Here is a 44,242-nt window from a genome sequence, read left to right as displayed (position 1 = left end):
GATGGCGGAAGGGATCCACCTGTTCCCATCTCGAACACAGAAGTTAAGCCTTCTTGCGCCGATGGTACTTATCCGGAAACGGATTGGGAGAGTAGGTAGTCGCTCAACAAAAGAACCTTGTACGATTTATCGTGCAGGGTTTTTTTGTGCATAAAAATATAAAAAGGGAAAAGATAGGCGGGATCCCAGACAAGACCCAGGCAGGACCGCTTTGCGGCCTAGAGGAAAGAGAGAAGAGATAGGGAATAGGTTATAGAGCATAGGTAGTAGGGAAAAGATAGGAAATAGGTTATAGGGGCTAGGAAGCAGGGGATGTGAAATATGAAATTCTTATTAAGTAGCCGATAAGTATATAGCAAGTAACCTGTAAGTATCCGTTAAGCAACTACTAGGTATCAGGGGAGCACATTATAAAAGTTTGATGATAGATAAAAGAAAACTAGCGAACTTTATCTTTTTTAAAATCTTCTTTTCTTTATGTTACTATATACATAGTTATTAAATGAAGAATTTATAGATGGAGAGGGATATGAGAATTTTGCATGTGATTGCTCAGCTGCCTGCTTTGACGGGGAGCGGGGTTTATTTTACGAAGGTGATCGGGGAGATGAAGAAGGAAGCTGTGGAGCAGGCGGCTCTTTTCGGGTCTTATCCTGGTTTTGAATGGGATGTGATCGAGGATGTTTATAAGGTTCGTTTTGAAGAGGAGCTGAACTTTCCGATTGTGGGAATGAGCGATATTATGCCTTATAAAAGTACCCGTTACGGGGATCTGACTTTAAATCAGTTTCATTATTGGAAGAAGGCTTTTCACAAAGAGTTCCAAAGGGCTGTGGAGGAATTAAAACCGGACGTAGTATTAACTCATCATACCTGGATCCTTTCTTCTCTTGTGGCGAAGGAGTTTGAAGGTCCTGTTTTTGCGTTCTGTCATAATACAGATCTTCGTCAAATGCAGCTGAATCCTCATTTTGCAAAGGAAGTGATAGATCTTCAAAATGTACAAGGGGTATTTACCTCAGGGAAATCGGAACATGAACCCTTAATCCATGATTTTCATATTTCAGAAGAAAAACTGTATCCTTTAGGCGGAGCTTATGATCCTGCTGTATTTTTTCCGAGGGAAAGAAAGGCGAATGAGAAGACAAGATATATTTATGCTGGAAAACTTTCCGATGCCAAAGGCACACCGGAGCTTATCGATGCATTTCTTTTACTGCAGAAAGAACTAGAGGATGCGGAACTTACGCTTATAGGCGAGCCTATGGGAGATAATGCAGAGATGATTTTAGAGAAGATAAAACAGTCCAAGGATATTCATTTATATCCCCTTGTTACCCAGCAGGAACTGGGAGAACTGTTAAGAGAGCATGATGTGTTTATCCTTCCTTCTTATTTTGAAGGAATGCCTCTTTCTCCGATTGAAGCATTGGCCTGCGGTATTTCCGTTATTATGACGGATAATGAGAATTTGAGAGACCTTGTAGGAGAATGGATTGTGAATTGCGGCTGGATAGATTTTTTAGAGATGCCGAAACTTTCAGGTGTAGACCAGATAGCGGAAGAATCAAAGGAAGATTTTATTCTCAGGTTAAAAGAAAGCATGATCCGCCAAAGAAGATGGAAAGATGAAAAGCAAAGCGATACGATAAGAAAAGAAATCGAATCCCATTCCTGGACAGGGCTTGTGAGGAGAGTTTTGGAGATCGTCAGGAAAGAAGGTTAAGAGCCTAAAAAGAGTGAAAGAGTCTTAGCGTGGAAGAGTGGAGATGATGAAGAAACATGGAGATTGTTTCTAGGATAAGATAGAAAGCAGGTTTTGATTTGCTGAAGGATCTGTAGTTTTAATAATAAATAGACTAGAAAGAAAGAACGGAGCAGGTGAATGAGGCTCTGTTTTTTATTTGGCTAAGAACGACCTGCTAATCTGTTGTCAAATTTAAGTGCCTGATTTGGATTAGGACTTTAAGAGGTAAGATGATGAAGAACCATGGAGCTCGTTTCTTTTGAGAATAAAAAATGTACCGATCTTGCCTTCATCAGGCAGACCGATACACAAAGTTATTTTAATTCAATATTTTATTAGATAGTATATTTGAATTAGGCTTAGTCATAATCCCTTTCTATCTTAAGCAGAAAAATAAATGAATTTTTTGTTTTTCTTCCATATCTTCACTCTGTCACTCTTATACTCTTCACTCTTTTTTTAAGTCCTATTTCTGTTTATAGTGTTCTAAGAAGCTTGTTAATTGTTCGACTGCGTATTCCAGGTCTTCGATATTTGGCAAGAAGACGATTCGGAAGTGGTCCGGATCTGGCCAGTTGAAGCCGGTTCCTTGGGTGACAAGGATTTTTTTGGAACGCAGAAAATCTAATGAAAATTTCATATCGTCTGTGATATTAAATTTCTTGATATCGAGTTTCGGGAAGATATAGAAGGCTGCTTTTGGTTTTACAGCTGTGACTCCCGGGATGGCGTTTAGGGCTTCTGTAATGTATTCGTTTTGATCATATAATCTTCCGCCCGGTTTTAAAAGTTCGTTTCCCCGCTGTATGCCGCCTAAAGCCGTCTGTACGATGGATTGAGCAGGGACATTGGAGCAGAGTCTCATAGAGGATAAAAGATTTAGTCCTTCGATATAGCCTTTGCCTAAGGACAGGTCTCCGGTTAAAACCATCCATCCGATACGGTATCCTGCTACTTTATGGGATTTAGAAAGTCCGTTGAAGCTAACCACGAAAACATCTGGAGCTAAAGAAGCAACTGCTGTATGTTTTTGTCCGTCATAAATCAAACGGTCGTAAATTTCGTCTGCAAAAATCATCAGTTTATTTTGTCTGGCAATTTCTACGATTTCTTTTAGTACTTCGTCTGAATAGAGGGCACCTGTCGGGTTATTTGGATTGATTATAACGATGGCCTTTGTACGAGGGGAAATCTTCTTTCGAATATCATCCAAGTCTGGATTCCAGTCTGCTTTTTCGTCGCAAAGATAGTGGATAGGTGTTCCGCCTGATAGAGATACGGAAGCTGTCCATAGAGGATAGTCTGGAGCAGGGACAAGGACTTCATCTCCTGTATCCAGCAAAGCCTGCATAGACATGGTGATCAGCTCGCTGACCCCGTTTCCTGTATAAATATAGTCTATAGAGGGGTTGGGGAAGTTTTTAAGCTGGCAATACTGCATAATAGCTTTTCGTGCAGAAAAAAGTCCTTTGGAATCGGAATAGCCTTCAGAATCCCTGAGGTTATACCGCATGTCTTCGATGATTTCATCGGGTGCCATAAGATTGAAGGGGGCAGGGTTTCCGATATTCAGTTTCAATATTTTTATGCCCTCTTCTTCCATGCGAAGAGCTTCGTCCATTACCGGGCCTCGTATATCATAGCAAACGTTATCTAATTTTCTCGATTTATTAAACATTTTATACCTCTTTTGTGTATTCTATAGGAAAAAGTTCTTTTGAAATAATAGATATATTTTACCACAAATGGCCCTATAGATAAATGAAAGGGGGGATTGTTTGAATTTTCTTAAAATTTTTGTAGATTTTTTTGGAAAATGATAACAATTATCATTGACAAATCAAAAATACTGGATTATACTATATTTAGTTAGTAAGTGCTAACCAAATTTTAGCAGATACTAACCTCCATAAAACTGTTAAAGAATGGAAGAGATTCTGCTGCTCCCCCCGGTTTAAGCAGAATCTCTCTAGAATTTATATTCTACACATAGTTTATACTTTCTCATCCCCCGAGAAAGCATAATATTTGAGCTGAAGCATACTCCTTTACTTATTTCTAGAGCCATTCTTTAACAAAACTTTCTCAGTAGTTATGTTCGCGAAAAAAGACCAGACGGTCTTTTTTTATTTCTTAAAAATAGGGTATGATATATACTATAATGAAGGTATTTTAGAAGGAGAATAGAATGCATTTTATAAAAGATTCAGTAGAAAATTATTTAGAAACGATATTAGTTCTTTCAAAGAAGAACAATATGGTTCGAGCTGTCGATATAGCAGCTTATTGGGATATCAGCAAGCCCTCTGTCAGCAATGCTATGAAAAATTTAAGAGAACAGGGTTTGATCTTAGTAGAAGAAGATGGAAATATTCTGCTTACAGAAAAGGGAAACTCCCAAGCGAAAGGAGTGCTGGAAAGACATTCGAAGATAAAAGACTTTCTGATTTATATCGGTGTGGATCCGGCTACTGCAGAAGAAGATGCTTGTAAAATGGAGCATGTGTTTTCTGAAGAGAGTTTTCAAAAATTCAAGTCTTATTGCCACTGGATTACTGAAAACAACAAACCTTACAGCGACGAGATTGAAAAGCAGAAATAAATTACTTTCGCAAGGAAGATAAAATTACTTGTTCAGAGGTGAGAAGGATGAAAAAAGTATTATTTATTTGCAGATATCATGAAGGAAGAAGCCCTATGGCAGAAGCTTTTTTGAAGAAATACGGTGAAGGAAAGTTTGATGTCTATAGTGCAGGCTTGGAAGAAAGAGACATTGATCCTTTAGTACAGAAGGCGATGGAAGAAAAAGGGTTGGATGTATCAAATATCAGCAAAAAACCTTTAAAGGATTATATCCGAGACAGCGCTTATTTCGGGTATGTGATTTCTTTATGCGATCGGAATGAAGAAGAGGATTGTCCTATATATCCCGGAACACCTCACAGAGAACATTGGCCTATAGAAGCTCCGGATAGGAAGGCGGGTACTGAAGAAGAACGTCTTGGGAGAATAAGAGAAATTCGGGATGAAATCGAAGAAAAAGTACTGCAGTTTATCGAAGAGCAGAAGTAAAAACTCTCCATCTGGAGGGTTTTCCTTTCATCGATGGAGTTGACAAGATAGAAGAATATAAGTATACTAGTATTGTAATACAGTAGAGTTGGTGTTTTTCTTTTCAATCAATAGAGCTATTATATATAATATGTAAAGGCAAGAAAAATACAGGGTATGAATTTATGAAAAAGGTTTATAAAGGAGGATGGTTATGGAAACAAAAAGATTTTTTCCACGTAGAGAGCTGAAAAAAGAAGGAAGAGCATCTTTGTCAGGACATTGGGGAAAAGCAATTGTCATTATTTTAATCGGGGCGCTTATAAGCGGGATCCCTTCTATAGTTAACTTCAACACGCAAATGGGAAGTATAGATTTTGAAAACATGAATACGGCAATGTATGTATCCCAAGTCCAACCGGATGCAGGAACAGCGCTGTTGGGAATTCTTTTATCGTTATTAAGCGCAGTGTTGATTGCGGCATATACAATGGCAACTTCTAAATGGTATCTGGATCTTGTACAGAAAAATCCCAATATAAGTTTAGGAGATTTCTTTGGAAACTTCAGTTTGGCAGGAAAAGGGATCTTAGCCTGGTTGTGGATGAGTTTATGGATGTTTATTTGGATGCTGATTCCAGTGGCTATTTTTATAGCGGCAATGATGCTTGGCGGAGCAGCGATGTTTGCAAGCGATGGAAGTTCAGGAGGAACTTTTGTCTTTTTCCTATTGATGCTGGCGGCTTTTGCAGTTTATATCGGTATTGCGATTTGGAAAGGGTATTCTTACGGACAGATTTTTAATGTAATTGCAGATAGCCCGAATATCGGGGTACGGGATGCGATGAGATATTCCATCGCGATGACAAAAGATTATATTATGGACTTGTTTATATTGGATTTATCCTTTATTTTATGGGGAATATTAATCATTGTTACTCTTGGTTTGGCATCATTTTATGTAGGGCCCTATATGGCTTCCGCTCAAGCGATGGCTTATTTCTTCTTACGAGATCAAGCCTTAGATAGAGGCCTGTTATCTCCTCAAGAATTTGGTCTAGAAAAACAGAGGGTAAGAGAAGAACCGATTGTAGAAGAACCCTATATGGACGAAACCATAGAAAAAGAGTAAAGGAGTTATTATGAGCGAATCTATGTACAAGAATCCTCAAGAACCGAAAAAACAAGAAGAGGAACGTAAAAAACGAAACAAAAAAGGGCTCTTTATATTTTTAGGGATCTTGGCAGCTGTGATTCTTATTGCCCTTTTAGCAATAACATTCACACCAAAAGGAGAAACTTCTCTTTACAGAGAAGAGCCTTTTTCATCCGGAACACAGAATGTAGCCAAGATTTATATAGAAGGTACCATCGAAGAAGACGGTGCTACGTACAATCAAGAGTGGGTAACGGGTCAGATTCGAAATGCAATGTACGATAAAGACAATAAAGGAATTATGCTGGTGATTAATTCTCCAGGCGGCACTGTCTACGAGTCCGACGAAACATGGCAGAGATTGATGGACTATAAAAAGGAAACAAATCGCCCTGTTTATGCCTATATGGAACAGATGGCAGCCTCCGGAGGGTATTATATTGCTTCTCCGGCAGATAAGATTTTTATCAATCGAAACGGTATTACAGGTTCTATCGGAGTAATTGGCGGAATGAGTCTTGATGCCAGCAAGCTTATGGAAGATATTGGTATAAAAGCCGATTATATTCATACTGGAGACAATAAGGTAATGGGAAATTTATTCCAGCCGATGACAGAAGAGCAGAGAAATATTATGCAGCAGATGTCTGATGAAGCTTACGGACAGTTTATCGATGTGATTGCAGAAGGACGCAAGATGGACAAAGAAAAGATCAAGACTTTAGCTGACGGGAGAATTTATACTGCGAAACAAGCCAGTGAAAATGGTTTAGTAGACGGAGTTGGCGAGTATGAAGACTTTGAACAGCGAATGATCGAAGATCAAGGTCTTGGAGATAAAGTGCGTTTTGTCGATAAAGAATATAAAAAAGCGGCTTCTTTTTGGCAAAGTATGCTGGGAGCAAAAGGCGAAAGTGTTATGAAAGCTTTAAGCGGCGATAAAATTTCAGCAACCATGGAAACTCTTAATGAACTTAAAATCGATGAGCCGATGTACCTTTATCAAAAATAACGAAAAATCATTTTAAAGAAGAGATCCTTTTAGGATCTCTTCTTATGTTATGATAGAGTTAAGAATTTGAGGAAGAGGAGTCTTTATTTTTGAAAAGGATATCCTGTTTTTTAAAAAGGAAAATTTTGGAGGGAAGCATGAAAGTAATAACTGTAGGCCGGGAGTTTGGAAGCGGCGGAAGGGAATTCGGCAGAAGGCTGGCGCAAACGCTGGGGATTGCTTACTATGACAAAGAAATTATCGAAGAGCTGTCGAAGCGGACTAAAATGTCGGAGGATTTTGTTTCTGAAATCGTTGAAAAAAGACCTGTTCCTTTCTTTCCGATTACAATAGGAAGAAGTTTTTATCCCATGGAGAATCCGATTTTTGAACAAAGCCAAGAGATTTTCCGCCAGCAGACGAAAATTATTCAAGAAATGGCAAAAAAATCAGACTGTGTAATTGTAGGGCGCTGCGGAGACGATATTTTAGAAGAACTGGATCCGATTCGAATCTTTATCTATGCGGGAATGGAAAGCCGAATCAAACGCTGCCGATTAAAAGCAAGTCCGGAAGAAGGACTTTCAGCGAAAGAGATGAAGAAAAAAATAAACGAAATTGATAAAGAACGTTCGAAATATTATGGTTTTTATACAGGAAAGAAATGGGGAGATCCCCTGAATTATGATTATATGATCAACACAAGTTTTAAAGAAATCAAGGAACTTGTACATAAGTTTTCGAAGATGGTTTAAACTGTAAAAAGAAGAGTGTGAGAGTGGGGAGAGTGAAGAGGGGAGTTGTGGTGGAAAATAAGAAGAACGCTTATTTTCTACAGTTGAAAAAAAGCGTTGCTAGACGCTCGCCTATCTTCACTCTTGCACTCTTTTTTTCTTTCCACTTCTTTAGGATTTTTACAACTCTTATATCAAATAAAAAGGCCTCCGCTTGATGCGAAGGTCTTTTCTTATTTTTTAGAATGTTTTTTGCCGTGTTTATATTTTCTTTTATTTGCAGCGCCTTCATAATGAACGCCTTCGTCGGCTAAAGGAGCTTCTGGGTCGAACTCTTGTTTCGGGGTGAAGGTCTCTTTTATAGAGGAGGCTGTTTCTTCTCTTTTTTGAGCTCTTTCTTCTTTTTCCTTCTGGATCTTCTGATATTCTTCTTGAGAGAGGATGTCGGATATATTAATATTTACTTCAACGACCTTTATTCCTTTTTTGTTTTGAACCGTGTCGATTACTTTTTTCTTCAATTCTTCAAAGACTTTTTGTCCAGATTTTCCGTATTCTAATATAATATCTGCATCGATGGTTGTTTCATTCTTGTTCTGATCGATAAAAGCATGAACGCCTTGAGTGTCTCTTTCAGGGGTGCTGTCTTCTTCAAAACTTCCTTGAATAGAATCGGCAAAAGACTCTACAGGATTCTCTTTTGTTCCCAAAACCCCATCTACTGTTAAGATTGCTTCTTTTGCAATCGCTTCCAGATCCTTCCATAGTGAAAGGACATCTGTTGAATCCGGTGAACTTTTTTGTTGATACTTATTGTTTGTCATAATCAATACTTCCTTTCTTTTATTCTCATCCTATATTCTTTTATACCCGATGGAATAGCGTATAATTATTTTAGAAGAAAAGAAAGAGTTTTATCTAGGCAGCTATGGCTTTTTCATTAAAATACTGGAAGATCTGGTTCATGCGGCTTTGGGGATCGGAAAGAAGCATTTCTTCCGGATGCCATTGGATACCCATGCGAAGTCCTTCACGATCTTCAAAAGATTCTACCAGCTGATCTTCGCTGGTACTTGAGATAATAAGATCTTTTCCTAAATCTTTTACACACTGATGATGAAGGCTGTTGGTATGGATCTTTGATGTACGATCGAGAATTTCCCATAATTTTGTATGTTCCTTTAAAAACACTTCGTGATGGGGAAGGCTTTTATCTTCTGTCTGAAGATGAAGGAGGCTTTCGCAGTTTCTCAAAGACAAGTCTTGATAAAGATTTCCACCTAAAGCGACGTTCATCATCTGCATTCCTTTGCAGATAGCAAGGATAGGTTTGTTCATTTCGATACCATATCTCATAAGGTCGTATAAAAACAGGTCTAGATCGTAGTCTATCGGTCCAAGGAGGGGCTGAGGTTCTTCACCGTAAAGCCTAGGGTCCACATCTTTGCCCCCTGAGAAAATAAGACCATCGCATTGTTTTATGAGATCATAAGCTCCTTTAAAACCTTTGCAGTAAGGAATCAAAAGGGGGTTGCCTCCGTTTTTACAGACTGCTCTCACATATCTTTCATTTTCATAAGCACGATCTTTTTTTATAAACAAGGGATCAAGCTGATCAGCTCTTGCTCCAAGTATACCGATGACGGGTCTCATTCTCTCACTTCCTCTCGATGTAATAAAGTCTGCACTATAACCAAGTGCATATATATGTTTACTATGATTAAGAATAATAATAGCATAGTTTTGCAGAAGGGTCAATCTTTTTATAGTGTATGAGAGAAATCTGTTCTATGGAAGGGAAAATCTATTGACCGCTACTTAGAGATTGCATAAGATCAGCTATCCTAAATAACTAAAAGAGGTATAATAAGAGAAAGATTAAAGAGAGGTTATGAAGATAAAATATGAAACTATTTAAACACTACTATAATGTGGTAAAAGTCTTCCTTCGAGGAGGATCCCATTTTATTAAATATCAGATTTTTACAAAAATGTTGGAAGGAGCTCTGCTTTTGCCTTTCTTTTATTGGGCGGTTCAACGTCTTCTAATTTTCGGAGGGTTTAAAGTCATCAGCAACGGAGATATTCTGTCCTTTATTCGAACGCCTTACGGGGCGGGGATACTCCTTTTGGGATTTGTGTTTCTATCCCTTGCGATCCTCATCGAAATAGCCGGTACAATTACCATTAGTTCTTTAGTCATTCATAAAGGGCCGGAGGTAAGTTTTTACGAGATTATCAAGACAAATATAAAAAAGATGCCAAAATTTCTAGACATCGGTACGGTGATTCTTCTTCTATATCTAGCAGTGTTCATACCTTTAACAGGAGCAGGAATTACCTTAAACTTCTTTCAGAATATCAGGATTCCGAAATTTATCAGTTCGGAAATTTTTGCGAATCCGAAATATCTGGCTTTGTATGTGCTGATGCTGCTTTTGATGGTCGGTTTTAGTATCTTTCTTTTGTTCACCTTTCATTTTCTTGTGATCGGAGATGAGAGGCCTTTCCAAAGTATTAAATACAGCTTTAGGATGGTGAAAGAGAACTTTTCGGATCTTATGAAGTACTTTATAGGAACGGCTCTGATTAATATTTTTCTCATAAGCGTGATTGTTGTCTGCTGGCTGTTTTTTATTCTTTATATTATTGAAAATGTGCAGATACAAGGTGCAATGGGACGAATCGCTTTGATTGTATTATGGTTTATTCAAATACTGGGTATTCAGTTTGCCTCTATTTTGTTTTTTCCTTTTGAAGTTCATCACTTGACAATGCTCTTTTATCAATTTGCGGAGAGAACACCCGGGTTTTATCATCTGGCAGAGAAACGAGCGAAGCTTATAACAAAAACCAGGGAGCATTTTGTAGATCATCTTTTTGATAGAAAGAGGATGATTATTATTGTAGGTGTACTGGGGATTTTTCTAGCGGCGATTCCTATTGGGATATTTTTCCGAGAACTTTTTTATCCTCAAGCAGCGGTAAAGGTGATCGGTCATAGAGGGGGAGTTATAGGAATCCCGGAAAACAGCATTTCTGCAATTACAGAAGCTGTGAAACAGGGAGCGGATGCTGTTGAAATCGATGTGCAGAGGACAAAGGACGGGGAGTATATTCTCAACCATGATAATACTTTTTCAAGAATGGCTGGCGTTCGAAAAACCTCGCAGGAAATGACGGTCAAGGAAATCAAAGAGCTGGACTTAGGGTATCAGTATCCAAAATTCAAAGGAGAGCGGGTAGCTACTTTAGAAGAGGCGATCGACTCGGTAAAAGGAAAGGCTGGACTCTATATCGAATTAAAGGGAAGTACAGCAGACAAACAAATGGTAGACGATGTTGTGAAGATGGTGAAGGAAAAAGGAGTTAAAGACAGTATTGTTCTTATGACCTTGGATTATAATCTGATCAAATATATTGAAGAAAAATATTCCGAGATAGAATCGGGATTTGTTTACTTCTTTGCCGTAGGCGATCCCGGGAATTTTGCAGCGGATCAGCTGCTTTTAGAAGAAGATGCGGCCACGAGGGATGCCCTAGACAAGATCTTGGGTGCAGGGAAGAAGCCTATCGTCTGGACTGTAAATGACGAAGAGTCTATGGATAAATTTTTGGGAGAAGAAGTTCATGGTATTGTTTCAGATAATGTGGAAAGTTTAGAAGGCAGGATTCAGGCGATCAATGAAAAAAGCGATCAGGATATTATTCTAAATCTGTTCTTAAAAGGAAGCTTTACGCTGCCTTTTCTGAATTTAAGGTTGTAGGGAAGAGATAGGCGGGATCCCTGAGGGGACCCAGGCAGGATGCCTTTGGCACCTAGGTTTTAGGCGGCACGCCTACGGTGGCCAGGGAAAAGGATAGGAAAAGATAGGGGATAGGTTATAGGGGATAGGAAGTAGGGAAGAGATAGGCGGTATGCCTGCAGTAAAAGTGTGGAGAGTGAAAGAGTGGAGTTGTTGAGAATTTTTTCGCTATCGCTCAAAAGTTTTCTTGTGTTAATAAAATAAAAGAAACGCGTCTCATGTTTCTTCCACAACTCCCCTCTCCCCTCTATCACATTCCACACTTCTTTTAATCTTTTCCTGCTCCCTGTCTTAACATTTATAAAGGATTTCTTTGATTCTGCTGGCGATACGAAGGGGGTTTTCGCTGTGTTCGACAACGGGGCCTTTCCAAGATCCTTTTGTGTGGTTGATTCCGTTAAGGACTTTGATACCTTTTCCTTCCAAAGACCAGTCGTAGAGGTTTTTTGTATAGTCGTCTAAAAGATAGCATCGTTTATCGACTTTAAAAGGAACTGATTTTCTTTTACTCTCGCCGCAGATGGCGAAGATTCGATTTTCTTTTGGAATATGAGGCAGATGGGTATCAAGCCATTCGTGTTTTTCTTCTACTGTATAGACAGAATCGGAGAAAATACTTGTTAAAATAAAAAGTTCTATCTCCTTTTCATCGCTTAAAAGTTTTACAGCTTCGAGCATATTTTCCATAATGGGTCGTGTATTAAAATATCCTTTTTGATAAAGAATTTCGCTGGAAGCAAGCTCTGTATCCCAAGTAGCGATGGTTCCATCCATATCGACGAATAATTTTACCATAATATTTCCTCCTTGTTTCTATAATTATATATTCCTATTAATATATGAAATTTTACAGCATCTGTCAATCTTTTTTATTCATCTACGCCTTTCCTTTTTTCATCGGATAAATAGTTACAATAAAGTTATGATAATCATTTTAATGGATTTTGTGATATAGTTTATATAAAGTCTAAGTAAAATATTTGAATTTATATTTTCGTTCAAGGAGGAAATATTATGTTTATAGAGCCTTTATCTGAAGGTTTGCCAATGGCGGTATTGATGGTGTTTACCTTAATCGTATGTTCTTTCGCCATTTTGAAACTAGGGAAATTTCTTCCCAGCGACCGGGGCCGGGAGTTTGCATTTCAAGCAGAAAAGTCTGCAGGAAAGAAGACCAGCACGGGGATTATCTTTATCTCTGTTTTTGTAGCCGTTACTTTAATTGCGGTGAAACTCAGCTGGGAAATCCGCTTTTATATTATCGCAGTCTTTATAGAAATGATGACAGGGTATTTGGATGATAATTCGAAGAAACCTTGGGGGGAATTGACAAAAGGACTTCTGGATTTTGCAGTGGCTTCGTTTATTGCGGTAGTCTACATAATGAATAACGGAACCATGATTCGGTTGGCGCTGTTTTCTACAGATATTCAGATTCCAGTACCGATTCTTTTCTTTTTGATTATTGTGCTGAACTGGGTTTCTATTAATGTCACAAATATTACCGACGGAGTAGACAGTCTTTCTGCAAGGCTTGGTACAGTAACACTCTTATCTTCCATGCTTGCTGCTGTGAAATTAGGCACAATAGGGGAGATGAAGCCGGTCTATCTGGTTTTCCTAGCGGTGCTGTTCGTTTATTTATACTTCAATGCGATTCCAAGTTCTCATCTGATGGGAGATGCAGGTTCTAGAGCGATGGGGGTATTTATCAGTATTGCTTTATTAAAAACAGGCAGCCCTTTTCTCTATATTCCATTTGCCTTTGTTTTTATAGCCGACGGAGCTTCCAGTTTAATGAAGCTTTCCTTTATCCGTTATTTGAAAATGAAGAATTTTATGAAGGATATACAAACGCCTCTTCACGATCATTATAGAAAGAAGATCGGCTGGGCAAACGAGCAGGCGGTTACAAGATTTGTACTGCTTCAGCTTATTGTATCGATTGTTATTCTTCTCCTTATATAAAAAAGGTATCTGCAAATTTAGCAGATACCTTTTTTATTTTGGAAGATTGAGGTAGTAAGGTGTTTTGCATTTAGGACAGAGATTCTTGCCCGGTGTAATGACATACTTCTGTCCGCAGCGCTGGCAGGTATGTTTATACTGCAGCGGATAGTCTTTATCCTTTTTAAAAAGAGATAAGAATTTTGAAAGCAGTTTCATAAAGCACCTCCTTGAGTTTCTTTGTTATAGGATACCCCGTTTCAACTTTTTAAAGAAGGAATTCTATACAAATAAGATGAAACTGATATAATACAAAGCAAATAGGAGAAACCAAGGAGGAAAAATTATGGGAAAAATGCCGATGCTTTTCGTAGGGCACGGAACACCGATGAACGCTATTGAAGATAATCAATATTCTAATACATGGAAGAGAGTTTTAAAAGGATATGAAAAACCCAAAGCAATCTTGTCGATTTCCGCCCACTGGTATACAAAAGGAAGCTATATTCAGAAGGTTGAGGAACCGAAACAGATCTATGATATGTACGGATTTCCAAAGGAATTATATGAATTAAAATATCCGGTTTCAGGCTTGGAGGAATTGTCGGATCGTGTTTTAGAATTGGCAGAGGAAGTTTCTGTTAATAATAACTGGGGAATCGATCACGGCAGCTGGTCTGTGCTTTGCCATATCTATCCAGAAGCGGATATTCCGGTTGTCCAGCTGAGTATCGACGGAGATCTGTCTTTAAAAGAACATTTTGAACTAGGGAAAAAGCTTGCTTCTTTGCGAGAAGAAGGGATTCTGATTTTGGGTTCTGGCAATATTCTCCATAATCTTCGGGATGTAGAATGGGATCGAAAAGACATGACAGAAAAGGGGAAAACTTTCGACGATACGATCCATGATTTGATTCAAGGACGGGACTTCAGTTCTATTCTAGAAATCGAAAATAATGAGATTTTTAAATATGCAGCACCAACACCTGAGCATTTTATTCCTCTTGTATATATCCTTGCGAATATCGAAGAGGATGATGAAATAGAGGTCTTTAACCGGGGAGGAGAGATGGGGAGTCTTTCTATGACAAGTTATTTGATTAAAGAGCTTTAAAAGAGAGTTAAAAAGAGTGAGAGAGTGGAGTTACGGTGGAAAGATGAAAAAATCATTTTTCTACATAAGTAATGGAAGGCAGGTTTTTGGCAGCGGAAGGTTAAATTATAGAAATATATTTTCTGTTATAATTTCTCTCTTTTCTCTTCTAATTTTCTCCGAATCTCATTATCGTTGTAAATGTAAAAGAGCATTGAGTCTTTTTGGAAAGTAGACTCAATGCCCTTTTTATTTGAAATATTTAGTTTTTAGCTAGTGTTTTATTCAGACTAAAACCTTCTTTTGTATCTCCTAAAAGGATAAAGCCGATCAGTTCGTCTTCTTTATAGAAGTACTTTTTGTAGATATAGTTTTCTTCATCCAATTCTGTTTTTGTTTCGATGCCTTCTCCTTCTTCGATAATTCCGGCTGAATAGAGGGGAAGGTCCATGGAGTTCATAGAATAAGGGACAGAGGGCATCGTATAGGTCATATTGCCGCCGGCAGCATTGGTTCCGGCTACGGCTCCTTCATTTTTTGAAATCATCCACAGTCCATACCATTCGTTGTTTACAAGGGCATTATCTCCGCAGGCGTATACATCGGGAATGGAGGTTTCCATATATTTATTGACCACGATTTGTCTGCAGACTTCTGCTTCGCCGCTGTATTTTTCTATAAGATCCAGTCTTGCCCTAACACCTGCAGAGATTAAGACAAGCTGGCAGGGGATACGGCGGCCGTCTTCTAAAAGGAGTTCTTTCACTCTTCCTTCTTCGACTGTAATAATTTCTTTTGTGTCCGCTTCAAAGAGAACATCGATACCAAAACTCTTTGTTTTCTTTAGATAAAGCTCAGATCCTTTTTCATCAAGCTGTCTGCTTAAAAGGCGGTTTCCTCTTTGCAGAACGGTTACATGGCAGTTTCTTTCGCTTAAATTGTGGGCAGCTTCCAGACCTAATAAACCTCCTCCGATAATCACAAGATCCTCTACTTGAGGAAGTTCTTCGCTGAGTTCTAATATATTATCCATCGTCCAGATTGTATGAACCCCTGTTGCTTCCACATTCTTAATAGGCGGAAGGAAAGCTTTCGAGCCGGTTGCAAGGATCAGCTTGTCAAAGGGGAATCTTTCTCCAGAAGAGGAGATCACTTCTTTCGTATTATCATCTACATCAACAATCTTTGTATTTAATCGAAGATCGATATTTCTCTCATCATACCATTCTTTCGGATGAAGAGTGATTTTGCTTTCTTGAGAAGTGTCCGCAGCTACTTGAAACAGACGGATACGGTGATAAGGCAGCTGGCTTTCTTCTGAGAATAGAAGAATAGAAATATCTTCGTTTTGTTTTCGAGCCGCTTCTGCTGCAGCGACTCCAGCGCTTCCAGCGCCGATTATAATTAAATTTTTCATAATACTCCTTATTATAATTAAATTTCAGTTTTTAATAGTATTTGTAGTATACCCTTTTTTCAGACAGAAAAGGTTCTATCGTTAAGAAAATGGGTATTGTTAGCAATATTATATCATTATATTTAAAAAAATATAGAGAGCTTTAAAAAAGAAGTGTGGAGTGTGAGAGAGGGGGAAGAGATAGGGAGTAGGTTATAGGTTCTAGGAAGTAGGGGAGGTGGAAAATGCAAAGCATTTTCTTTATATAAAAAGGCGTCGTTAGACGCTCCCCTGCTCCTAAGCGTTGGGGGTGTAAAAGGAGGGGGTCTGGGGGAGGATAATTGGCCGATCGTTTCTAGCCAATGGCAAAATACTGCTCTTGGGAAACGAGTGGCATGAGCTAGACCTAACTTAGTTTTCGGTACCTGTTTTTATAGTATGTTAAAAAATGAATGTACTTTTCATTTTTGTCAATAACTCCACTCTTTCACTCTCTCACACTCCACACTTTTTTAAGTCCTCCCCCAGGATTAGAGACTAAGACCTTCTTACGCTGTAGAAGTATCGAAAATTCATAATCTAAATATTTGAAAATATTGAAGAAAGTCGGGATTGCTGCGCAACCCATGTTTTAAGCAGGATGATTTCAGCACCTAGGCTGCAGGAAGAAGAGTCTGATGATGAAAGGATACTACCCGCAGAAATTAAGGCAGATATCATTAATGTTTTTAAAATAGAAAATAAATATATTTGTTTCTTTTCTATTTTTTTCTAATTCTCTTTGTATTGTTTTAATTTCGGCTGGAACATAGAGGTTTCGGGCAAAAGAAAAACGGACATCTCGGATGTCCGTTTTTATCTTAGAACACTGGAAGGATGGCTCCTTTGTAGGTGTCTTCGATATATTTTTTAACTTTTTCTGAATTTAATGCTTCCATTACTTTTTTGATTTCTGGTTTGTCTGCATCTTCCGTTCTTGCAACGACAATATTAGCATATGGACTGTCTGTTGCTTCGATGGCTAAACTGTCGTTTAGAGGGTTTAAGTTTACTCCTAAAGCGTAGTTAGAGTTGATAACTGCAAGCCCTGCTTCTTGATAGGTAGAAGGGATAGAAGCGGCTTCCATCGCTGTGAATTTTAAATTCTTATTGTTTTCTACGATATTGGCTTCTGTAGCAGCTAGGTTCGTGTTATCGTCTAATTTAATAAGTCCTTCTTTTTCCAATAGAAGAAGAGCTCTTCCTCCGTTTGTAGCGTCGTTTGGAATGATCACTTCATCTCCGTCTTGTACTTCAGACAAAGATTTGTATTTTGCAGAATAGACTCCGATAGGCTCTAAGTGGACAGCGCCGATTTTTACAAGGTTTGTAATATTGTTTTCTTTTACGAAATTATCGAAATATGGTTCATGCTGGAAGAAGTTTAGATCTACTTCTTTGTCGGATGTAGCAGTGTTTGGGATTACATAATCATCGAATTCTACGATTTCTAATGTGATTCCTTCAGCGGCTAAATCTTCTTTAACCTGCTCTACAATAGCTGCGTGAGGTTCTGGAGATACGGCGATTTTTACAGTCTTTGCCTCTCCAGCAGGTGCTTCTTGCTCTGTATTTGTAGCGGCTTGTTCATTGTTTGTTCCGCCGCAGGACGCTAAGAAAAATACAGATAATGCCATTAATAAACTAAATAAAACTTTTTTCTTCATAGTTCTCCTCCTATTTTTTATTGATGCTTGTGGATATTTTTGTTCCGATCCACTGCATCAGCTGTACTATGATAACGATGACCAATACGGCAATCCATAGGACAAATTCTTCTCGGCGGTAGTAGCCGTATCGAATTGCCAGATTACCCAATCCTCCGCCGCCGATAGTGCCGGCCATAGCGGAATATCCCACCAGCATGATCATCAGATTGGTGACATGTGCGATAATTCCCGGCATAGATTCGGGAATTAATACTTTTCTTACAATTTCTCCGTTTGTAGAGCCCATAGACTTTGCAGCGTCGATCAGCCCTTTCGGAACATTTGTAAATTCCTGTTCGAAAAGCCTTGTTATAAATGGAAAGGCTGAAATTGTCAGAGGAACAATAGCTGCTGTCGTTCCGATTTTTGTTCCCACAAGAAGACTCGACAATGGAAGAACGACGATCATTAAGATGATAAAAGGAAAAGATCTTAAGATATTAATGATCACATCCAGTACTCTGTAAAGTCCTGAAATAGGGTTCAGTCCGTCTTCTCGAATAACAAAAAGAAGTATAGCTAAAGGAAGACCGATCACTACAGCGAGAAGGGCGGATAAAACGACCATATACAATGTCTCTAATGTTGAGGGAAGGACAAGGTCCATTATTGCGTCGAAACTCATGCGATCACCTCCACTTGTACATTATCGTCTTGCAGCGTTTTTAATACATCCTGATTTTGTTCTGAAGTTCCTTGAAGCTCTATAATCAGATAGCCGGTTCCGGCTTTATTGAGCTGTTGTACGCTTCCTGCAATGATATTTACTTCTACGCCTTTGTCTAAAATAATATGGGAGAGAAGAGGTTTGTTGTAATTTGTCTTGTCGAAGCGAAGACGCACTACAAGGCCTTCATAATCCCCTTGGAGAATCTCGTCTCCCAGAGGTTTTCCCTGAAGTCTTTCGATAAATGCTTTTGTACGGTCCTTTTTCGGACGGGCAAAGAGTTCCTCTACAGTATTTTCTTCAATAATCAAACCATCTTCCATAACAGCGATCCGGTCGCAGATTTCCTTGGCAACTTCCATTTGATGGGTAATCAAAATAATCGTCGTGCCGAAGGTTTTTACGGTTCGCTGCAATAGATCCATAACAGCTTTTGTGTTTTCAGGATCTAGAGCGGATGTTCCTTCATCGCTTAAAAGAATCTGAGGATTTGTCGCCAAAGCTCTTGCAATAGCCACTCTTTGTTTTTGCCCTCCTGAAATTTCAGCAGGATAGGAATTCTTTTTATCGGATAAACCGACAAATTCCAAGAGTTCATCGACTCTTTTTCCGATATCTTCTTTTTTCATTTTTGAAATTTCCAATGGATAGGCGATGTTTTGAGAGACTGTTTTTTGTGCGAAAAGATTAAAATTTTGGAAGATCATTCCCATATCTTTGCGCATATCCAGAAGTTCTTTCTTTTTCAAAGAGGTAATCTCTACATCGTCGATATAGATTTTTCCCGAAGTCGGCTCTTCTAAACGGTTTAAGCAACGGACAAGGGTTGATTTTCCGGCACCGGACAAACCGATAATGCCGTAGATTTCTCCTTGCTCCACTTCAAAGGACACATCTTTTATAGCGTGAAATTCGCTGTCTTTTCCTGTAGAAAAGGTCTTTTTCAGATGTTCTACTTTTATCACATAATCACTTCACTTTCTTGTATAGAATAAGATAAACATATAGTTTAAGTATAAACGAAAATGTAGAATTATGCACCCCGAAAACATAACCTATATAATAGATAGGAGTATACCATATTGTTAAAGATTTGAAAAGGATTTTCAAATCTTTAAGGCGGGATCCCTGACGGGACCCAGGCAGGATCCCTGCGGAACCTAGGCTTTAGGCGGCACACCTGCGGTGGCCAGAGTAACAGATAGGAAAAAATAGAAAAAGATAGGGAATAGGTTATAGGGATTAGGAAATAGGGAAAGTGGAAAATGCAAAGCATTTTCTTTATATAAAAAGGTGTTGTTAGATGCACCACTGCTCCTAAGCGTTGGGGGGTAAAAGGAGGGGTATTGTATAGGAGCTATATAAAGTTAATCCTATTCAAAGAGCATAGAATTTTTCCAGAAATACGGCAGGGAATGTTTGGGTAATAATAAAGAGTAAAGATGGTTTATAGATATTAGGGGTAAAAGGATTAAATGCTGGAGGTTGGGATGAATCGAAGAACACAATATATCTATTTTTTTACAGGGATTTTTCTGCTGGCACTGGGGGCGGCTCTTTCTACTAAAGCGGGAATTGGAACGACTCCTATGGCGGTTCTGCCTGTAGTTGGCAGTATGATAACAGATTTTACCGTGGGACAGCTTTCTGCAGCGATGAATCTTTCTTTTGTGTTTTTTCAGTGGCTGATTCTTCGTTCCCGTTTTACAAGATCGATGCTGATTCAAATTCCCTTATCCTTTATCTTCGGGTTTTTTATCGATTTCTGGCTGTCTGTATTGTTTTGGCTGAACCCTTCAAATTATCTTTTCCAGTGGCTTCTGTGTATAGTAAGCATTCTTGTCGGTTCCTTCGGGATCTATCTTGAGATCGGAGCCGCCTGCTGGACATTGTCAGGAGACGGTCTAGTACATATTATTTCAAAAGAATATGGAAAAGATTTCGGAAAAGTAAAAGTAGCCTTCGATATTATACTAGTATCCCTTGCCGTGGTGCTTTCTCTTTGGAATTTCGGGAACCTTCAGGGAGTAAGGGAAGGGACATTGGCAGCTGCGGTGTTTTTCGGGATTTGCGTAAATGTTTACAAAAGAAAGTTTTGCTTTTTTGGAGATTTTTAAGACTAAAAAAAGATGGGGTTTCCCATCTTTTTTTCTATAGAAACATTTTCGGTACGGCAAAGGGCTGGATGGTTATATTTTCCCAGACTTGTCCTGTGCAGTAAGGCTCTACTTCAAGCCACTTGTCGATATATTCTCGGGAGGGGCAGTTAAGAATCATTACCGATCCGATCATTTGACCTCCTTCATTTAAAAGGGCTCCTGCATAAAGGACTTCATTGGCTTCCTTTCTTTTGCGTATTCCTTCTAAATGGGCCTCTCTTTCGTTTTGACGGCGGGTTAAAGCCCGATCGTCGGTGTAGTCGTAAGCTGTTATTATAAATTGCATAGTGTTTTCCTTTCTTATCGAATGACCATGGCGTATTTTTGAAGATGGTAGATTTTCGCTAAGTTTTCTTCTTTTACTCTATATTCCCAGTATTCTTTCGGTGCTTTAGGATTGTAAGGGTCGGCGATAATATACTCTCCTGTCTTTCCGTCGTAACCTGCGAGAAGAACAACATGGGCATTGTCGATGCCTGTCGCCATAGTTTTTCCATTCCAATACTTAAAGTATACAGGATTATTGAACTGATAAGTACCCCATAATACAACAGGGTTGCCGTTTAAGATTTCCATGCGAAGATAATCGAGGCTGGAACCGGAGAGATCTTGGGCGTTTCCGTAAGTATTTGCGAATTGTGTTAAAGGTTTCGGATGAATGGTCATATAGTAGCCGGATACAACCTTATACGGATCCCCGACAAAGCCTAAATCCGGATTTCTAGAGGTTTTGGGAAGGTCGGATATAAACTCAGGGAGGGTTGTCTCCAAGGCGTATCCTTTACGTTTTAAGGCCATTAAAGCCGATGCGGACTCGCAGCCCATAGGAATATCCACAGGATAGACTTGGCTGATGAAGGGGCCGGGTATATAGGTGCTTTCCTGGTAAGGCATCATTGTCGTGTAAGCCAGTGTATTCGTATAGCCGGATTTTCCATCCTGCTTCAAGTATAGGTAAGATCCCTCTATTTTATAAACGTAGGCAAATTTACCGGCAGCAATAGTATGGACTGTCTTCGATTTTGTCTTGTCTTTATAAAGAGGAGTGTCTTTCGTTATTTTTATATATCCCCCTTCTTTCGCCGTATGGTTGACTACAGGCTCATCAATGTTTTTGATTTGGGTTTCTATATTTTTCGACAGGGCAGCTTCTCCGCCCAGCAAGATAACTTCTTTGGGACGATGCTTTTTTATATACTCCGCTGCAGAGGCCGGGAGATTTCTTTTGTGAGAGAGAAGAATCGGCGCCTTGTACTGAGAAGCCAGAGAGGAGGCGGCTAAGGCATCCGGATAGTTTTCACCGGAAGCAATAAAGAGTATTTCCGAAGACGGGGCAGTTTCTGCCAAGGATACTGCAGTTTCGTATCGGTTGGAACCGGAGATGCGGGTTGGTGTTTTTCCGATAGAAATCAAGTCTTTTTCAACAGTGGAAGAGAGTGCAGCCTCTCCACCGATGAGAGCAGGATCGGAGAAGGGTGCCAGATAGTTTTTCACTGGAAGGGGAAGTGTGCTTTGTCTTGATAATAGAATCCCCGCATTTTTCTGGGAAGCGAGAGCTCCTGCTGTCAAGGCATCCGGGAAGTTTTCCCCGCTTGCAATCATAAAATTTTGTCTTCTAGAGGCTTTGGCGACTGCAAAGGAGGTTTCGTAGCGGTTTTTGCCGGCGATTCGGATTACTTTTTCTTTGCCGAATACATCGATAAAATTCTGCTCCTGTTCTTTTGAAACGGCGGATTCTGCCCCTAGAATAAGGATCTCTTCCGGATTGATTTCTCGAATCCGCTGGATAACAGCAGCGGGATCGATTCCCTTTCGTAGGAGGAAGGCTGGAGAATTCCCCTCGAAAGAAGAGCCGCTTAGGGCATCTGCGTAGTGATCGTCTCTGGCAATCACAACACGTTTTTCGTTTTTTATGAATTTAGAAACTTCTATGGCTGTATCTCGGCGGTTTCTGCCGGCGATTCTTGAAACTTTAGGCTGATAGGAAGAGGCGGCGGCTGTACTGTTTTCTGCAAGGATTCCAAAGCAGAGAAAGAACAGCAGCAGGTATATTTTTTTCTTCATGTTGTTCTCCTTTTAAGATGATTATCGATCGCAGCGATGGGATAAATGTTCTAGCTGTTTTCATTATATTTCAGAATAACAGAAAAGGCTGAAATTACAACGGCAGACTAAAGATATTATTTTCTATGGTTATTTTTTACAAACTTTACAATAAAATTTCTTTCTCCTATACTAGGGTTACAGGAGTAAAGGAGGAAGAAAAGGATGAAAAAGCTGTTTGCAATTGCGCTGTTATTAGGAATGCTATTAACTGCCTGCAAAAGCGGAGACGAAGAACAAGGATCTACAAAGAAAGAGGCGGCTTCTCAACAGCAGAAAGAAGAGAAAAAAAAAATTACAAAAGAGGAGATTGATTTAAATACAAAGCCCAACGAAGCAGGGCAGATCATGATCTTGATGTATCATAATATTTCAACACCGGAAGCGGAATGGGTAAGAACGCAGGAGAACTTTAGAAAGGATCTTCAAGCTCTCTACGATCAGGGATATCTGCCTATTTCTTTAACAGATTATGTCTATGGAAATATTACAGCCCCTGCAGGCAAATCGCCTTATGTGTTGACCTTCGATGACGGACGGGAGAACAATTTTAATTATCTGGAAGACGGTTCGATCAACCCGGATTCTGCAGTGGGCATTATTATGGAATTTGCAGAAAAATATGATGATTTTGAACCGAGAGCAACGTTTTTTGTCAACGGAACCGGACGTTTCGGTCCGAAAGAAGAAGTACAGAAAAAATTCGATTTTCTTGTAGAAAATGGCATGGAAGTGGGAAATCACACGATCAACCATCCGAATATGAAGACACTAGATGCTTCTGGAGTGCAGAGAGAAATCGGCGGACAAAAAGCTTATCTGGAAGAGTCGTTTTCCAAACCGTATAATATCAATACCTTAGCCCTTCCTTTCGGATCCAGACCGGATAAATCCCTTTATAATTATTTAGAAACAGGAAGCTATGAAGGAAAAGACTTTAAAAATATTGCGATATTAAATGTAGGATGGGATCCCAATCCATCTCCTTATCATACAGACTTTGATCCTTTAGCCATCCACCGGGTTAGAGCCAGCGAGACCAATGTAGACGATGTTGGGATCTATGATTGGATTGAGATCTTAAAGAACCATCCGAAAAGACGTTTCGTTTCTGACGGAGCAGCAAATATCGTCACTGTTCCACAGGGCTTGGAAGAAAATGTTAAAGCGCCGGAAGGAAAAGAGCTGTTGGTTTATTAGTTTGGAGGGAAGTGATAGGCGGGATTGCTGCGCAACCCAGGCAGGATGCCTTTGGCACCTAGGCTTTAGGCGGCACACCTACGGTGGCCAGGGGAAGAGAGGGGAAAGGTAGGGAGCAGGTTATAGGAAATAGGGAAGGTGGAAAATGCAAAGCATTTTCTTCATATAAAAAGGCGTCGTTAGACGCTCCCCTAGGATTGGAAACTAAGACCTTTCTCATACTATAGAAGTATCGAAAATTCATAATTTAAATATTTGAAGTATTTTATAGATAAAAGTATTTGCTGGAAATGGTGAAGAAAGGCGGGATGCCTTTGGCACCTAGGCTCTAGGGAAGAAGACCTGGATGCTTATGTGGAAACATGCAATCAGTTTTTTGAGGATATTCCTAGAGTGCAGATAGAAAGAGGACATGAAAAGTATATTATCAACAAGGATCTTTTAAAGAAGCTGAAAAATCTTGGTTTTTTTCATCGTTCTCAAGAAAAATAGACACAAAAAACGATCCATTCAGAGAGGTGTTTTGAAGGATCGTTTTTTGTTTGCTATATTTGAGATATGAGGTTATAGGTGTTATAGGATTTATTTTTTTATAGTTTTTTCCACTGCATTTAGGATATTTTGATATCCGGTACAACGGCAAAGGTGTCCGGAAAGATGTTCTCTTAATTCTTCCCTTGTATAGTCGTTGCCGCTTTCTTGAATTTCCACAGCGCTCATGATAATGCCTGGTGTACAGAAACCGCATTGTACTCCTGTTTCATCGATGAAGTTTTGCTGAATGTCGGAAAGTTCTCCGTTTGGTCCTTGAAGAGATTCTAGAGTTCGGACTTCTTTACCTTCCGCCCAGATGGCAAGATAGATACAAGAGTTGAATACTTCGCCGTTTATAAGGACTGTACAAGCTCCGCATTCTCCTACTTCGCAGCCTTTTTTGACAGAAGTTAAAGAGAAGTCGTTTCGAAGAACGTCTGTTAAGGAAGCTCTTACGTCGATCATTTTATGGATTTCTTTTCCGTTGATGGTACAGTTAAGTTGTGTATATTGAGGACTAGTCATTGATTTCACCTCCGCAGTCGCTGTAGGCTTTTGTGAAGCAGCGTTTTGCCATCTCTTTCATCATGTGGACACGGAAGTCTTTTGATGCTCTCCAGCTGTCTCTAGGTTTCAAATCTCCTAGAGCGGTGTCCGCAAATTCCTGCAATAAGCTTTTATCGTAGGTTTTGCCTTTTATGAATTCTTCTGCGGATCTTGCTCTTAGAGGAACAGGTCCTGCTACCCCGAAAGCGATACGCAGGTCTTTGATTGTTTTGTTGTCTTCTTCCAAGGCTACATTGACAGAACATGTGGATGTAGCGATATCAAGTGCATTACGCATAGCGTATTTGAAATAGCATCCTTTATAATTTTCATAGGATTCTTTTTTGATTAAAATAGCTGTTTGGATTTCGTTATGGGCAAGCTTTACTTTTCCTGCTGTTACATAAAAGTCAGCAAGGGGAGTTGTACGAATTCCCTCTGGTCCCAAGATTTCTACTATAGCGTCATAGGCTAAAAGGGTTGCAGCAGAATCTGCAGAGGTAATCCCGTTGCAGGTATTTCCGCCGATAGTTCCGATGTTTCGGATCTGGGGACTTCCTACTTCTCGGCAGGCGTCTGATAGTACCATCATATGCTCGCGGATAATAGGGTCGAATTGTACTTTAGAGAAGCTGGAAAGAGATCCGATACGGATCGTTCCGTCTTCTTCCATCGTAATTCCTCTTAATTCATCTATTCCATAAATACTTACAAGCTCTATGCCTGCAAGGCGTCCTTCTCTCATTTGGATTAAGACATCACTTCCTCCGGCAATTACTTTTGCTTCCGGATGTTCCGTTAAGAGCTTAACGGCCTCTTCAGGAGAGTGAGCTTGATACATCGTTTTAATATCATACATTATTATTCAACCTCCTCGAATAGTCCTTCTTCTCTGAATGCTTCAAATAATCTTTTCGGAGTAACAGGATTGTCTTTTACGCCAACTCCAGTTGCGTTGAAGATGGCATTTCGTATAGCTGGTGCTCCGGAACATGTAGGGGGCTCTCCTAATGATTTTGTACCGTATGCACTTGTAGGTTCTGTATTTTCCACAAATAGCGCCTCAAGCTCTGGATGATCTTCGAAAGAAGATACTTTATAGTCTAGAAGGTTATTGTTTAATGGACGACCTGTCTTTTCGTCGAAAAGCAGTTCTTCTGACAAACCGTATCCGATAGCCATACTCATTCCGCCGTGTACTTGAGCTTCTGCAAGAGCAGGATTGATTAAATCGCCGCAGTCATGAACGTTTATCATACGAAGAAGCTTCACTTTGCATAATGCGATATCCACTTCTACTTCCGCAAAGGTACAACCGAAAGAGAAGGCGTTGGATTTAATTTGATAAGTAGATTCAGCTGAAAAATGTTCGCTGTGGTCTAAACTGTAAAGAGCTTCTGTTGCAAGTTCTCCCAAGGAAAGAAGAACCCGGTTGTCTGTAGTCCGAACAATATTGTTGTCGATAATATCCAGATTGAAAACAGGCATTCTTGTCCATTCCTGAGCGTATTCTAAAACTTTTTTCTTTAGAAGTTCAGCTGTCTGACGAACGGCAAATCCCCCTACATAGGTTTGTCTGGAAGCATAAGCTCCTGTACCAAATGGAGTGATATCCGTATCCTGTGTAGATTGAATATGAACTTTATCTAAAGAAATACCTAAGGTTTCCGCAGCCATTTGACTGAAGGCTGTATCGGCACCCTGTCCGATTTCTGTTTCGGCTAATTGAAGCTGGATAGAACCGTCTTGATTCATCACCATACGGCAGGAAGAGGATTCTAAGGAAATCGGCCAAACTGCTGTATTGTACCAGAAAGTAGCAACACCAACTCCTCTGCGGATATTGCCTTTTTGGTCGGCATATTCTTTTATCTTTTTGTCATATTCCATAGCTTCGCTTCCCATTTCCAGGGTTTCAATATAGGAATCATGATACAATTCGTTTTTAGAGAATCCATCGGCATAGCCTTTTCTCATAATGATTTGTTTTCGGTATTCTAAAGGATCTCTGTCTAGAACTTTTGCGATTTCATCGATATGGCATTCTTCTGCCCAAGTTACTTGAGGGATACCGTATCCTCTCATGGCACCGGCGGAAGGAGTGTTCGTATAGATGGTATAAGAATCTGATTGAATCACATCGCATGGATAATGCTGTCCGAAAGCTCCTTGTCCTTTTGCATTTACACCATGTCCATGAGATGCATAAGCTCCTTGATTTGAGAAAGATTCGAATTTTCTAGCAGCTAAAGATCCGTCTTCCCGTACATAAGAGATAATATGATACTCGATAGAATGGCGGACTCTATTGTTTACGAAAGTTTCTTCTCTCGTAACATCAAATTTTACCAGTCTGCCTCCTACCTGCTGTGAAACATAAGCTACAAGGGGCTCGTAAAGAGCATCTTGTTTATTGCCGAATCCGCCGCCGATATATGGCTTGATAAGGCGGATTTTTCCCCAAGGAAGTCCTAAAGCTTGGGCAACAATACGTCTTACAATATGGGGAATCTGTGTAGAAGAAACGACTTTGATTTTCCCGGCATCTTCTTCTGCGTAACAGATATGATTTTCAATATGTGTATGTTGTACAATAGGTGTTTTATACCAGCCTTCTACTTTGATCAGACCCGGTTCTTTGATAGCTTCTTCATAGTCGCCCCGGTCTTTGTTGGTATGGGCTAGGATATTGCTGCAGGTATCTTGTTTATTTACAAGTTTTACAGTAGAAGGGAACAGCCCTTTTTCTTCTTCGCAGTCCATAACCATCTCGTCATGGATAATAGGAGCGCCGTCTTTCATGGCTTCTCTAGCATCTAAAACGAAAGGATATTCGATATATTCTACTTCGATAGCAGCCACACCTTGTTTTGCAGAAACTTCGTCTTCTGCTACTACAATAGCGATTTCATCGCCGTAATAACGAACATGGCGGTTTAAGATCTTGCGGTCTGCCACGTCTTGATGAGAGGGATCTGTACTCCAAGGATGTCCTGCAGTCGGGAAAGGGATATCCGGCACATCAAAACAAGTGATAACTTTAACCACACCTGGGATTTCTTCAGCTTTTGAAGTATCCATTGATTTTACAACACCATGGGCTATGGTGGAGTGTAATAATTTAATAATAAGAGCATTGCGATTACATAGATCGTCTGTGTATTTAGCACGGCCGGTCACTTTATCGTAAGCGTCTACTCTTTTGACACTTTTTCCGATACTCATTGGGAGCCTCCTTTATATTGTTCCTCAAAAAAGTCTATTTTTTATTGTTTAGCCTTATTATAGTTTTATAGGAGAACCCTTTCAAGTTCTTTTAAGGTAAGACTTGAATCCTCGCCTTTTGCGAAAGAAAGGAGTATATTCTGTTATAATAGGAATGGAAAAACCTGCTCTAGAGTTTTTCAAGAGTGAAGAAGATAAAATAATATATAAACTATTATATAAAGGAGAAAAAATGAAAAAACGATGGATCCTCTGCAGTATCTTTTTGTTTCTGTTTTCAATCATAAAGGCCCCTTCTCTTTCACAGGCGGCTGTATATCGAATCAGCGGCGAGGACCGCTATGAAACAGCAAATTTATTGGCAGAGCAATTTCAATGGACAGACAATGCTGTAGTTGTCAGCGGCAGCTCCTATGCAGACGCCCTTGCCGCAGGACCTTATGCAGCAAATATTGGCGGAACGATATTCTTAGCACAGGAAAACAGAGATTTAACCGAGGTGCTTGAGAAATATAAGATTAAAAATGTCATTATTATAGGGGGTGACAAGGCAGTACCTCAATCTATAGAAGACCGGTTTAAAGAAAACTTTGAAGTATTTCGAATCGCGGGCAAAGACCGTTATGAGACGTCGAAACTGGTCAACGAGCAAACAGAATCAAGTCCTATAACAGTCGGGCTTGCGACAGGGAGAGATTTTCCAGATGCACTATCTGCAGGGGTCTTCCTTGCAAGACAAGGCCACGGACTTCATTTAGTGGACGGACAAAGGGATTATACTCTTCCAGAAGGTTTCGAGGGAGTATACACCTTCGGAGGAACAGCTTCGATGATTAGAAGCAGGGGCACGAGAATCGAAGGACGAAACCGCTATGAGACTGCTGCAAACATCGCTGCCGCAAGCGGGGATTATAACGCAGTGGTAGTAGCAAGCGGCGAGAACTTTCCAGATGCTTTAGCGGTGACACCATTTGCCGCAAATATAAAAGCGCCAATTGTTTTAACAGGGAAAGGTTCTCTTTCCCCGGAAGGCAAAGCAGCGATAGAAAAAGCTGAAAATGTATATATTATAGGCGGTACAAATGCAGTTTCCCAAAGAGTAGAAGATGAAATTCTAGGGAAAGCTCCAGCAGAGCCTGAACCGCCGGCAGAACCGAAACCTCCAGTTCCAGAAAAACCCGTTCCTGTAACAAAAAACGGGATAACTACAATAGACGGGATTATTATAGCGAATAAGAAATATTCTCTCCCTTCAAGCTATAATCCAGGCCTCAGCCAAAATGTAAAGGATTATTTCAACCGTATGCAAAGAGATGGTGCAGCCCAAGGACACAGGATTAGTATCGGATCGGGATTTCGTTCTTATTCTTATCAAAAATCCCTCTATGAAAGTTATGTAAGACGTTATGGCAGGGCTTATGCAGACAGGATTTCTGCAAAACCGGGGCATAGCGAACATCAAACAGGTCTTGCTATCGATATCAAGGGAACATCCTATTATCTAAATCAAAATTTTGCCAGTACAAAAGCAGGAATTTGGCTTGCAGAGAATGCTCATAGATACGGATTTATCTTAAGATATCCAAAAGGAAAAGAGAAAGTTACAGGTTATATTTTTGAACCATGGCATTTTCGATATGTAGGAACGAATCTTGCCCCTAAGATTTATAAAAGCGGGAAGACCGTTGAAGAGTATTATGGGATGTAAGAGAAGAGAAGCAGGATTGCTACGCAATCCAGAAAGGATTCCTTTCTGGACCTAAGTGTTAGGCGGCACACCTTCGGTGGACAGGGAAAAGATAGGAAAGAGAGAGGAAGTAGGGGAATGGTCGATCATTTTTTACCAATTATGGAAAAACATCATTCTTGGGAAATGAGGGACATGAGCTAGGCCGGGATGCCTGCTAGTTCTTGGCTGTTAGAGGAAAATAGGAGAAAAATATTACAAAAAACACATAAAACCCTCCTCCATTTTGAGGGGAGAGTTTTTATGTGGAAATTTTTATGGTGGCTTATTCTGTTGCGATGTCCTCTGGAAGTGTTTCTTTTACCGGGTCAAAGCTGGTATAAACAAGGGTTTCTTTTGATGAAGATGGAATTTTTTCTTCTCCGATTGTAAGCTCGCTTTGCATTTCGATCTTTAAGGGAAGACTACTGTCTGGATCACTCCAAAGTGTAATGGTGAGCTTATCGTAAGAGACAGAGGATAGATTTTTTTTGAGAGCAGGATCGATATCTTTTTCCAGATCTTCTTTTAAGAGAACTGCTTGAAAGGATACTGCTTTTTTTCCATCTACATCACTCATTTTATCAGAACGGGTAAATCGATCTTTAAATGTGCGGATCGGAGTCCATAAACGTTCATGAAGATATAGAGCGTTATCGGAATAAGTCTTATTGTTTTCCCAGGGAAGTGGCATAGTTCTTTCCTGCCAAGTAGTATTTGGATCTTGATTTGTATATTCTATAATCTCTTTTGAGTTTTTCGGATTCAACAAAGTATAGATCGTTTGTTTACTATCAGGAATTTCTTCTGCCCCAGAGGGTCTTAACAATGTCATTGTTGAAAAGGCAGAATCTTTTGATCCCACAGAAAGAGTAGCTGTATTGGTTAAGCTGACCTTTTCGCTGTTGAGGCCATTAATGGTTTCTTCGCTGTAATCTGCAGTAAAGGAATCTTTCTCGTTTAAAGCTTTTTCAGTAGATGCTATTGAGGGGGAAACTTCTTTTTTGTTAAGTGGAGAAGTACAAGAGGCAGAAATAAGTAACAGCATCGAAAAAATAAGGATTTGTTTTAGTTTCATCTTTGAGCTCCTCTCTATATCTTTAAGATTCAAAAGTATGTCTTACTTCATATGGAGTGAGTATACCATATATTTGAGCGGCGGCCATTATATTAATAGCAATTCCTTGGATGGACCCAAGCTCTCGAAGGTCAAGGTCATAATCATAAGTATCTGCTAAGTCGACACAGGTTTTTCCGTTTCGTCTATATTTAAAATATCCAAAACGACGGATAGCATAATACGCATCTGTTTCGATGGTATTTGTTTTATTTTGAAAGAGTGCAGTACCACCATCCCATGGACGATGCCTAAAGATTGCGTTTATTGCTATCGTTCCTATTAATCTTTGGATATATTTGGGATAATATTTTGTGGAACGGATTTTATTTGTTCTAGCTTTAGCTAAAAGTTCAGCACTTAGTATATATTTATGGCTAAGAAAATAAGCATATACCGCAGCAACAGAGCTATTTGCAACTGCATAAGTAACAACGGCAGCAGATGTAGTTGCGTTTTCGTTTGATAGATTAAAACTCGGAAATATACTTTTTAATTATATGTATACTTTGGTTTTTCTGTTCGATGATTCAAGTAGATATATTATAGAGATTTTTTTTTATAATTATATCATAGTTAATTGTTTTTGTGTATACTTTTTCCTAGCTGTAATCAATAATAGTGGAAAAAGGAACTTTAATTTATTCCTTGAAAATTGTTGGGAAAAGGTAGACAAAGGAGAGAACTCCTGTTATTATAATTATAACGACAGACGTAATACTATAAACGTATTACTATAGAAGTATAAGGGGGGAGGATATGAGTTTAAGCGATGCGATACGGGGCTATATTGATTTGATGGTGCTGTTTGTCCTTTACGATAAGCCTTCCTACGGATATAGAATCTCGAAGGATATTTCAGAACTTACAGAAAATCAATACAATATTAAGAATACAACCTTATACTCTGCATTAGAACGGCTTGTAAAAAAGGGGGATCTGGAATCTTTTCATGGCACAGAAACCAATGGAAAACAAAGAACCTACTATAGAATCACAGAAGAAGGCAGAAAAAGCTATTCTGACAAATGCGCAGACTGGCGAAAGACAAATCAGATCATAGAGCATTTCCTTAGGGAGGGGGAGGAACATGGATACGATTAGAGCGTTCATAGAAGGGTTATTTGCACAATACGAAGACAGTCCGGATATCCGGCAGGCGAAAAAAGAACTGTATCAGATGATGGAAGACAAGTATTTAGATTTAAAGGCTCAAGGAAAAAGCGAAAACGAAGCAGTGGGAGAAGTCATCGCTGGAATCGGAACCCTAGAAGAGCTGGAAGAGGACTTGAATTTCAGAGCAAAAGATCAAGTTTTGAAAAACAATATTAATTTAACGGATCATCAGGTGGAGGAGTTTTTAGAGGATCGCAAAGATTTTGCAAGAAAAATTTCATTTGGAGTTGCCGTTGCAATTATGTCCGCTGTCCCTTTAATATTCTTACAAGGGATGAGATTTATCAGCGAAGATCTTTCATCGGCTATAGGAGTCGGTCTTCTAATTATTATGATTGCTTTCGCTGTTTCTATCTTTATTCCTCAAGGAATGAAAATTTCCAAGTATTCTGAGTTTGAATTTAAAGATATAGAAATGACAACCCAAAAGAAACTGCAGGTGGAAAAGGAAGAGGAGCGTTATCAGGATATTTATAGAAGGAAGCTTTCTATAGGAATCCCTCTTTGTGTAGTAGCGGTTCTTCCTGTTATCTTTATCTCTATATTATTCGAAGAACAGGAGACACTTTTGTTAACGGCTGTATGTTTTCTTTTAATCGTAATCGCCATAGGTGTTAAGATGATTGTAGAAGGATCTATCCTAAACGATTCTTATAGTATTCTTCTTCAAAAAGGAGACTATAGGAACAAGAAGATAAATACCCTATTAGATTCCATCGGGGGAGTTTATTGGACGCTGGCTGCAGTTATTTATCTGCTGTGGAGCTTTCTCACATGGGACTGGCATATTACTTGGATGGTATGGCCTATAGCGGGAGTGATGTACGGTCTGATTTCAGCGATTGTTTCTCTTATGATGGACAATCGGAATTAAAAAATATTTTTATAGAACTCCTTAAAGCAGTCGAGGTGAAAATCGGTCTGCTTTAAGTTTTTTTATGCCTGAATCAGGGAAAACAAATCCTTTGAAGTGGTAATTAACAAGGGTGCTTTCAACAGTGAGATTTGATCTTTATTTATTATAGTGATAATATCACAATTAAAGGTATGGGTTATATTACTATTTATTCTTGTAGCAGTGAGTTTAGGGATATCATTTCCCATAAGCTGCTGTTTACTCCATAAGAAGTCTATTTATTTTGCTCATTGCCGAATTATGCAATGATCCTTTTAACTCTAAGAATATAGAGTATAAGCGGAGATATATTAATATTTTCTAAGGATGAGGTTTGAGAAGCAGCCTGTTATCGGCTATAGTGGTTAGAATAAAAATAAGAGAAACAGGAGGGCGGCATGGAAAAACGGATACAAAAACTGGAGCAGGAGTTTGACCAGTTTGCCAGAGATTATAAGGCAGACGAGATGATGTGGGATGATCGGGCCAGGGAACTTAAAATCTATGCGAAGGAAGACAAAGAGCTTCCTGCCTTTGATTTTTTAAAAGAATATATGGATTTAAAGGGGAAGCGGGTTCTCGATGTGGGTTTCGGGTCGGGGAAATATCTCGTTCCTTTTAAAAGAGCCGGGGCGGACGTTTACGGCGTAGAACTATCGGGAAAGATGGTAGAAAACGCAAAGGCTTTTATAGAGGAAGAGGAGCCGGGAGAGTATCATTTGTATAAAGGTCCTTGGGAAGAGGTTGATCTTAAGGAAAGAGGCTGGGAGAACTATTTTGATCTTGTTTTTGTCTCAAAGAGTCCTGTTATGAACGGAACGGCGAATTTTGAAAAACTTCTAAAGGCTTCAAGGGATAAAGTTTTTTTGATCACTCATATTACAAAAGAGGATTCTGTAGATCAGGAAATCAAAAAGCTTATCCATTGGGAAGAAAAATCAAACGGGCCCGGGGTTCTCTATTATATTTATAATCTCTTATATTTAAAGGGGATTTTTCCGGATGTTAAGATGGTGGAAAGCGAAAGAAGAAATATCGACAAGGCCTCTATTATGATTCAGAAATATATCCACCGCTATAAAAACAAAGGAGTTTCAGAGGAAGAAATCGCCTTGATTAGAAAAAAACTAGAAGAACTTTCTGCAGAGGACAGTATGGTTCTTTCTCACAAGAGCCTGTCGGCATATATTCTTTTCGATGTATTGAACAGGGGAAAGAAATGTCTTTAGATAGAGCAGAGATCGAGTTGCAAAAGGATACCTCTAGACAAAAGCGGGAAAATGAGTTATACTTGGCTAGTAATCGATCTAAGTTTATAATAATTACAAACTAAACGGGGGTATGTAAAATGAGTAAAGTAAATGAAAATTTAATGGCAGCATTTGCGGGGGAATCACAAGCAAACAGAAAGTACTTAGCATTCGCAGCTCAAGCTGAAAAAGAAGGAAAAACAAACGCAGCGAGATTGTTCAAAGCAGCAGCGGAAGCAGAAACGATTCATGCGATGAGAGAATTCAAAATGGCAGGAAATGTTAATTCTACAGAAGAAAACTTAAAAGCAGCTATCGAAGGCGAAAGCTACGAAACAGAATCTATGTATCCTGAATTTAAAGCAAACGCAGAAGAAGCGAATGATGCAAAAGCAGCAAAATTCTTTGACGAAGTAGGTCAAGTAGAAGGTATTCATGCTAAACTTTATCAAGAAGTACTAGACAATATCGGCAGCGATTCAGAAATAGAATTCTATCTATGTCCTGTATGCGGAAACATTGAAACTTCAAAAGTAGATAAATGTCCTGTATGTAATGCAGCAACTTGGGATAAATTTATTAAATTTTAGTGAATCGAATTAAAAGAGCAGAGCTATCTGCTCTTTTTTATTTTGGGTATAAATACAAGAAGTAAAAAATGCAAGAAGTCTCCTAAAGTAAAGGATAGCATTATGATAAAAAAAGATTCCACCCAATATGAAAAGCTTATTCGGGAAAACAGAGCGAAGCGTCTTTTGCGTTTCATATTTCCTGTACAATACACCAAGGCTCGTTTATCGGATCGGCCGGATATCGTTTCTCCCAGTATCGGATGCGAAGTGACAAATTCTCTCATTACCCCGATCTTTGAGATTCTGTCGAGAGAGCCTTCTGTTTTTCATGGAGATTTTTATCCCCTGAAAGAAAAGGTGGAAAAAATACTGAATGAGAGGGGACGGGAGATCGGTTTAGAAGAAGGAATACATGATTATGAAAGGATTTATCTCCAGAAATTAAAAAATCTGAACTCCGATGGATATCAGCTTTTTGAAGAGAATAATCTGTTTATCTTTTCTTGGATTTATGAAGAAAAAGCTGTCATGGAATTTTTGGAATTAGCAGAATTTCCTCCGAAGGAGTATACATATACCTTTGATACGATCTATCTTTTTTTCGATCAGGTCTTAATGGAGATGAGGCTTCGTACAGGAGAATATAGAATCTATCCTTTAGAAGAAGGAGAACAGAAAAGAATACTGAAAAGGTCTGCAAGGGAAGTAAGAATCAAGACTCTGCTGCACCTTCCTTTATAAAATAGATAAGTAAAAGTACGGGGGAGGAGCAGCTGTGAAATATAGTATTAGAGAAATAAAGAAAGAAGAATACCCTCTGTTAGAAGATTTTTTATACGAAGCTATTTTTCTGCGGGAAGGGGTTGAACCTCCTTCTAGGGAAATTTTAAAACTTCCTGAACTTAAGATGTATATCGAGGATTTTGGAAAGGGAGGAGACGAATGTCTCTTGGCTATTGCAGAGGGAAGGGCAGCCGGTGCGGTATGGACGAGGTTCATAAAAGACTACGGCTATATCGATGACAGCATACCTTCTTTGTCGATTTCCTTATATAAAGAATATCGGGGTATGGGAATCGGAACCGCCTTGATGAAGGAAATGCTTTTGTTTTTAAAAGAGAAAGGGTATCAAGGAGTCTCTCTGTCGGTGCAGAAGGATAACTATGCTTATAAGATGTATGAGAAATTAGGATTCCGCATCTTTCGAGAGGATAAAGAGGATTATATTATGCTTCAGGATTTATAGTGCAAGGACAGCAAATCAGCGGATTTGCTGTTTTTTGTGGAAGAATATACATATTGACAGAAACATGAAATATGATAATATATTCATATGAAAATAAATTCATATAAAAGGCGGAAAGATCTATGACAAGATATACAACAGAAAAAATTGCCGTTGCTTCTGAGATGCTTAAAGTCTTGGGAGATAATGGAAGGCTTCAGATACTCGTTTTTATTAAAGACAAAGAATATAGCGTACAGGAAATCTGCGGGTTTATGAAGATGGAACAGTCCGCAGTTTCTCATCAGCTTCGGATTTTAAAAGAGGCGCGTCTTGTGAAGGTCCGCCAGTCTGGACGCCAAAGGCTTTACAGTTTAGACGACGGCCATGTGCTTCAAATATTGGAAACGGTGTTCGAGCATTTAGAGGAGGAAGATTATGACAGAGCTTAGAGTCAGCAAGATCCACTGCAGCCATTGTGCAGAGGAATTGATCAGCAGAATGAAAGAAATCTTCCATACGGATGACATTTACTATGAAGAAGAAAGTCAAACATTGACTTTTCCGGAAGAGATTTCTCGAAAGGATATGGAAAAAATCCTTTCTGCAGAAAAGATCCATTTTTTAAAAGAAGAGCCGAAGCATGATCATAATCATGAAGATCATGATCATGAACATCATCAGAGCCACAGCCATCACCATCATCATTCGAAAGAAGTTTCGGAGAAGGGAATCCGCATAGTGTTTTTCTTAAACTTCTTCTTTTCTATTTTGGAATTTATATTCGGCTCTATCTTCCGTTCCGCGGCGATCCAGTCCGATGCAGTCCATGATATGGGTGATGCGTTGTCCATCGGTTTTGTATGGATTTTTGAAAAGATTTCTACGAAACACGGAAACGAAAAGTTTTCCTTCGGACACCGGAGATTTTCTCTGTTAGGAGCCTTGATAACAAATCTAGTTCTTATTATCGGTTCTCTTTTTGCCATAGCCAACGCTCTTCCAAGGTTGATCCATCCTGTGGAAGTGAACTACAGCGGGATGACAATAGTGGCTGTTATTGCTATCGCCGTGAATGGTATTGCGATGTGGATTTTATCCAAAGGCAGCTCGAAGAGCGAATCCCTGCTGAATCTTCATATGCTGGAAGATCTCGCAGGATGGGCTGCAATTTTAATCATCAGTTTTATTCTTCGATATAAGCCTTGGTATTTTCTGGATTCTTTAGCATCTCTTGCCATAGCAGGCTTTATCTTATACGAAGCGGTACCGTCCTTAAAGGAAATTATAGAAATCTTCCTAGAAGCGGTTCCGGATCAGGTGGAGTACAAAAAGCTTTTAGAAGAGATCGGGAATGTTTCCGGAGTACATGGTGTTTCTCATCTGCATTTATGGAGTGTGGACGGGGAAGACAATAATTTCAATGTAACGGTTTTTACAGATCGAAAGGATATAGAAGAAATAGAAAAAATCAAAGAAGAAATTTTGAAAATTATCAGCCCTTATCATATTACCTGTTCGACAATTGAGGTAGACTACGACCCGGAAAAATGGAATACAGGATATCATGGGGAATAAAGACGTGTTTTGTTTACTGGCGGAGTTTGAGAGTCCTAAATCACAAGGTCAGCTATGAATGTGCAAAAAAATGAAAGAATATAGAACAGGGAATATATTTTAAGAGAAGGTATCTCTATATTGGTTCATCTGATTGAAAAAAATGATGTTTATTGAGTATAGAAAATTAAAAAAGTAGATTGTTTTTAATGTAATTTGAATGTTTTGAGAGCCCTTTAAAGGGGCTCTTTTTTATGCTGTTATGGAAATAAAAATACAACGAAACAAAGCTTATCGTTATATATTTATAAATATGTTGTATTACAAACTATAATTTAAGAAAACATTATCATAGAATGACAGTAACAAGTGATTCTTAGATCTAAAGAATATTGTTGCTTTTCTTGAAAGGGGAAAGTATACAGTGAATTGTTAAGGAGTTGACAATGAGGGTTATTATTACAAATAACAAAATTGCATTAGAGAAAGCGCGAGAACGCTGTATTGCAGTGGAAGGGGATACGGAAGATGTTTTAATCAAGGTTCGAGATCTTGTTCATTCCGGATACACATTATTGTCTTATCCTCTTGGCGCCAGTATAAAGATGCTTCATTCCCCAGTAACGTCTGTACTAATGGAAGAGGGAAAAGCATTTCACGAAGAGTCTGCTCTTATTGCAGAAGAAAGTCTCGAGAAGCTGAGAAACACTTTAGGCGAGAGAAAGGCCGACGAAAGAAACCGGCTGGATTATGAAACCATTGATTGGGATCGTTTGCAAAGTGCAATCGATGAATTAAATAGATTTTAGAAAGGGTGAGGAATTTGAGACTAGAGTATAAAAAGATTGAGATCAAAGATGTTCAGTTTGGCGAAGAAACAAAGGTAGATGGCAGTACCCTTATTGTAAATAAGGAGTCGGTAATCGAAGAATTAATGAAGAACGAGAGTGTAAAGGCTATTGATATTGACCTTGCGAAACCTGGAGAAAAAACCCGTATTATTCCGGTAAAAGATGTTATTGAACCGCGGTATAAGGAAGTTGGGAATCCTGGATTTGCTGGAGTGACAACAGAGGCAAAACCTTTAGGAGACGGTGTAGTTAAAATCCTTAAAAATGTAGCAGTTGTAACCATCGGAGATATTGTCGGCTTCCAAGAAGGAGTAATCGATATGTGGGGCGAAGGGGCAAAATGGACTCCATTTTCTAAAACTTTAAATATTGTAGTCGATATCACTCCTATCGAGGGACTTTCTCCTCACGAGCATGAAGAGCTGTGCCGTATGGTGGGTCTTCGGGCTTCAGAAGTGATAGGGCTTGCTGCAAAAGATGCGGAAGAAACAGAAGTAGAAGTATTTGAAAAAGCAGGAATGGCAGAAGAGTCTAAAAAATATCCAGACCTTCCTAGAGTTCTTTATGTAGAGATGCTGATCTCTCAAGGGCTTCTTCATGCAAGCTTTATTTATGGAACAGACTCAGCCCATATTCTTCCAACATTCTTATCTCCAACAGAAGAACTGGACGGAGCCGTTATCAGCGGAAACTGTGTAGCTGCCTGCGATAAGATTACGACGTATCAGCATCAGAATAATAATATTATTAAAGAACTTTTTGCTCTTCATGGAAAAGAAATAAACTTTTTAGGAGTCATTATGGTTCCTGAACTTACAACTCTTCAGGGAAAATTCGTATCTTGCGATTATACAGCAATGCTTGCAAGAGAAATGGGTGCAGACGGTGTGATTGTCTCAGAAGAAGGCTACGGAAATCCGGATTCCGATCTTGTAATGATCTGTTCAAGACTTGAAAAGCAGGGCATCAAGACTGTCCTTATTACAGATGAATGTTCTGGATGGGATGGAATGAGCCAGCCCCTTACGGATACTGCAAAAGAAGCTGTAGCAGTTATTTCTACAGGAAATGTTTCTCATGTTGTGGAATTAGAAAAAGCAGACAGAGTTTTAGGAGATCCGGAAGCCATCGCAAATCTTGCCGGCGGCTGGGAAGGCGCATATAATCCAGAAAACGGTACGATGAAATGCGAGTTAAATGCGGTAATCGGAGCAACTTCAGAAATCGGAACCCATAATGCAACAGTCGAGTTATATTAGGAGGAAGCAGAATGTCTAAAAAAGTTCTATACTATTTAAATCAGTTCTTCGGACAAATCGGCGGAGAAGAAGAAGCGCATATAGCGCCTTTGTTTGAAGAAAAAGCAGTAGGTCCGGCTCTTGCAATGGCAGGGCAAATAGAAGGCGGAGAAACGGTTGGTACAGTTATCTGCGGCGATAATTACTTTAATGAAAACAAGGAAGAAGCAGAAAAGTTTCTTCAGAAAATATATGACGAATATAAACCTGAGATTGTAGTAGCGGGACCGGCTTTTAATGCGGGACGTTATGGTATGGCTTGTGCAGGAGTGGCAGCATTTTTCGATGCACTTGATATTCCGGTTATTTCTGGAATGTATGAAGAAAACCCGGGAGTAGATGCAGGGAAAGGTCATGCTTATATTGTAAAAACTGGCGATAGTGCAGCGAAAATGAAAAAAGCCATTCCTCTTATGACAGCCGTTGCTAACAAGTTAATTAACGGAGAGCAGCCAAAACCAGAGGAAGATGAATATTTTCCACAAGGAAAACGGCTTACTGTAATTAGCGATAAAACAGGTTCTATTCGGGCGATTGAGATGCTTCGCAAAAGACTCCATGGAGAAGAGTTTGAAACAGAACTTCCTATGCCACACTTCGATATCGTAGAACCGGCTCCAGCAATTAAAGAGATGTCAAAAGCTGTGATTGCACTTGTAACATCCGGCGGAATCGTTCCGATTGGCAATCCGGATCATATTCAGTCAGCATCCGCACAAAAATGGGGCAAATATGATGTTTCTGAATTAAAAGATTTAGAAGAGGGTTTCTGTACGATCCACGGTGGATACGATCCTGTTTATGCGAATGAATCTCCAGACCGCGTCGTTCCCTTAGATGCACTTCGCAAGATGCAGGAAGAGGGAGAAATCGGAAAAGTATATGATTATTTCTATACCACAACCGGAACAGGAACGGCAGTAGGAAATTCCATTGTTTTTGGAGAAGAAATAGGAAAAGAATTAAAAGAAGCCGGAGTTGACGGTGTTATACTTACTTCTACCTGAGGCACCTGTACACGTTGCGGTGCAACAATGGTAAAAGAAATCGAAAAATATGGTATTCCAATCGTTCATATGGCAACGATTACTACGATCTCTCAATCAGTAGGGGCAAATCGAATCGTACCTACCATCTCTATTCCATATCCTGTAGGAAATCCGGATTTTGGAGAGAAAGAAAAAGATCTTCGCTTAAAACTTGTACGTAAAGCAGTAGAAGCTTTAGGAACAGAAGTGCAAGAGTCTACAATATTTAAAGCACTATAGAATTGTTTTGTTAATGGACGAGGAAAGAAGGCTTGCGGAAGAGTCTGCAGGCCTGAACCCTCTCTTTACATAGGAGGTTCTAATGGATAATAAAAAGGAACGTGTAGTTCCTTATAAAGTATTAAATTATGCCGGAGCGTTTATCGCGCTGCTAATCGGATCCGGTTTTGCAACAGGGCAGGAATTGATGCAGTATTTTGCCTCTTGGGGATTTAAAGGATTATTAGGGGTTGCGGCTACCTTTATTCTTCTTGCTTATGTAGGTGTAAGTTTTGTTTCTGCCGGATATCATAATACCTTCGAGACGCCAAATGATATTTATAAATATTATTGCGGAAATATCTTAGGAACGTTTTACGATTACTTCTCAGTCTTTTTCCTGTTTCTTTCTTATACAGTCATGGTTGCGGGAGCAGGGGCGACTTTTCAGCAGCATTATGGATTATCTCCTATTGTTGGAAGTGTTGTTTTAATGATACTGGCTATGGCGACTGTAATCTTCGGATTGAATAAAATTGTTGAAGTTATCGGAAATATAGGTCCTGTTATCGTCGTAATGGCAATTATCGTCGGAGCGATTTCTGTGTTCAGACATATGGGAATGATGGGACAGGCAGAAGTGCTAATGGCAGAAGCGGTAGCGGCAGAAGAAGTCAAAGTTGCCTCTGCCAACTGGTGGCTGGCGGCAGGATCCTATGTTGGTTTCTGTATGCTATGGCTGGCGGCGTTCTTAGCTCAGATGGGATCTGGAGCAAACAGCGATAAGGAAGGAAAGCTGGGAGCAGTCGGCGGAGCGGCAGGTTTTTCCGTTGCCACATTCATAATGTCTTTAGGAATTTTACTAGCAGTACAGACGGTTAAAGGCAGCCAGATACCTACCTTGTTATTAGCAGGAGAAATTCATCCTCTTTTAGCAACCGTGTTTTCTATTATTATATTCTTGGGAATCTACACGACTTCTGTTCCATTATTATGGTCTGTTGTCGCTCGATTTGCCAAAGAAAAAACACAAAAATTCAGAATGCTGACATTAGTTCTTGGTGTTATAGGCGGTATTATTGGAGCGTTATTAGATTTTGATGTCCTTGTTAATTATATTTACGTACTGAACGGTTATGTTGGAATGCTTCTTTTAGTGATTATGATTATTCGAAGCATCCAGTGGAAAAGAATTTAAGGAAGAGAGCGGATCTTTGGGATCCGTTTTTTTCCATTGAAGAAGAAAAAGAGTATAATAGGATATATGAGTTGCAATAATTTGCAATTTGATAGAAAGGAGAAGGGAATGGATAAGCGTTTTTGGAATCGGGTGATTTTCCGTGAGATCTCCGAAGAATCAAAAGAAGCGATTATGCAAATGAACAAAATAAAAGCAGAGTATCAAGCCAATGAAAAAATCCTTTCAGAAGGAGATCCCATAGACCATATCTGTATTATAGTCAGCGGAGTTTTAAAGTCTACCGAGTATACAATAGACGGAAAAGAACTGAACTCTTCCTATTTTTTTGGAGAAGATATGTATCCCGGCGGAGATGCCTTTCCTTTTTATATGGTATATGGCGGTATGAAATACCATGTATCCCATACCTATTGTGTGAAAAAGGCTTCGGTAATCTGGCTTCCTGTAGAAGAATTAAAGCCGATTATCAACAGTGATCCGATCTTTCTAAAAAATGTGCTGACCTTCGTGTCCCAGTACACCTGCCACAGCAAACTGCTTTTAAGATGCGTTCAGTACCGCAAAGTAAAAGACCGTTTGGCTTACTGGATGACCCATATCAACGATCCGAGCCGGATCATCTGTATCCCGAATTCTCAAGAAGTACTGGCGGATATTCTTCATGTCAATCGAAGCAGCCTAAACCAAGCCCTCCAGTCCTATATAGAAGAAGGAATTATCGAGATAGACGGAAAAGAGATCTCTGTATTAAAACAAGAAGAGCTGATACATTCGATTTAGAAAAGCCAAAGAGAAAATTTAAAGAAATGTGTGGAGAGTGGAGCTGTTGTGGAAAATAATAGGAATATTTATTTTCTTCATAGTATAATCAGCGGGTTTTGATTGGATTTGAGGAATTAAAATAGAACACTTATTTTTGAATTTGTGTATTGTAATATAGATTCAGCAATATACAAAAAGAAGAGAGCAGAATGTCCTGTTCTCTTCTTTTTGTATAGAGTAATAATATTAAATCCAAGATACAACTTGTTTCAATTATATTTGGAGATGTTTGAAAATTTGCGGGGGAGAATGTGAAACAGGTTATAAAGCCGGTACTTTTCTAAGAAGAGGAAGTTTTTAGCATCTTTTGTCTCCCCCTTTACCATACTTCACTCTTTTTTGTACACTATTGTATAATCTTCTGGATTTCTTCGATGGCTTTGTCCACCGGGATTTTTTCTCCGTAGTCGGGGAAGAAAACTTTTGTGGATTCTGTTAGCTGTATTTCCCCGTTTTCAATAGGAAGAATTGTTTGATCCGGTGCGGGGAAACTGTATTGATCTTTATCGTATCTGTTACTTAAGAAGTAAAGACCTTTTTCTGTCAATTCTTTGCGTTCAGCAAAATTATCCACCTTTACTTGAAATTCTTCGCCATTTCCAAGGCCTGGTTTAAAGGAGCGTTCTGATTTTAAAGTGTAGATTCTGTAATCGGCATATCCGTCTCCCTCTTTAAGAGTGACGATACCATGGTCTTTTACAATGGAAGCTATCGTTATGGCATCCGCTGATCCTACTAGATAAGGAAGACTTCCGAAGTAGGCATAAGAAACTTCCGTGTTGGGATTATAACCCTTTGCAGATTTTTCCATTTGGACTGCTTTTTCTTCTGTAAAGGTGCTTTGCTTCGGAGTACAGCCGGGAAGAATTAAGACGGCGGCTGCCAGACAAGCTCCGATTAGATAGGGGTATCGTTTTTTCATAATAAAATCTCCTTTCAATGTTGTATCGTTTTTATTAAAAAGCTTCGTTTCTTTTTTGAATTTTCCAGATTCTTATTTAACTTTATACAACAAAGACTCATGTTATTCTAGAAAAGGATAATATGTAAAGTAAAAATACAACTTACTTTCACTACTCCCCTCTCTCTCCAGTCAAGTCCATATTAGTGTGTAAATTCCTCGGGTATCATTTTGTGGTCAATCATCCAGCCTGATCGAGCGGTTTATGCCGCGAAAGCCTATTGATAGTGAGATATCGCCA

The 44,242-nt window shown here is 39.3% G+C and carries 42 protein-coding genes and 1 rRNA gene; 27 read left to right on the top strand and 16 right to left on the bottom strand.

Annotation, left to right across the window (positions count from 1 at the left end; all coding sequences use genetic code 11):
- A 5S ribosomal RNA gene (rrf, locus tag ACTQ46_RS09350) occupies window positions 1-108 on the top strand; the annotation flags it as partial.
- A 421-nt stretch (window positions 109-529) separates the two neighbouring features.
- On the top strand, window positions 530-1,726 hold the full coding sequence (locus ACTQ46_RS09345; protein ID WP_441749287.1) for a glycosyltransferase family 4 protein: 1,197 nt from the start codon (window positions 530-532) through the stop codon (window positions 1,724-1,726).
- A 487-nt stretch (window positions 1,727-2,213) separates the two neighbouring features.
- On the opposite strand, the gene ACTQ46_RS09340 is transcribed toward ACTQ46_RS09345, so the two are convergent.
- Window positions 2,214-3,425 carry a pyridoxal phosphate-dependent aminotransferase gene (locus tag ACTQ46_RS09340; RefSeq protein ID WP_441749285.1) on the bottom strand — a complete coding sequence of 404 codons (1,212 nt, stop codon included), beginning with the start codon at window positions 3,423-3,425 and terminating at the stop codon, window positions 2,214-2,216.
- Between the two features lie 510 nt (window positions 3,426-3,935).
- Between ACTQ46_RS09340 and ACTQ46_RS09335 the strand changes: the two genes are divergently transcribed.
- From ACTQ46_RS09335 to ACTQ46_RS09315, 5 genes are all read left to right on the top strand, one after another.
- A complete protein-coding gene (locus ACTQ46_RS09335) occupies window positions 3,936-4,349 on the top strand; it encodes a metal-dependent transcriptional regulator (protein WP_441749283.1) in 414 nt (137 codons plus the stop codon).
- Window positions 4,350-4,396: 47 nt separating this feature from the next.
- Window positions 4,397-4,819: an arsenate reductase ArsC gene (locus ACTQ46_RS09330; protein ID WP_441749282.1), complete on the top strand. Its 423-nt coding sequence runs from the start codon at window positions 4,397-4,399 to the stop codon at window positions 4,817-4,819.
- 193 nt (window positions 4,820-5,012) lie between these two features.
- A complete protein-coding gene (locus tag ACTQ46_RS09325; protein ID WP_441749280.1) occupies window positions 5,013-5,930 on the top strand; it encodes a DUF975 family protein in 918 nt (305 codons plus the stop codon).
- Window positions 5,931-5,940: 10 nt separating this feature from the next.
- Window positions 5,941-6,966: a signal peptide peptidase SppA gene (gene sppA / locus ACTQ46_RS09320; RefSeq protein ID WP_441749278.1), complete on the top strand. Its 1,026-nt coding sequence runs from the start codon at window positions 5,941-5,943 to the stop codon at window positions 6,964-6,966.
- A 137-nt stretch (window positions 6,967-7,103) separates the two neighbouring features.
- Window positions 7,104-7,700 carry an AAA family ATPase gene (locus tag ACTQ46_RS09315; RefSeq protein WP_441749276.1) on the top strand — a complete coding sequence of 199 codons (597 nt, stop codon included), beginning with the start codon at window positions 7,104-7,106 and terminating at the stop codon, window positions 7,698-7,700.
- Window positions 7,701-7,912: 212 nt separating this feature from the next.
- Here ACTQ46_RS09315 and ACTQ46_RS09310 read toward each other — a convergent pair whose 3' ends face one another.
- Both ACTQ46_RS09310 and ACTQ46_RS09305 read right to left on the bottom strand, forming a co-directional pair.
- Window positions 7,913-8,503, bottom strand: a complete 591-nt coding sequence (locus tag ACTQ46_RS09310) for an Asp23/Gls24 family envelope stress response protein (RefSeq protein ID WP_441749274.1) — start codon at window positions 8,501-8,503, stop codon at window positions 7,913-7,915.
- 94 nt (window positions 8,504-8,597) lie between these two features.
- The gene (locus ACTQ46_RS09305; protein ID WP_441749272.1) at window positions 8,598-9,332 is read right to left on the bottom strand and encodes a gamma-glutamyl-gamma-aminobutyrate hydrolase family protein; all 735 of its coding nucleotides are present in this window, start codon (window positions 9,330-9,332) and stop codon (window positions 8,598-8,600) included.
- Window positions 9,333-9,583: 251 nt separating this feature from the next.
- On the opposite strand from ACTQ46_RS09305, the gene ACTQ46_RS09300 reads away from it, so the two are divergent.
- Entirely contained in the window at window positions 9,584-11,446 is a 1,863-nt protein-coding gene (locus tag ACTQ46_RS09300) for a glycerophosphoryl diester phosphodiesterase membrane domain-containing protein (protein ID WP_441749270.1), read from the top strand.
- A 330-nt stretch (window positions 11,447-11,776) separates the two neighbouring features.
- Here ACTQ46_RS09300 and ACTQ46_RS09295 read toward each other — a convergent pair whose 3' ends face one another.
- Window positions 11,777-12,280: a 5' nucleotidase, NT5C type gene (locus ACTQ46_RS09295; RefSeq protein ID WP_441749268.1), complete on the bottom strand. Its 504-nt coding sequence runs from the start codon at window positions 12,278-12,280 to the stop codon at window positions 11,777-11,779.
- Window positions 12,281-12,499: 219 nt separating this feature from the next.
- Here ACTQ46_RS09295 and ACTQ46_RS09290 point away from each other — a divergent pair, with 219 nt between their 5' ends.
- The gene (locus tag ACTQ46_RS09290) at window positions 12,500-13,453 is read left to right on the top strand and encodes a hypothetical protein (protein WP_441749266.1); all 954 of its coding nucleotides are present in this window, start codon (window positions 12,500-12,502) and stop codon (window positions 13,451-13,453) included.
- A gap of 33 nt (window positions 13,454-13,486) precedes the next feature.
- Here the strand turns inward: ACTQ46_RS09290 and ACTQ46_RS09285 are convergent, their stop codons facing one another.
- Window positions 13,487-13,651: a hypothetical protein gene (locus tag ACTQ46_RS09285; protein WP_441749264.1), complete on the bottom strand. Its 165-nt coding sequence runs from the start codon at window positions 13,649-13,651 to the stop codon at window positions 13,487-13,489.
- A 127-nt stretch (window positions 13,652-13,778) separates the two neighbouring features.
- On the opposite strand from ACTQ46_RS09285, the gene ygiD reads away from it, so the two are divergent.
- A complete protein-coding gene (ygiD, locus tag ACTQ46_RS09280; RefSeq protein WP_441749262.1) occupies window positions 13,779-14,546 on the top strand; it encodes a 4,5-DOPA dioxygenase extradiol in 768 nt (255 codons plus the stop codon).
- 241 nt (window positions 14,547-14,787) lie between these two features.
- Here ygiD and ACTQ46_RS09275 read toward each other — a convergent pair whose 3' ends face one another.
- The 4 genes from ACTQ46_RS09275 to ACTQ46_RS09260 form a co-directional block, all read right to left on the bottom strand.
- Entirely contained in the window at window positions 14,788-15,942 is a 1,155-nt protein-coding gene (locus ACTQ46_RS09275) for an NAD(P)/FAD-dependent oxidoreductase (protein WP_441749260.1), read from the bottom strand.
- An 839-nt stretch (window positions 15,943-16,781) separates the two neighbouring features.
- Complete coding sequence (locus tag ACTQ46_RS09270) at window positions 16,782-17,627, bottom strand: MetQ/NlpA family ABC transporter substrate-binding protein (RefSeq protein ID WP_441749258.1); 846 nt, start codon at window positions 17,625-17,627, stop codon at window positions 16,782-16,784.
- A gap of 10 nt (window positions 17,628-17,637) precedes the next feature.
- Window positions 17,638-18,294: a methionine ABC transporter permease gene (locus ACTQ46_RS09265; protein WP_441749256.1), complete on the bottom strand. Its 657-nt coding sequence runs from the start codon at window positions 18,292-18,294 to the stop codon at window positions 17,638-17,640.
- Window positions 18,291-19,301, bottom strand: a complete 1,011-nt coding sequence (locus ACTQ46_RS09260; protein ID WP_441749254.1) for a methionine ABC transporter ATP-binding protein — start codon at window positions 19,299-19,301, stop codon at window positions 18,291-18,293. Before ACTQ46_RS09260 ends, ACTQ46_RS09265 begins: the two co-directional genes overlap by 4 nt.
- A gap of 525 nt (window positions 19,302-19,826) precedes the next feature.
- Here ACTQ46_RS09260 and ACTQ46_RS09255 point away from each other — a divergent pair.
- A complete protein-coding gene (locus ACTQ46_RS09255) occupies window positions 19,827-20,453 on the top strand; it encodes a YczE/YyaS/YitT family protein (RefSeq protein WP_441749252.1) in 627 nt (208 codons plus the stop codon).
- Window positions 20,454-20,487: 34 nt separating this feature from the next.
- Here ACTQ46_RS09255 and ACTQ46_RS09250 read toward each other — a convergent pair whose 3' ends face one another.
- Together ACTQ46_RS09250 and ACTQ46_RS09245 are read right to left on the bottom strand one after the other, a co-directional pair.
- A complete protein-coding gene (locus tag ACTQ46_RS09250; protein WP_441749251.1) occupies window positions 20,488-20,781 on the bottom strand; it encodes a YciI family protein in 294 nt (97 codons plus the stop codon).
- Between the two features lie 14 nt (window positions 20,782-20,795).
- On the bottom strand, window positions 20,796-22,559 hold the full coding sequence (locus tag ACTQ46_RS09245) for a cell wall-binding repeat-containing protein (protein WP_441749249.1): 1,764 nt from the start codon (window positions 22,557-22,559) through the stop codon (window positions 20,796-20,798).
- Window positions 22,560-22,763: 204 nt separating this feature from the next.
- Here ACTQ46_RS09245 and ACTQ46_RS09240 point away from each other — a divergent pair, with 204 nt between their 5' ends.
- Together ACTQ46_RS09240 and ACTQ46_RS09235 are read left to right on the top strand one after the other, a co-directional pair.
- Window positions 22,764-23,798 carry a polysaccharide deacetylase family protein gene (locus ACTQ46_RS09240; RefSeq protein ID WP_441749247.1) on the top strand — a complete coding sequence of 345 codons (1,035 nt, stop codon included), beginning with the start codon at window positions 22,764-22,766 and terminating at the stop codon, window positions 23,796-23,798.
- Window positions 23,799-24,152: 354 nt separating this feature from the next.
- Window positions 24,153-24,290 (top strand): hypothetical protein, encoded by a 138-nt coding sequence (locus ACTQ46_RS09235; protein ID WP_441749245.1) that lies wholly within the window; start codon window positions 24,153-24,155, stop codon window positions 24,288-24,290.
- Between the two features lie 90 nt (window positions 24,291-24,380).
- Here the strand turns inward: ACTQ46_RS09235 and xdhC are convergent, their stop codons facing one another.
- From xdhC to xdhA, 3 genes are read right to left on the bottom strand one after another with little or no spacing between them, the layout of a single operon-like run.
- Entirely contained in the window at window positions 24,381-24,857 is a 477-nt protein-coding gene (gene xdhC / locus ACTQ46_RS09230; RefSeq protein WP_441749243.1) for a xanthine dehydrogenase subunit XdhC, read from the bottom strand.
- Window positions 24,850-25,737 carry a xanthine dehydrogenase subunit XdhB gene (xdhB, locus tag ACTQ46_RS09225; protein ID WP_441749241.1) on the bottom strand — a complete coding sequence of 296 codons (888 nt, stop codon included), beginning with the start codon at window positions 25,735-25,737 and terminating at the stop codon, window positions 24,850-24,852. Before xdhB ends, xdhC begins: the two co-directional genes overlap by 8 nt.
- Before the next feature lie 2 nt (window positions 25,738-25,739).
- The gene (xdhA, locus tag ACTQ46_RS09220) at window positions 25,740-28,103 is read right to left on the bottom strand and encodes a xanthine dehydrogenase subunit XdhA (RefSeq protein ID WP_441749239.1); all 2,364 of its coding nucleotides are present in this window, start codon (window positions 28,101-28,103) and stop codon (window positions 25,740-25,742) included.
- A 232-nt stretch (window positions 28,104-28,335) separates the two neighbouring features.
- Between xdhA and ACTQ46_RS09215 the strand changes: the two genes are divergently transcribed.
- Entirely contained in the window at window positions 28,336-29,811 is a 1,476-nt protein-coding gene (locus ACTQ46_RS09215) for a cell wall-binding repeat-containing protein (RefSeq protein ID WP_441749237.1), read from the top strand.
- Window positions 29,812-30,115: 304 nt separating this feature from the next.
- Here ACTQ46_RS09215 and ACTQ46_RS09210 read toward each other — a convergent pair whose 3' ends face one another.
- Window positions 30,116-30,907 (bottom strand): hypothetical protein, encoded by a 792-nt coding sequence (locus ACTQ46_RS09210; protein WP_441749235.1) that lies wholly within the window; start codon window positions 30,905-30,907, stop codon window positions 30,116-30,118.
- A 798-nt stretch (window positions 30,908-31,705) separates the two neighbouring features.
- Between ACTQ46_RS09210 and ACTQ46_RS09205 the strand changes: the two genes are divergently transcribed.
- From ACTQ46_RS09205 to ACTQ46_RS09145, 13 genes are all read left to right on the top strand, one after another.
- Window positions 31,706-32,050, top strand: coding sequence for a PadR family transcriptional regulator (locus tag ACTQ46_RS09205; RefSeq protein WP_441749234.1), 345 nt, complete (start codon window positions 31,706-31,708; stop codon window positions 32,048-32,050).
- The gene (locus tag ACTQ46_RS09200; protein ID WP_441749232.1) at window positions 32,037-32,996 is read left to right on the top strand and encodes a permease prefix domain 1-containing protein; all 960 of its coding nucleotides are present in this window, start codon (window positions 32,037-32,039) and stop codon (window positions 32,994-32,996) included. Before ACTQ46_RS09205 ends, ACTQ46_RS09200 begins: the two co-directional genes overlap by 14 nt.
- Before the next feature lie 419 nt (window positions 32,997-33,415).
- The gene (locus tag ACTQ46_RS09195) at window positions 33,416-34,246 is read left to right on the top strand and encodes a class I SAM-dependent methyltransferase (protein ID WP_441749230.1); all 831 of its coding nucleotides are present in this window, start codon (window positions 33,416-33,418) and stop codon (window positions 34,244-34,246) included.
- A 119-nt stretch (window positions 34,247-34,365) separates the two neighbouring features.
- Window positions 34,366-34,857 carry a rubrerythrin family protein gene (locus tag ACTQ46_RS09190; protein ID WP_441749228.1) on the top strand — a complete coding sequence of 164 codons (492 nt, stop codon included), beginning with the start codon at window positions 34,366-34,368 and terminating at the stop codon, window positions 34,855-34,857.
- A gap of 102 nt (window positions 34,858-34,959) precedes the next feature.
- On the top strand, window positions 34,960-35,580 hold the full coding sequence (locus tag ACTQ46_RS09185) for a hypothetical protein (RefSeq protein WP_441749226.1): 621 nt from the start codon (window positions 34,960-34,962) through the stop codon (window positions 35,578-35,580).
- A 34-nt stretch (window positions 35,581-35,614) separates the two neighbouring features.
- Window positions 35,615-36,085, top strand: coding sequence for a GNAT family N-acetyltransferase (locus tag ACTQ46_RS09180; RefSeq protein WP_441749224.1), 471 nt, complete (start codon window positions 35,615-35,617; stop codon window positions 36,083-36,085).
- A 122-nt stretch (window positions 36,086-36,207) separates the two neighbouring features.
- Entirely contained in the window at window positions 36,208-36,516 is a 309-nt protein-coding gene (locus ACTQ46_RS09175) for an ArsR/SmtB family transcription factor (RefSeq protein ID WP_441749222.1), read from the top strand.
- Window positions 36,503-37,642 carry a cation diffusion facilitator family transporter gene (locus tag ACTQ46_RS09170; RefSeq protein ID WP_441749220.1) on the top strand — a complete coding sequence of 380 codons (1,140 nt, stop codon included), beginning with the start codon at window positions 36,503-36,505 and terminating at the stop codon, window positions 37,640-37,642. Before ACTQ46_RS09175 ends, ACTQ46_RS09170 begins: the two co-directional genes overlap by 14 nt.
- A gap of 425 nt (window positions 37,643-38,067) precedes the next feature.
- A complete protein-coding gene (locus ACTQ46_RS09165; protein WP_441749219.1) occupies window positions 38,068-38,430 on the top strand; it encodes a GrdX family protein in 363 nt (120 codons plus the stop codon).
- Window positions 38,431-38,444: 14 nt separating this feature from the next.
- Entirely contained in the window at window positions 38,445-39,731 is a 1,287-nt protein-coding gene (locus ACTQ46_RS09160) for a glycine/sarcosine/betaine reductase component B subunit (RefSeq protein ID WP_441749217.1), read from the top strand.
- 11 nt (window positions 39,732-39,742) lie between these two features.
- Complete coding sequence (locus tag ACTQ46_RS09155) at window positions 39,743-41,038, top strand: glycine/betaine/sarcosine/D-proline family reductase selenoprotein B (RefSeq protein ID WP_441749215.1); 1,296 nt, start codon at window positions 39,743-39,745, stop codon at window positions 41,036-41,038.
- 82 nt (window positions 41,039-41,120) lie between these two features.
- Window positions 41,121-42,215, top strand: a complete 1,095-nt coding sequence (locus ACTQ46_RS09150) for a YkvI family membrane protein (protein WP_441749213.1) — start codon at window positions 41,121-41,123, stop codon at window positions 42,213-42,215.
- A gap of 108 nt (window positions 42,216-42,323) precedes the next feature.
- On the top strand, window positions 42,324-42,998 hold the full coding sequence (locus ACTQ46_RS09145; protein WP_441749211.1) for a Crp/Fnr family transcriptional regulator: 675 nt from the start codon (window positions 42,324-42,326) through the stop codon (window positions 42,996-42,998).
- Between the two features lie 388 nt (window positions 42,999-43,386).
- Here ACTQ46_RS09145 and ACTQ46_RS09140 read toward each other — a convergent pair whose 3' ends face one another.
- Window positions 43,387-43,962 carry a hypothetical protein gene (locus ACTQ46_RS09140; protein ID WP_441749209.1) on the bottom strand — a complete coding sequence of 192 codons (576 nt, stop codon included), beginning with the start codon at window positions 43,960-43,962 and terminating at the stop codon, window positions 43,387-43,389.
- Window positions 43,963-44,242 lie beyond the last annotated feature (280 nt).

Origin of the sequence: Gallicola sp. Sow4_E12, from assembly GCF_052116305.1 — a bacterium.
Taxonomy (GTDB): domain Bacteria; phylum Bacillota; class Clostridia; order Tissierellales; family Peptoniphilaceae; genus JBQKLI01.
This window is presented reverse-complemented; position numbering and strand designations above follow the sequence as displayed.

Excerpts from the sequence above, each read along its gene's own strand:
- ACTQ46_RS09345 (WP_441749287.1), top strand. The coding sequence starts at position 530 with ATGAGAATTTTGCATGTGATTGCTCAGCTGCCTGCTTTGACGGGGAGC.
- ACTQ46_RS09340 (WP_441749285.1), bottom strand. The coding sequence starts at position 3,425 with ATGTTTAATAAATCGAGAAAATTAGATAACGTTTGCTATGATATACGA.
- ACTQ46_RS09335 (WP_441749283.1), top strand. The coding sequence starts at position 3,936 with ATGCATTTTATAAAAGATTCAGTAGAAAATTATTTAGAAACGATATTA.
- ACTQ46_RS09330 (WP_441749282.1), top strand. The coding sequence starts at position 4,397 with ATGAAAAAAGTATTATTTATTTGCAGATATCATGAAGGAAGAAGCCCT.
- ACTQ46_RS09325 (WP_441749280.1), top strand. The coding sequence starts at position 5,013 with ATGGAAACAAAAAGATTTTTTCCACGTAGAGAGCTGAAAAAAGAAGGA.
- sppA (WP_441749278.1), top strand. The coding sequence starts at position 5,941 with ATGAGCGAATCTATGTACAAGAATCCTCAAGAACCGAAAAAACAAGAA.
- ACTQ46_RS09315 (WP_441749276.1), top strand. The coding sequence starts at position 7,104 with ATGAAAGTAATAACTGTAGGCCGGGAGTTTGGAAGCGGCGGAAGGGAA.
- ACTQ46_RS09310 (WP_441749274.1), bottom strand. The coding sequence starts at position 8,503 with ATGACAAACAATAAGTATCAACAAAAAAGTTCACCGGATTCAACAGAT.
- ACTQ46_RS09305 (WP_441749272.1), bottom strand. The coding sequence starts at position 9,332 with ATGAGACCCGTCATCGGTATACTTGGAGCAAGAGCTGATCAGCTTGAT.
- ACTQ46_RS09300 (WP_441749270.1), top strand. The coding sequence starts at position 9,584 with ATGAAACTATTTAAACACTACTATAATGTGGTAAAAGTCTTCCTTCGA.
- ACTQ46_RS09295 (WP_441749268.1), bottom strand. The coding sequence starts at position 12,280 with ATGGTAAAATTATTCGTCGATATGGATGGAACCATCGCTACTTGGGAT.
- ACTQ46_RS09290 (WP_441749266.1), top strand. The coding sequence starts at position 12,500 with ATGTTTATAGAGCCTTTATCTGAAGGTTTGCCAATGGCGGTATTGATG.
- ACTQ46_RS09285 (WP_441749264.1), bottom strand. The coding sequence starts at position 13,651 with ATGAAACTGCTTTCAAAATTCTTATCTCTTTTTAAAAAGGATAAAGAC.
- ygiD (WP_441749262.1), top strand. The coding sequence starts at position 13,779 with ATGGGAAAAATGCCGATGCTTTTCGTAGGGCACGGAACACCGATGAAC.
- ACTQ46_RS09275 (WP_441749260.1), bottom strand. The coding sequence starts at position 15,942 with ATGAAAAATTTAATTATAATCGGCGCTGGAAGCGCTGGAGTCGCTGCA.
- ACTQ46_RS09270 (WP_441749258.1), bottom strand. The coding sequence starts at position 17,627 with ATGAAGAAAAAAGTTTTATTTAGTTTATTAATGGCATTATCTGTATTT.
- ACTQ46_RS09265 (WP_441749256.1), bottom strand. The coding sequence starts at position 18,294 with ATGAGTTTCGACGCAATAATGGACCTTGTCCTTCCCTCAACATTAGAG.
- ACTQ46_RS09255 (WP_441749252.1), top strand. The coding sequence starts at position 19,827 with ATGAATCGAAGAACACAATATATCTATTTTTTTACAGGGATTTTTCTG.
- ACTQ46_RS09250 (WP_441749251.1), bottom strand. The coding sequence starts at position 20,781 with ATGCAATTTATAATAACAGCTTACGACTACACCGACGATCGGGCTTTA.
- ACTQ46_RS09245 (WP_441749249.1), bottom strand. The coding sequence starts at position 22,559 with ATGAAGAAAAAAATATACCTGCTGCTGTTCTTTCTCTGCTTTGGAATC.
- ACTQ46_RS09240 (WP_441749247.1), top strand. The coding sequence starts at position 22,764 with ATGAAAAAGCTGTTTGCAATTGCGCTGTTATTAGGAATGCTATTAACT.
- xdhC (WP_441749243.1), bottom strand. The coding sequence starts at position 24,857 with ATGACTAGTCCTCAATATACACAACTTAACTGTACCATCAACGGAAAA.
- xdhB (WP_441749241.1), bottom strand. The coding sequence starts at position 25,737 with ATGTATGATATTAAAACGATGTATCAAGCTCACTCTCCTGAAGAGGCC.
- xdhA (WP_441749239.1), bottom strand. The coding sequence starts at position 28,103 with ATGAGTATCGGAAAAAGTGTCAAAAGAGTAGACGCTTACGATAAAGTG.
- ACTQ46_RS09215 (WP_441749237.1), top strand. The coding sequence starts at position 28,336 with ATGAAAAAACGATGGATCCTCTGCAGTATCTTTTTGTTTCTGTTTTCA.
- ACTQ46_RS09210 (WP_441749235.1), bottom strand. The coding sequence starts at position 30,907 with ATGAAACTAAAACAAATCCTTATTTTTTCGATGCTGTTACTTATTTCT.
- ACTQ46_RS09205 (WP_441749234.1), top strand. The coding sequence starts at position 31,706 with ATGAGTTTAAGCGATGCGATACGGGGCTATATTGATTTGATGGTGCTG.
- ACTQ46_RS09200 (WP_441749232.1), top strand. The coding sequence starts at position 32,037 with ATGGATACGATTAGAGCGTTCATAGAAGGGTTATTTGCACAATACGAA.
- ACTQ46_RS09195 (WP_441749230.1), top strand. The coding sequence starts at position 33,416 with ATGGAAAAACGGATACAAAAACTGGAGCAGGAGTTTGACCAGTTTGCC.
- ACTQ46_RS09190 (WP_441749228.1), top strand. The coding sequence starts at position 34,366 with ATGAGTAAAGTAAATGAAAATTTAATGGCAGCATTTGCGGGGGAATCA.
- ACTQ46_RS09185 (WP_441749226.1), top strand. The coding sequence starts at position 34,960 with ATGATAAAAAAAGATTCCACCCAATATGAAAAGCTTATTCGGGAAAAC.
- ACTQ46_RS09175 (WP_441749222.1), top strand. The coding sequence starts at position 36,208 with ATGACAAGATATACAACAGAAAAAATTGCCGTTGCTTCTGAGATGCTT.
- ACTQ46_RS09170 (WP_441749220.1), top strand. The coding sequence starts at position 36,503 with ATGACAGAGCTTAGAGTCAGCAAGATCCACTGCAGCCATTGTGCAGAG.
- ACTQ46_RS09165 (WP_441749219.1), top strand. The coding sequence starts at position 38,068 with ATGAGGGTTATTATTACAAATAACAAAATTGCATTAGAGAAAGCGCGA.
- ACTQ46_RS09150 (WP_441749213.1), top strand. The coding sequence starts at position 41,121 with ATGGATAATAAAAAGGAACGTGTAGTTCCTTATAAAGTATTAAATTAT.
- ACTQ46_RS09145 (WP_441749211.1), top strand. The coding sequence starts at position 42,324 with ATGGATAAGCGTTTTTGGAATCGGGTGATTTTCCGTGAGATCTCCGAA.
- ACTQ46_RS09140 (WP_441749209.1), bottom strand. The coding sequence starts at position 43,962 with ATGAAAAAACGATACCCCTATCTAATCGGAGCTTGTCTGGCAGCCGCC.